The organism is Streptomyces racemochromogenes, assembly GCF_044129415.1.
GTDB classification, from domain to species: domain Bacteria; phylum Actinomycetota; class Actinomycetes; order Streptomycetales; family Streptomycetaceae; genus Streptomyces; species Streptomyces racemochromogenes_A.
Genome location: NZ_JBBDHD010000001.1, coordinates 56,384 through 110,152 on the forward strand (window position 1 = coordinate 56,384; position 53,769 = coordinate 110,152).

At 72.8% G+C, this 53,769-nt stretch carries 58 protein-coding genes, 1 tRNA gene and 1 riboswitch (1 of these 60 running past the window's edge); of the genes, 26 read left to right on the forward strand and 33 right to left on the reverse strand.

Annotated elements, in window-relative coordinates:
• On the reverse strand, positions 1-90 hold the start of the coding sequence (locus tag WDV06_RS00240; protein ID WP_395507507.1) for a copper homeostasis protein CutC. It extends 597 nt beyond the left edge of the window; the window shows 90 of its 687 coding nt (coding positions 1-90); its start codon is at positions 88-90; its stop codon lies beyond the left edge, outside the window.
• A 108-nt stretch (positions 91-198) separates the two neighbouring features.
• On the opposite strand from WDV06_RS00240, the gene WDV06_RS00245 reads away from it, so the two are divergent.
• Together WDV06_RS00245 and WDV06_RS00250 are read left to right on the forward strand one after the other, a co-directional pair.
• A complete protein-coding gene (locus WDV06_RS00245; protein ID WP_395507508.1) occupies positions 199-834 on the forward strand; it encodes an HD domain-containing protein in 636 nt (211 codons plus the stop codon).
• An 88-nt stretch (positions 835-922) separates the two neighbouring features.
• Positions 923-2,146: a Cmx/CmrA family chloramphenicol efflux MFS transporter gene (locus WDV06_RS00250; protein WP_395507620.1), complete on the forward strand. Its 1,224-nt coding sequence runs from the start codon at positions 923-925 to the stop codon at positions 2,144-2,146.
• 28 nt (positions 2,147-2,174) lie between these two features.
• On the opposite strand, the gene WDV06_RS00255 is transcribed toward WDV06_RS00250, so the two are convergent.
• Together WDV06_RS00255 and WDV06_RS00260 are read right to left on the reverse strand one after the other, a co-directional pair.
• The gene (locus tag WDV06_RS00255; protein WP_395507509.1) at positions 2,175-2,444 is read right to left on the reverse strand and encodes a DUF4031 domain-containing protein; all 270 of its coding nucleotides are present in this window, start codon (positions 2,442-2,444) and stop codon (positions 2,175-2,177) included.
• Between the two features lie 7 nt (positions 2,445-2,451).
• Entirely contained in the window at positions 2,452-2,835 is a 384-nt protein-coding gene (locus tag WDV06_RS00260) for a hypothetical protein (RefSeq protein WP_395507510.1), read from the reverse strand.
• Between the two features lie 151 nt (positions 2,836-2,986).
• Between WDV06_RS00260 and murQ the strand changes: the two genes are divergently transcribed.
• Together murQ and WDV06_RS00270 are read left to right on the forward strand one after the other, a co-directional pair.
• Positions 2,987-3,910, forward strand: a complete 924-nt coding sequence (murQ, locus tag WDV06_RS00265; protein ID WP_395507511.1) for an N-acetylmuramic acid 6-phosphate etherase — start codon at positions 2,987-2,989, stop codon at positions 3,908-3,910.
• Positions 3,911-3,951: 41 nt separating this feature from the next.
• On the forward strand, positions 3,952-5,433 hold the full coding sequence (locus WDV06_RS00270) for a PTS transporter subunit EIIC (protein WP_395507512.1): 1,482 nt from the start codon (positions 3,952-3,954) through the stop codon (positions 5,431-5,433).
• 18 nt (positions 5,434-5,451) lie between these two features.
• On the opposite strand, the gene WDV06_RS00275 is transcribed toward WDV06_RS00270, so the two are convergent.
• The 4 genes from WDV06_RS00275 to WDV06_RS00290 are packed head-to-tail and all read right to left on the reverse strand — an operon-like array spanning position 5,452 to position 7,056.
• Positions 5,452-5,850 (reverse strand): type II toxin-antitoxin system VapC family toxin, encoded by a 399-nt coding sequence (locus WDV06_RS00275; protein WP_395507513.1) that lies wholly within the window; start codon positions 5,848-5,850, stop codon positions 5,452-5,454.
• Positions 5,847-6,125, reverse strand: a complete 279-nt coding sequence (locus tag WDV06_RS00280) for a hypothetical protein (RefSeq protein ID WP_395507514.1) — start codon at positions 6,123-6,125, stop codon at positions 5,847-5,849. Before WDV06_RS00280 ends, WDV06_RS00275 begins: the two co-directional genes overlap by 4 nt.
• Before the next feature lie 41 nt (positions 6,126-6,166).
• The gene (locus tag WDV06_RS00285; protein ID WP_395507515.1) at positions 6,167-6,835 is read right to left on the reverse strand and encodes a hypothetical protein; all 669 of its coding nucleotides are present in this window, start codon (positions 6,833-6,835) and stop codon (positions 6,167-6,169) included.
• On the reverse strand, positions 6,832-7,056 hold the full coding sequence (locus tag WDV06_RS00290; protein WP_395507516.1) for a hypothetical protein: 225 nt from the start codon (positions 7,054-7,056) through the stop codon (positions 6,832-6,834). Before WDV06_RS00290 ends, WDV06_RS00285 begins: the two co-directional genes overlap by 4 nt.
• Positions 7,057-7,171: 115 nt before the next feature.
• Here WDV06_RS00290 and WDV06_RS00295 point away from each other — a divergent pair, with 115 nt between their 5' ends.
• Together WDV06_RS00295 and WDV06_RS00300 are read left to right on the forward strand one after the other, a co-directional pair.
• A complete protein-coding gene (locus WDV06_RS00295) occupies positions 7,172-8,005 on the forward strand; it encodes a helix-turn-helix domain-containing protein (protein WP_395507517.1) in 834 nt (277 codons plus the stop codon).
• Positions 7,989-8,300, forward strand: coding sequence for a DUF397 domain-containing protein (locus tag WDV06_RS00300; protein WP_395507518.1), 312 nt, complete (start codon positions 7,989-7,991; stop codon positions 8,298-8,300). Before WDV06_RS00295 ends, WDV06_RS00300 begins: the two co-directional genes overlap by 17 nt.
• Positions 8,301-8,304: 4 nt before the next feature.
• Here WDV06_RS00300 and WDV06_RS00305 read toward each other — a convergent pair whose 3' ends face one another.
• Positions 8,305-9,486: a S8 family peptidase gene (locus WDV06_RS00305; protein WP_395507519.1), complete on the reverse strand. Its 1,182-nt coding sequence runs from the start codon at positions 9,484-9,486 to the stop codon at positions 8,305-8,307.
• Positions 9,487-9,862: 376 nt separating this feature from the next.
• Here WDV06_RS00305 and WDV06_RS00310 point away from each other — a divergent pair, with 376 nt between their 5' ends.
• Positions 9,863-10,201 carry a protease inhibitor I9 family protein gene (locus tag WDV06_RS00310; protein WP_395507520.1) on the forward strand — a complete coding sequence of 113 codons (339 nt, stop codon included), beginning with the start codon at positions 9,863-9,865 and terminating at the stop codon, positions 10,199-10,201.
• A 37-nt stretch (positions 10,202-10,238) separates the two neighbouring features.
• Here the strand turns inward: WDV06_RS00310 and WDV06_RS00315 are convergent, their stop codons facing one another.
• The 3 genes from WDV06_RS00315 to WDV06_RS00325 form a co-directional block, all read right to left on the reverse strand.
• Positions 10,239-11,294 carry a hypothetical protein gene (locus WDV06_RS00315; protein ID WP_395507521.1) on the reverse strand — a complete coding sequence of 352 codons (1,056 nt, stop codon included), beginning with the start codon at positions 11,292-11,294 and terminating at the stop codon, positions 10,239-10,241.
• Between the two features lie 77 nt (positions 11,295-11,371).
• Positions 11,372-12,112 (reverse strand): LamG domain-containing protein, encoded by a 741-nt coding sequence (locus WDV06_RS00320; protein ID WP_395507522.1) that lies wholly within the window; start codon positions 12,110-12,112, stop codon positions 11,372-11,374.
• 42 nt (positions 12,113-12,154) lie between these two features.
• A complete protein-coding gene (locus WDV06_RS00325; RefSeq protein ID WP_395507523.1) occupies positions 12,155-12,781 on the reverse strand; it encodes a phosphoribosylanthranilate isomerase in 627 nt (208 codons plus the stop codon).
• A 307-nt stretch (positions 12,782-13,088) separates the two neighbouring features.
• On the opposite strand from WDV06_RS00325, the gene WDV06_RS00330 reads away from it, so the two are divergent.
• A complete protein-coding gene (locus tag WDV06_RS00330) occupies positions 13,089-13,958 on the forward strand; it encodes a hypothetical protein (RefSeq protein ID WP_395507524.1) in 870 nt (289 codons plus the stop codon).
• A 59-nt stretch (positions 13,959-14,017) separates the two neighbouring features.
• Entirely contained in the window at positions 14,018-14,599 is a 582-nt protein-coding gene (locus WDV06_RS00335; RefSeq protein ID WP_395507525.1) for a Uma2 family endonuclease, read from the forward strand.
• 92 nt (positions 14,600-14,691) lie between these two features.
• Here WDV06_RS00335 and groL read toward each other — a convergent pair whose 3' ends face one another.
• The 4 genes from groL to thrC form a co-directional block, all read right to left on the reverse strand.
• Complete coding sequence (gene groL / locus WDV06_RS00340) at positions 14,692-16,311, reverse strand: chaperonin GroEL (RefSeq protein ID WP_395507526.1); 1,620 nt, start codon at positions 16,309-16,311, stop codon at positions 14,692-14,694.
• Positions 16,312-16,629: 318 nt separating this feature from the next.
• Positions 16,630-16,836, reverse strand: a complete 207-nt coding sequence (locus WDV06_RS00345; protein ID WP_008743607.1) for a cold-shock protein — start codon at positions 16,834-16,836, stop codon at positions 16,630-16,632.
• Positions 16,837-17,230: 394 nt separating this feature from the next.
• Positions 17,231-17,509 (reverse strand): MoaD/ThiS family protein, encoded by a 279-nt coding sequence (locus WDV06_RS00350; RefSeq protein WP_395507527.1) that lies wholly within the window; start codon positions 17,507-17,509, stop codon positions 17,231-17,233.
• A 36-nt stretch (positions 17,510-17,545) separates the two neighbouring features.
• Positions 17,546-18,871, reverse strand: coding sequence for a threonine synthase (gene thrC, locus WDV06_RS00355; protein ID WP_395507528.1), 1,326 nt, complete (start codon positions 18,869-18,871; stop codon positions 17,546-17,548).
• Positions 18,865-19,003: riboswitch (SAM riboswitch) on the reverse strand. (Overlaps the previous gene by 7 nt.)
• Before the next feature lie 203 nt (positions 19,004-19,206).
• Between thrC and WDV06_RS00360 the strand changes: the two genes are divergently transcribed.
• Positions 19,207-20,157: a glucosyl-3-phosphoglycerate synthase gene (locus WDV06_RS00360; RefSeq protein WP_395507529.1), complete on the forward strand. Its 951-nt coding sequence runs from the start codon at positions 19,207-19,209 to the stop codon at positions 20,155-20,157.
• A gap of 102 nt (positions 20,158-20,259) precedes the next feature.
• The gene (locus WDV06_RS00365; protein ID WP_395507530.1) at positions 20,260-21,720 is read left to right on the forward strand and encodes an alpha,alpha-trehalose-phosphate synthase (UDP-forming); all 1,461 of its coding nucleotides are present in this window, start codon (positions 20,260-20,262) and stop codon (positions 21,718-21,720) included.
• 71 nt (positions 21,721-21,791) lie between these two features.
• Here the strand turns inward: WDV06_RS00365 and otsB are convergent, their stop codons facing one another.
• The 3 genes from otsB to WDV06_RS00380 form a co-directional block, all read right to left on the reverse strand.
• Positions 21,792-22,646: a trehalose-phosphatase gene (gene otsB / locus WDV06_RS00370; protein WP_395507531.1), complete on the reverse strand. Its 855-nt coding sequence runs from the start codon at positions 22,644-22,646 to the stop codon at positions 21,792-21,794.
• Between the two features lie 53 nt (positions 22,647-22,699).
• Positions 22,700-22,978 (reverse strand): DUF3263 domain-containing protein, encoded by a 279-nt coding sequence (locus WDV06_RS00375; RefSeq protein WP_395507532.1) that lies wholly within the window; start codon positions 22,976-22,978, stop codon positions 22,700-22,702.
• Positions 22,979-23,040: 62 nt separating this feature from the next.
• Positions 23,041-24,345, reverse strand: a complete 1,305-nt coding sequence (locus tag WDV06_RS00380; protein WP_395507533.1) for an extracellular solute-binding protein — start codon at positions 24,343-24,345, stop codon at positions 23,041-23,043.
• A gap of 219 nt (positions 24,346-24,564) precedes the next feature.
• On the opposite strand from WDV06_RS00380, the gene WDV06_RS00385 reads away from it, so the two are divergent.
• The 3 genes from WDV06_RS00385 (at position 24,565) to WDV06_RS00395 (ending at position 27,685) form a co-directional block, all read left to right on the forward strand.
• Complete coding sequence (locus tag WDV06_RS00385; protein WP_395507621.1) at positions 24,565-25,497, forward strand: ROK family protein; 933 nt, start codon at positions 24,565-24,567, stop codon at positions 25,495-25,497.
• On the forward strand, positions 25,497-26,648 hold the full coding sequence (gene nagA, locus WDV06_RS00390) for an N-acetylglucosamine-6-phosphate deacetylase (protein WP_395507534.1): 1,152 nt from the start codon (positions 25,497-25,499) through the stop codon (positions 26,646-26,648). Before WDV06_RS00385 ends, nagA begins: the two co-directional genes overlap by 1 nt.
• Positions 26,649-26,752: 104 nt before the next feature.
• Positions 26,753-27,685, forward strand: a complete 933-nt coding sequence (locus tag WDV06_RS00395; RefSeq protein ID WP_395507535.1) for a 1-phosphofructokinase family hexose kinase — start codon at positions 26,753-26,755, stop codon at positions 27,683-27,685.
• A 9-nt stretch (positions 27,686-27,694) separates the two neighbouring features.
• On the opposite strand, the gene WDV06_RS00400 is transcribed toward WDV06_RS00395, so the two are convergent.
• Together WDV06_RS00400 and cdgB are read right to left on the reverse strand one after the other, a co-directional pair.
• On the reverse strand, positions 27,695-28,705 hold the full coding sequence (locus WDV06_RS00400) for a CBM35 domain-containing protein (protein ID WP_395507536.1): 1,011 nt from the start codon (positions 28,703-28,705) through the stop codon (positions 27,695-27,697).
• 68 nt (positions 28,706-28,773) lie between these two features.
• Positions 28,774-30,483: a diguanylate cyclase CdgB gene (cdgB, locus tag WDV06_RS00405; protein WP_395507537.1), complete on the reverse strand. Its 1,710-nt coding sequence runs from the start codon at positions 30,481-30,483 to the stop codon at positions 28,774-28,776.
• A gap of 303 nt (positions 30,484-30,786) precedes the next feature.
• Between cdgB and WDV06_RS00410 the strand changes: the two genes are divergently transcribed.
• A complete protein-coding gene (locus WDV06_RS00410; RefSeq protein ID WP_395507538.1) occupies positions 30,787-31,368 on the forward strand; it encodes a flavin reductase family protein in 582 nt (193 codons plus the stop codon).
• A 74-nt stretch (positions 31,369-31,442) separates the two neighbouring features.
• Here the strand turns inward: WDV06_RS00410 and arfB are convergent, their stop codons facing one another.
• Positions 31,443-31,868 (reverse strand): alternative ribosome rescue aminoacyl-tRNA hydrolase ArfB, encoded by a 426-nt coding sequence (gene arfB, locus WDV06_RS00415; protein WP_395507539.1) that lies wholly within the window; start codon positions 31,866-31,868, stop codon positions 31,443-31,445.
• A 176-nt stretch (positions 31,869-32,044) separates the two neighbouring features.
• Between arfB and WDV06_RS00420 the strand changes: the two genes are divergently transcribed.
• Both WDV06_RS00420 and WDV06_RS00425 read left to right on the forward strand, forming a co-directional pair.
• Positions 32,045-32,620 carry a TerD family protein gene (locus WDV06_RS00420; protein ID WP_395507540.1) on the forward strand — a complete coding sequence of 192 codons (576 nt, stop codon included), beginning with the start codon at positions 32,045-32,047 and terminating at the stop codon, positions 32,618-32,620.
• Positions 32,621-32,692: 72 nt separating this feature from the next.
• Entirely contained in the window at positions 32,693-33,208 is a 516-nt protein-coding gene (locus tag WDV06_RS00425) for a GNAT family N-acetyltransferase (protein ID WP_395507541.1), read from the forward strand.
• Here the strand turns inward: WDV06_RS00425 and WDV06_RS00430 are convergent.
• Positions 33,205-34,620: a M1 family metallopeptidase gene (locus WDV06_RS00430; protein WP_395507542.1), complete on the reverse strand. Its 1,416-nt coding sequence runs from the start codon at positions 34,618-34,620 to the stop codon at positions 33,205-33,207. The two genes, WDV06_RS00425 and WDV06_RS00430, sit on opposite strands and share 4 nt — an antisense overlap.
• 20 nt (positions 34,621-34,640) lie before the next feature.
• Entirely contained in the window at positions 34,641-35,168 is a 528-nt protein-coding gene (locus WDV06_RS00435) for a GlcG/HbpS family heme-binding protein (protein ID WP_395507543.1), read from the reverse strand.
• A gap of 432 nt (positions 35,169-35,600) precedes the next feature.
• Between WDV06_RS00435 and WDV06_RS00440 the strand changes: the two genes are divergently transcribed.
• The 3 genes from WDV06_RS00440 (at position 35,601) to WDV06_RS00450 (ending at position 37,938) form a co-directional block, all read left to right on the forward strand.
• A complete protein-coding gene (locus tag WDV06_RS00440; RefSeq protein ID WP_395507622.1) occupies positions 35,601-36,746 on the forward strand; it encodes a sensor histidine kinase in 1,146 nt (381 codons plus the stop codon).
• On the forward strand, positions 36,743-37,366 hold the full coding sequence (locus WDV06_RS00445; protein ID WP_365149665.1) for a response regulator transcription factor: 624 nt from the start codon (positions 36,743-36,745) through the stop codon (positions 37,364-37,366). The genes WDV06_RS00440 and WDV06_RS00445 overlap by 4 nt, the downstream gene beginning before the upstream one ends.
• 68 nt (positions 37,367-37,434) lie before the next feature.
• A complete protein-coding gene (locus WDV06_RS00450) occupies positions 37,435-37,938 on the forward strand; it encodes a hypothetical protein (protein ID WP_395507544.1) in 504 nt (167 codons plus the stop codon).
• 31 nt (positions 37,939-37,969) lie between these two features.
• Here WDV06_RS00450 and WDV06_RS00455 read toward each other — a convergent pair whose 3' ends face one another.
• Positions 37,970-38,659: a pentapeptide repeat-containing protein gene (locus WDV06_RS00455; RefSeq protein ID WP_395507545.1), complete on the reverse strand. Its 690-nt coding sequence runs from the start codon at positions 38,657-38,659 to the stop codon at positions 37,970-37,972.
• Between the two features lie 145 nt (positions 38,660-38,804).
• Between WDV06_RS00455 and WDV06_RS00460 the strand changes: the two genes are divergently transcribed.
• On the forward strand, positions 38,805-40,181 hold the full coding sequence (locus tag WDV06_RS00460; RefSeq protein WP_395507546.1) for an NAD(P)/FAD-dependent oxidoreductase: 1,377 nt from the start codon (positions 38,805-38,807) through the stop codon (positions 40,179-40,181).
• 45 nt (positions 40,182-40,226) lie between these two features.
• On the opposite strand, the gene WDV06_RS00465 is transcribed toward WDV06_RS00460, so the two are convergent.
• A tRNA-Thr gene (locus WDV06_RS00465) sits at positions 40,227-40,300 on the reverse strand.
• Between the two features lie 239 nt (positions 40,301-40,539).
• On the opposite strand from WDV06_RS00465, the gene WDV06_RS00470 reads away from it, so the two are divergent.
• From WDV06_RS00470 to WDV06_RS00480, 3 genes are all read left to right on the forward strand, one after another.
• A complete protein-coding gene (locus WDV06_RS00470) occupies positions 40,540-41,616 on the forward strand; it encodes an ABC transporter ATP-binding protein (protein ID WP_395507547.1) in 1,077 nt (358 codons plus the stop codon).
• Between the two features lie 204 nt (positions 41,617-41,820).
• Entirely contained in the window at positions 41,821-42,234 is a 414-nt protein-coding gene (locus tag WDV06_RS00475; RefSeq protein ID WP_395507548.1) for a hypothetical protein, read from the forward strand.
• A gap of 52 nt (positions 42,235-42,286) precedes the next feature.
• Complete coding sequence (locus WDV06_RS00480; protein WP_395507549.1) at positions 42,287-43,057, forward strand: nucleotidyltransferase family protein; 771 nt, start codon at positions 42,287-42,289, stop codon at positions 43,055-43,057.
• 73 nt (positions 43,058-43,130) lie between these two features.
• Here WDV06_RS00480 and WDV06_RS00485 read toward each other — a convergent pair whose 3' ends face one another.
• From WDV06_RS00485 to WDV06_RS00510, 6 genes are all read right to left on the reverse strand, one after another.
• Positions 43,131-44,687 carry a DoxX family protein gene (locus WDV06_RS00485; protein ID WP_395507550.1) on the reverse strand — a complete coding sequence of 519 codons (1,557 nt, stop codon included), beginning with the start codon at positions 44,685-44,687 and terminating at the stop codon, positions 43,131-43,133.
• Between the two features lie 172 nt (positions 44,688-44,859).
• Positions 44,860-45,831, reverse strand: coding sequence for a 23S rRNA (guanosine(2251)-2'-O)-methyltransferase RlmB (gene rlmB, locus WDV06_RS00490; RefSeq protein WP_395507551.1), 972 nt, complete (start codon positions 45,829-45,831; stop codon positions 44,860-44,862).
• A gap of 122 nt (positions 45,832-45,953) precedes the next feature.
• The gene (gene cysS, locus WDV06_RS00495; protein ID WP_045949615.1) at positions 45,954-47,354 is read right to left on the reverse strand and encodes a cysteine--tRNA ligase; all 1,401 of its coding nucleotides are present in this window, start codon (positions 47,352-47,354) and stop codon (positions 45,954-45,956) included.
• Positions 47,355-47,490: 136 nt separating this feature from the next.
• Positions 47,491-48,063 (reverse strand): 2-C-methyl-D-erythritol 2,4-cyclodiphosphate synthase, encoded by a 573-nt coding sequence (gene ispF / locus WDV06_RS00500; RefSeq protein ID WP_395507552.1) that lies wholly within the window; start codon positions 48,061-48,063, stop codon positions 47,491-47,493.
• Positions 48,053-48,799, reverse strand: a complete 747-nt coding sequence (gene ispD / locus WDV06_RS00505; RefSeq protein WP_395507553.1) for a 2-C-methyl-D-erythritol 4-phosphate cytidylyltransferase — start codon at positions 48,797-48,799, stop codon at positions 48,053-48,055. The genes ispF and ispD overlap by 11 nt, the downstream gene beginning before the upstream one ends.
• Positions 48,800-49,041: 242 nt before the next feature.
• A complete protein-coding gene (locus WDV06_RS00510) occupies positions 49,042-49,524 on the reverse strand; it encodes a CarD family transcriptional regulator (protein ID WP_003953493.1) in 483 nt (160 codons plus the stop codon).
• Positions 49,525-50,078: 554 nt separating this feature from the next.
• Here WDV06_RS00510 and WDV06_RS00515 point away from each other — a divergent pair.
• Positions 50,079-50,744: a DUF461 domain-containing protein gene (locus WDV06_RS00515; RefSeq protein ID WP_395507554.1), complete on the forward strand. Its 666-nt coding sequence runs from the start codon at positions 50,079-50,081 to the stop codon at positions 50,742-50,744.
• A 119-nt stretch (positions 50,745-50,863) separates the two neighbouring features.
• Here the strand turns inward: WDV06_RS00515 and WDV06_RS00520 are convergent, their stop codons facing one another.
• Both WDV06_RS00520 and WDV06_RS00525 read right to left on the reverse strand, forming a co-directional pair.
• Positions 50,864-51,544, reverse strand: coding sequence for a two-component system response regulator PhoP (locus WDV06_RS00520; protein ID WP_042813788.1), 681 nt, complete (start codon positions 51,542-51,544; stop codon positions 50,864-50,866).
• Positions 51,541-52,809: a two-component system sensor histidine kinase PhoR gene (locus WDV06_RS00525; protein WP_395507555.1), complete on the reverse strand. Its 1,269-nt coding sequence runs from the start codon at positions 52,807-52,809 to the stop codon at positions 51,541-51,543. Before WDV06_RS00525 ends, WDV06_RS00520 begins: the two co-directional genes overlap by 4 nt.
• Positions 52,810-53,020: 211 nt before the next feature.
• Here WDV06_RS00525 and phoU point away from each other — a divergent pair, with 211 nt between their 5' ends.
• Positions 53,021-53,698, forward strand: a complete 678-nt coding sequence (phoU, locus tag WDV06_RS00530) for a phosphate signaling complex protein PhoU (RefSeq protein ID WP_042813786.1) — start codon at positions 53,021-53,023, stop codon at positions 53,696-53,698.
• Positions 53,699-53,769: the final 71 nt, after the last annotated feature.

Consider the following 53,769-nt stretch of genomic DNA (forward strand, 5'->3'; position numbering starts at 1 on the left):
CAGTTCGAGTCGGTCCGCCCCACCCGCCTGGGCGGCGACCGCGTCCTCCACGTCGAGGGCGATCACCTCCAGGAGCGCACGGTTGCTCATGTGATCCCATCCTTCGGAACATAGGGAAAATAGGTCTAGTCCAATATCAGGGTACGGGCCCCGCCCCACCCACCACCAGCACCATCGCGCCACCCGCACAATGTCCGCATGGACACCGCGCTGCGCAGCCGCTGGGCCGCCACCACCGCCGCCGCGGGGGCCGACCGGGACCCCGCCCCCTACGCCGACCGCCTCCTCGCCGCCTGGGCCGAACCCCAGCGCCGCTACCACACCACCGCCCACCTGGCCGACGTCCTCGCGCGGATCGACGTCCTGGCCCCGCACGCCGCCGACCCCACCGCCGTCGAGCTCGCCGCCTGGTTCCACGACGCCGTCTACCGCCCCGACCGCTCCGAGAACGAGGAGCGCAGCGCCGCCCTCGCCGAGCGCGCCCTCCCCGAGCTCGGCATCGACGCCGCCCGCACCGCCGAGGTCGCCCGCCTGGTCCGGCTCACCGTCACCCACGACCCCGCCCCCGGCGACACCAACGGCGAAGCCCTCTGCGACGCCGACCTCGCCGTCCTCGCGGGCCGCCCCGACGACCCCGGCGCCTACGCCGCGTACGCCGCCGCCGTCCGCGCCGAGTACGCGTTCGTCCCCGACGAGGCCTTCCGCACCGGCCGCGCCGCCGTGCTGCGCCAGCTCCTCGGGCTGCCCCGCCTCTTCCGCACCCCGTACGGCGCCGCCCACTGGGAGGCCCCGGCCCGCCGCAACCTCGCCGCCGAGCTCGCCTCCCTGACCTGACACATCCGGCACCCCGCCGGGAATGCGGCCCCCTGCGTTCCGGTTCGTCAGAGACATGTCCCCAGCTTCAGCGAACGCCTCCTCCCGCATGCCCGTCGCCGTCTACGTCCTCGGTCTGTCCGTCTTCGCACTCGGCACCAGCGAGTTCATGCTGTCCGGGCTGCTGCCGCCCATCGCCGAGGACATGCACGTCTCCATCCCGCGGGCGGGCCTGCTGATATCCGCCTTCGCGATCGGCATGGTCGTCGGGGCACCGCTGCTGGCCGTCGCCACCCTGCGCCTCCCGCGCCGCACCACCCTCATCGCGCTCATCAGCCTCTTCGGGCTCGGACAGGTCGCGGGCGCGCTGGCCCCCTCGTACGGGTTCCTCTTCGCCTCCCGCGTGGTCTCGGCCCTCGCCTGCGCCGGGTTCTGGGCCGTCGGCGCGGCCGTCGCCATCGCCATGGTCGACAAGGACCAGCGCGCCCGCGCCATGTCCGTCATGATCGGCGGGCTCTCCATCGCCAACGTCCTCGGCGTGCCCGCCGGCGCCTTCCTCGGCGAGCAGTTCGGCTGGCGCTCCGCGTTCTGGTCGGTCGCCGCCGCCTCCGCCCTCGCCCTCGCGGGCATCCTGGCGCTCATCCCGAAGATCCCGCTGCCTGCCGAGAAGCCCCGCCTGCGGCGCGAGCTCACCATCTACGGCGACCGCCAGGTGTGGCTGGCCGTGGCCGTCACCGCCCTCGCCGCGGGCGGCGTCTTCTGCGCCTTCAGCTACCTGTCGCCGCTGCTCACCGACGTCGCAGGACTGGACGCGGCGTGGGTGCCGTGGGTCCTGGCCCTCTTCGGCGTCGGCGCGCTGGTCGGCACCACGGTGGGCGGCCGGATCGCCGACGGCCGCCTCTTCGGGGTGATGGTCTGGGGCATCACCGCCTCCACCGGCTTCCTCACGGCCCTCGCCCTGCTGGCCTCGGTCCAGGTGGCGGCCGTCGCCCTGTCCTTCCTGCTCGGCGTCTCGGCGTTCTTCACCGCCCCGGCGCTCAACGCCCGCATGTTCAACGTCGCCGGCGCCGCGCCCACCCTCGCCGGGGCCACCACGACCGCCGCGTTCAACCTCGGCAACACCGGCGGCCCCTGGCTGGGCGGTACCGTCATCGACGCCGGCCACGGCTACGCCGCCACCGCCTGGGCCGGCGCCGCCATGACCGTCACCGCGATCGCCCTGACCCTCCTGGCCCTGCGGACCGAGCGGCGCACGGGGGCGGGCGCGACCCGCCTGGTCACCGGCTCGGCCGCCACCGCGACCCCGGCCGACGCCCAGCCGGCGGCCTGCTAGCCGGAACCTCTGCGCGGGCCACGGGCGGCTACGCCGACGGGCGGCCCTTCGGGCGGCGCAGGCCCGCGGCCGTCAGGCGGCGGACCAGCTCCTTGCTGCCGATCTCCACCGCCCCCGCCCCGACCGCGTCCGCGTACCGGGACGACGGCACGTCGTAGTGGTCCCGCTCGAACGCCCGCGGCGGGCAGCCGATGGCCGCCGCGAAGGCGTGCAGCTCCTCGTACGAGACGTCGCTGACCATGTGCGACCACATGCGGCCGTGCCCCGGCCAGACCGGCGGGTCGATGTACACCGTCACCGGCTGATCACCGGCCCGCGCCCGGGTGGAAGACGGGGCCGAGACCGCCCACCGCCGCCACCTTCACCCCGGCCTCCGAGCACACCCAGTGCGGATCGCGGCCCAGCTCCGGCTCCACGTCCAGCGCGTGCGGATCCCCGTGCTCGCACACCGGGCACAGCGGCCAGCGCCCGTACTTCTCCAGCAGGGCGTCCTTCACGTCCTGTGCGACGAGTCCGGCCAGGTAGTCGACCCCCTCCGGCCACTGCTCCACCCACCACCGGCGGTGCGTGACCGAGTCCTCGACGAGGGAGACGACGTCGGCGTCGGCGACCTCGCCGGCGGCGAGGTCGGCGAGAACCAGAGCGCGGGCGACGTGCAGCGCCTGTTCCAGGGGGGTCGCGTGGTCCATGGGCTCATTCTGGACCCTCACCGCCCCAAAAGGGGAGGCCGTGCCACCGCCCCCGGCCCGGTGCACCGCGCCCCGGCCGCCCCCGGTGCACCATGGCTCCCACACCGGGAAGCCCCGGAGACCGCCGAGCCACCGCCCGCAGGAGCCCGCCATGACCGCGCACGCCGACCTCCGCGCCCAGCTCGACACCCTGACCACCGAGGCCTTCCGCCCCGACCTCGCCGAGATCGACCGGCTCCCCACCCTGGAGATCGCCCGGCTGATGAACGCCGAGGACGCCACCGTCCCGGCCGCCGTCGGCGCCCAGCTGGAGCCGATCGCCGCCGCCGTCGACGCCATCGCCGCACGGATGGCCCGCGGCGGCCGGCTCGTCTACGCGGGCGCCGGCACCGCCGGCCGGCTCGGTGTCCTGGACGCCAGCGAGTGCCCGCCCACCTTCAACACCGACCCGCAGCAGGTCGTCGGACTGATCGCGGGCGGCCCCGGCGCCCTGGTCACGGCCGTCGAAGGCGCCGAGGACTCCCGGGAACGGGCCGCCGAGGACCTCACCGCCCTCGCCCTGACCGCCGACGACACCGTCGTGGGCGTCTCCGCCTCCGGCCGCACCCCCTACGCGGTCGCCGCCGTCGAGTTCGCCCGCACCCGCGGCGCGCTGACCGTCGGACTGTCCTGCAACGCCGGATCCGCCCTCGCCGCGGCCGCCGACCACGGCATCGAGGTGGTCGTCGGCCCCGAACTCCTCGCCGGCTCCACGCGCCTGAAGGCCGGCACCGCCCAGAAACTCGTCCTGAACCTGATCTCGACGGTGACGATGATCCGCCTCGGCAAGACGTACGGAAACCTCATGGTCGACGTCCGCGCCACCAACGAGAAGCTGCGCGCCCGCTCCCACCGCATCGTCGCCCAGGCCACCGGCGCGCCCGACGCCGAGATCGAGGCCGCGCTCACCGCCACCGGCGGCGAGGTCAAGCACGCGGTCCTCGTCCTCCTCGGCGGAGTCGACGCCCCCACCGCCGCCCGCCTCCTCACCGCCTCCGGGGGCCACCTCCGCGAGGCCCTCGCCGCCCTCCGCTGACCCCGCTCCCGCAGCTCCCGCACGCACAGCAAGGCGACCGCATGTCCCCTGACCCGAACCGCGCCACCGCCGCCGCGATCCTGCCCCTGGTCGGTGGCCCGGACAACATCGGCTCGATCGCGCACTGCATGACCCGCCTGCGGATCGGCCTGCACGACCGCTCCCTCGTGGACGACGCCGCGCTCAGGGCCCTGCCCGGCGTCCTCGGCGTGGTGGACGACGACACCTACCAGATCGTGCTGGGGCCGGGAGCCGTCGCCCGCGTCACCCCCGCGTTCGAGGCGCTGGTCGCCGAGGCGCGTACGGCGGCGCCCGCACGGCCCGTCACGGCGCAGGAGCTGGCCGCCCGGGGCGCGGCCCTGAAGGACGCCCGCACGGCCCGCAACGCCACCCCGTTCAAACTGTTCCTGCGCCGGATCGCGAACGTCTTCGTCCCGCTGATCCCCGCCCTCATCGGCTGCGGGATCATCGCGGGCCTGGGCGGGCTGCTCGCCAACCTCGGCTGGGTCCCGGCCCTGGTACCGGCGCTGACCGCGATCGGCTCGGCGTTCATGGCCCTGATCGCCGTGTTCGTCGGCCACAACACCGCCAAGGAGTTCGGCGGCACCCCCGTCCTCGGCGGGGCCGTCGCGGCCGTCATCGTCTTCCCCGGCGTCGCGAAGACCGAGGTCTTCGGACGGCACCTCTCCCCCGGCCAGGGCGGGGTCCTCGGCGCCCTCGCCGCCGCGCTGCTCGCCGTCCACGTCGAACGGTGGTGCCGCCGACGGGTCCCGCAGGCCCTGGACGTGCTGGTCACCCCCACCCTCACCGTGCTCGTCCCCGGCCTGGTCACCCTCTACGGCCTGATGTTCCTCGCGGGTGCGGTCTCCGCCGGCATCGGCACCTTCGCCGACCGCCTGCTCGCCACCGGCGGCGCCGTCGCCGGGCTGGTCCTGGGCGGCCTCTTCCTCCCCCTGGTGATGCTCGGCCTGCACCAGGCCCTGATCCCCATCCACACCACCCTCATCGAACGGTCCGGCTACACCGTCCTGCTGCCCATCCTCGCCATGGCGGGCGCGGGCCAGGTCGGCGCGGCCCTCGCCGTCTACTGCCGCCTCCCGGGCAACCCGTCCCTGCGCGCCACGATCCGCTCCGCGCTCCCGGCCGGCCTCCTGGGCGTCGGAGAGCCGCTGATCTACGGCGTCTCGCTGCCGCTGGGCCGCCCGTTCGTCACCGCCTGCGTCGGCGGCGCGGCGGGCGGGGCGTTCATCGGCCTGTTCCACCAGCTGGGCGTGGCCTTCGGCTCCACCGCCATCGGCCCCTCGGGCTGGGCCCTGTTCCCCCTGCTGGAGGGCACCCGGGGGATGGCCGCGTCCCTCGCCGTCTACGCGGGAGGCCTGGCGGTCGGCTACGTGACGGGCTTCGCGGCCACGTACTTCTTCGGCTTCACGCGCCGCATGCTGGACGAACTGAACACGGCCCCGCAGCCCGCACCCCCACCCACCACCCCGGACCAGCCGACGGAGGCACCGGCCCTGGCCTGACAGCACCCCTCATGAGGGTCAGACGCCCTCGACCAGGATGCGACCGTGCTCGGCAGTGAGCAGTCCGATGTCCTCGACATCGGACGTCAGGATCGTCACGAGACCCTGCTGCGCCAAGGCCGTCGCACACAACATGGCGTCGATCGCGTACTTGTGGCCGTGCAGGCCCGCACCCTTCAGCAGAGAGGCAGCGGACTGCGCGACCGCCTGAGTGACAGGCTCCACGCGCAGGAGAGAAAGCGTCCATTTCAGCGCGGCGTCGTTCACTTTCGGATGGATGACCTCGACCAATACGGCGGCCGACGTCACCACCGGAAGGCCCTCCGCGCGAGCAGCCGTCACCCACTCGTGAACGCCTTTGTCCCGTTGCACGGCCTTCGCCAGACCTTCGCTGTCGAGCACCAGGACACCGCTCACGCAGCGGCACCAGCTTCTGGCGACCGGCCCGTGAGCTTGGCACGCTTCGCGGCCACGGCCTCCGGGTCGGCCGGCCCGTTGACCCGGTCGAAGTCGGCGATCAACTCGTCCAACTTGTCCAGCTCGATCTGGCGCTGCGCGGCCCGTTCCAGATAGGCCGAGACTCCTCGCTTGCCGACCCGGTCACGGATCGCCTGCAAGGTGCCCGCGGTGAGCGATACGGAGATGCCGCTGCTGGGCCCATCGCCGGGGAGGAAATCGGTGTCGTCAGCCATGACACCACTATGGCATTCGAAATGCCATACCGTCACGGCCCTCATCGGACGCACCCGGCAGCCGCCCGCAGGAACCCGGCCAGGTCCTCCACCGAGTACCCCAGCCGCGGCCCCCGCTCGGCCGCCATCAGCAGCAGCTGGCCCACGATCTCCGCGCCCCACCCGTCCGGCCCGTCCGCCGCCCACTCCTGCACCTTCTCGACGCCCAGGTCGCACATCAGCAGGCCGTACCCCGCCCGGACCTCCGCGCACGTCGCCGCGACCGCGTCCAGCAGCCGCACCCCCGGCCGCTCGCACCGCAGCCCGAAGCCCCCGCCGACCTCCTCGGCCACGCACCCGCGCGGCGGCTCCGCCTTGAGCCGGTCGTAACGCGGGTCCCCGTACGTCGGACACTCCCCGGCCGGGCGGTGCAGCAGCGTGAACCGCTGCCAGCCCGGCGGCGGGGGCGGCTGCGGCCGCCACCCCTCCACCCCGAACGCCTCCTGCACCTGCGCCGTCGCCTCGTCCGCCGACCCCGCCGTCCGGGCCACCCTCCGCCGCCCGTCGTCCCCGACCGCCGTCCACGTCCCGCCGCCCCCGTCCGGCCGCACCCTCACGGACAGCCCCGCGCCCGCACGCCTCCACCCGCCGCCCCCGAGGGCCGCCTCCAGCCCGCGCAGCCGCCACCCCAGCTCGAAGGCGAACTCCGCCGCCTCGACCGGCTCGCTCACGCCCGGCCCCCGGCCCGCTCGTGCAGCACGGCGGCCAGCCGCAGGGCGGTGTCCAGGTTGCAGCGGCCGAGGTCCACGAGGGGGAGCCCGTACGTACCGGCGGCGGAGACCCCGTCCACGTCGAGGGAGGGGAAGGTGACCCCGACCCCCTCCAGGGACTCCCGCAGCTGCCGCACGGCCTCCTCGGCCGCCCGCATCCGCTCCTGGGGCGTGAGCACCATGACATGTCACCTTTCCACTCTGAGTATTCAGGTCCTCTACACAGAGTGGTTGCGCCCTCGATAGCCTTCAAGGAGGTCAACCACAGCAACCGCAGCTGTTGGAGCAGGAGTTGCCATGCCGGGAAAGCCCCTCGACCCCTCCTCACCCCGCGCCCTTCTCGGCGCCGAACTCCGCGTGGCCCGCGAACGCCGCGACATGAGCCAGGCGGGCCTGGGCGAGAAGCTCTTCGTGAGCGGCTCGTACGTCGGCCAGATGGAGAACGGGACGCGCCGCATCACCCTCGAACTCGCCACGGCCATAGACCAGGTGCTGGGCACGGACGGGTTCTTCACCCGCAACTGCGGCGCCTCGGCCAAATCCAAGTACCCGAACCACTTCGCCGCAGCAGCCGAAGCAGAGGCCGACGCGATCACCATCAAGGAGTACTCACCCCTCGCACTGCCGGGCATGCTGCAGACAGAGGCGTACGCCCGGGAGGTCTTCCGCGCCTACCGGCCAACCGCGACAGAGGATGTCATCGACGAGCTCGTGGCGAACCGCCTGGACCGAGCCTCGCTGCTGAAGAACCCAACTAGGCCCATGTTGTGGTGCGTTCTGGACGAGACTGTCATCCGGAGGTCAGTCGGGGGCCCCGCAGTCATGGCGGGCGCACTTCAGCACATCCTCGGCCTCATCCGCACCTGTCGAATCGTCGTACAGGTACTCCCCTTCCTGGCAGGCGCCCACGCATCGATGGGCGGCACCCTGAAACTGATGACGTTCGAGGACGCTCCTCCTCTCGCCTACATCCAAGGCAACGCAATGGGGGTCCTGTTGGACGATCCGGCCACGGTTACCCGCCACGCCCTGACCTACGATCTCCTCACGGCCAATGCGCTGTCACCGCGCGAGTCCCTGGCCATGATCGAGTCTGCGGTGGAGGGTTACGCACATGACGACCGTGCCTGAATACGACCTGTCGACGGCCACCTGGCACAAGTCCAGCTACAGCGACGGCACCGGGGGCGACTGCCTGGAGATGGCCACCTGGCACAAGTCGAGTTACAGCGACGGCAGTGGCGGCAGCTGCGTCGAGATGGCCACCTGGCGGAAGTCCACCCACAGCGCCGGAGACGGCGGAAACTGCGTCGAGGTCTGCGACGCGCACGCCGACCTCGTGCCCGTCCGAGACTCCAAGCAGCCCGAAGGCCCGCACGTGGTGTTCCGCGCGCGGGCCTGGGCCGAGTTCGTCCGTACGCTCTGACCCGTCACAGACCGCCGGTGAACAGCAGCTTGTTCGGGCTGCCCGCGCCGATGCTGGTGATGACGTCCTTGGTGGAGGAGCCGTCCAGGAACTGGGAGACCTCCGCCGGGGCGGCCGTCGGGTGGGCCGCCTTGTAGAGCGCGGCGACGCCCGCGACGTGCGGCGCGGCCATGGACGTACCGTTCAGGGCCACGCTGCCGCCGCCGAGCTTCGCCGAGACGATGTCCTGCCCGGGGGCGTAGAGGCTGAGGCACCGGCCGTAGTTGGAGAAGGCGGTCTCCTGGTCGAACCGGTCGGTCGCGCCGACCGTCAGGACGCGCGCCGCCGAGGCGGGCGAGACGGTGCAGGCGTCGATCGAGGAGTTGCCGGCCGCGATGACCGGCAGGACGCCCGCGTCGGACACGGCGGTGGCGGCGTCGTTGACCGCCTGCGAGCGGTCCCCGCCCAGGGAGGCGTTCATCACGGCCGGCTGCCGGGCGTTCTTCGCGATCCAGTCCATGCCCGCGATGATCCCTGACCACGCGCCCCGGCCGTCGCACCCCAGGACCCGGACGCTCACCAGGTTCGCCTTGCGCGCCACCCCGTACGTGGCACCGGCCACCGTGCCCGCGACGTGCGTGCCGTGGCCCTGGCAGTCCATGCCGCCCCACCCGTCGCCGATCGCATCGAAGCCCGCCCGGGCGCGGCCCCCGAACTCGGAGTGGTTGAAGTCGATGCCCGAGTCCAGGATGTAGGCGGTCACCCCGGCGCCGTTGCCCTGGGTGGTGAAGTCGTTGTCCAGCGGCAGCCTCCTCTGGTCGATCCGGTCCAGGCCCCACGAGGACGCCGGGGCCCGCACTCCCGCCGTGGAGGACGGCGTCGGTACGGACTGCACCTTCGCGTCCTCCTCGACCGCCTTCACCCCCGGGCTGCTGCGGACGGCCTTGAGCTGGAGCGGGGTCAGCGGGGCGGCGAAGCCGTTCAGCGCCGAGCCGTAGACGAACATCGGCTTCAGCCCGAGCCTCTGGGCGGCCTTGGCCGCGTCGACCCCCTTGTCCAGGGTGACGATGTACTGGCCGGGCACGGCGTCCGCCGCCGTGTGCAGCGGTACCGGGGTGGGTTCGGGGCCGGCGGCGGAGGCTGTCCCGGCCGTGACGGGGGTGGCGGTGAGGAGGGCGGCGGCGGCCAGGCGGACGAACAGGCGCATGGAGGGGACTCCCTGGGGGCGGTGCCGGTCGGTGCGAGGGGGCCGCTCCCGCGCGAGGAGTGACTCCGGCGGGGCAGCGGCCTCCCCTTCCATCGGGTGGCGCGCCGGCGCGGCTTGACCGCTCGCCCCCGCCCGGCCCAGTCACCGCGCGGCCGTGCGGGGTACGCGCCCGCCCGCCCCGCCGACGGGCGCCGCCGCCCCGGTGCGCCGGGACCACGGCCCCGCGCCGCGCCGGCCGTGGGTCACGGGGCCGGGCGGCGGGACCACCCGTACGGCCCGCCGCCAGTCCGGGGGGCGCGCGGGCGGGAGGCGCCGTGCCCCCGCCACACCCCGGGACGTCGTTGACCGGCCCCCTCGTGCGTGATGGCCTCGCCGCATGACCGCCCGTGTGAGCCGAGCCCTGTCCGTGACCGTCGCCGTCCTGGCCGCCGTCGCCGTCCTGCCCCTGTCCACCGCCGCCGCGGCCCCCGCCCCGGTGCGCGGGCCCGCCCCGCGGACCGCCCCGGCGGACTGGCCCTCGTACATCGTCACCGTGCGCCGGGGCGTCGACCCGGCCGCCGTCGCCGCGCAGGTCGGCGGCGTACGCCCGGACCGCTACTTCCACCACGCGCTGAACGGCTTCGCGGCCCGGCTGAGCCCCGGGCAGGTCGCCGACGTGGCCGCGCTGCCGGGGGTACTGGCGGTGGAGGCCGACGGCTCGGCGGGACCCGCCTGACCCGGCCCCGCCCCGGGCCGGGCGGTCCCTGCCGCCCCTACGCCCCCGGGTCCGGCGGGAGCAGGGCGAGGAGCGCCGCCCGGGCCACGGCGGCGGCCGGGAGGATGCCGGTGTAGCGGCCCTCGTCGGTGAAGGCGATGTGGTCGCCGTCGTCGAGCAGGGCCGCGCGCAGCCAGGCCGCGTCCGCGTCGGTGTGCTCCAGCGCCCGCGTGTGCAGGACCGGGGTGAACAGCTGCCGGAGGCGGGTCACGTCGATCTCGTCGGGCGAGCCGTCGAACCGGTCCAGGCCCCGGGCCAGCAGTTGTTCCTCCAGGAACGGGTTGAGGGCGTCGCGCGGCGGCGGGTGGGTCAGGCGGCGCGTGCCCTCCAGCCCGAGCTCCTTCATCAGCCGCGCCGACGGCCCCGGCCCCGACGCCTCGGCCAGACGCACCCCGGCGGCCTGTCCGGCAGCCTCCAGGCAGGCCTTGCGCAGCCCCGGGTCACCGTCCTGGAGGCACCGCAGCAGGTCGGCCGGGGCCGCCCAGCCCACGAACCGGCCGGGCCGGCCCTGCTGGTGGGCGGTGAAGACGACCACCGCGGGCGACCCGAGGCGGGCGGCCGCGGCGCACAGGAGCAGCAGCCGGTGCTCCCACCAGGCGTGGCCGTCCTCCAGGTCGACGACCACCGCCTCGGTTCCGCGCAGGCCCCGCAGCGAGGTGACGGCCTCGGTCCCGCCGGGGCCGGCCGCAGGGACGCCCCGTTCGGGGACCACGTTGCGGGGGACCGCCGGGCCGCGCCGGGACGCGGCCGCCACCGTGAGCGCGGCCTTCACGGCAGCCGGCTCGATCCGCGTTCCAGCCGGCGCGAGCCCGCTGAGCACCACCAGCAGGACGGGCAGCAGGCTCAGCGCGACGATGACCAGCAGCGCCCACCCGGCGTCCACGGACTCCAGACCCAGTGCGGTCCGCCCGGCACCCCAGGCGACGGTCAGGACGACCAGGAGGACGGGCACCAGCACCAGGGCCGTCCGTACGCCGAACGGCCAGAACGCCGGGCCGGACCCGCTCGGGCGGGCCGTGGCCTGCGCCCGGGTCGACCTGCGCGGCGAGTCCACGGCACCCATTATCGGCGGCCGGACCGATCGCCGCCCGGGGAGCCGGACGGCCCGGCCGGGCGGTGACCGGCCGGGTCCTAGCTGCGGTAGACGCGCAGCTCCGACACCTCGTACGACATCTCCGTCTGCTCCGGCCCCGGCGCCGGGTGGTAGCGGCCGGCGCAGACCGACAGGTTGACGATGAGGTAGGCGCGCCAGCCGCGCCCCACGCCCCGCCCGTCGGAGAAGGCGCGGGCCCCGTTGACCCACCAGACCACCGACCGCTTGCCGAACTCGACCCTGAGGTCGACCCAGGCCCCGGGCCGGACGGTGGGGTCGTGGTAGTAGCGGTGGGCCTCGCGGACGTGGTTGGACAGTTCCAGCAGGTCGGGATTGTCGGGGTGGTATTCGAAGATGTCGATCTCCTGGCCGCCGTCGCGCCAGGTCCAGATCGCGGGCCAGGCCCCGGTCTCGGTGGGCAGGCGGACGCGGGCCTCCAGGACGTCACCGGTGCGCACGGTGAACCCCTGGTCGCTGCCCTCGGTGGTCAGCAGGCCGGTGTCCCAGTTGCCGTCGGGGCGGCGGGTCGCCCGGAAGGTGCCGCCGCGGCTGTAGGCGGGGTCGGAGACGAGGTGGTCGAGCTTGTTGTCGCCCGGATTGACCGGGCCGCCGTCGGGATAGGCCCAGGAGCGGCCGGCCACCCACTGGGCGGAGGAGGCGAAGTCGGCGGTGAAGACGGGGGCGCTGCGCGGAGTGAACACCGGCAGGCCCCCGCCGCCGGCCGCGGGGAGGAGGCGGCGGGTCAGGCGGCGCAGCCATCCGGGGTGGTCCGATTCCATGGGGATGTCCTGCCCACCGGGCGGGCCGCCATCCCCGTGTTCTCACTCAGAGTAATCATATGATTGCGTGGCGGCTTCGATGAAAGCGCGGATGAGGTCGGGGGACTTCACGCCGCGCTCCCGCTCGACGCCGCTGGAGACGTCCACGCCCCACGCGCCGGTGGCCCGCACGGCCTCGCGGACGTTGTCCGGGCCGAGCCCGCCGGCCAGCAGCCAGCGCCCCTCGGGAGCCGTGAACTGCGCCGATCCCCAGTTCCAGGGCTTGCCGGAGCCGGGGTCGGGGGCGTCGATCAGCAGCAGGTCCTCGCCGTACTCGCCGCAGCGCGCGACGTGCTCGGCGGTGGCCCGCAGCAGGGTCCGGCCGGGTGCGCGGAGTTCCTCGTAGTACTCGGGACCCTCGTCGCCGTGCAGCTGCACCCCGCGCACGCCGCTCTCCCCAGTGAGCCGGCGCACCTCCTCCAGGGGCTGACCCCGGAACACCCCGACGGTGAGCACCCGTTCCGGCACCCGGGCGGCGAGCTCGCGCGCCAGGTCGGCGGTGACGGTGCGGGGGCTGTTCGGCGCGAGCACGAACCCGACCGCATGCGCCCCGGCCGCCACGGCCACATCGACGTCCTCGGGCGTCTTCAGCCCGCAGATCTTGACGAACACGCTCTTCCGGTCGCTCATGCGGCAAGTCAACCAAACGCCGCCCGGCCGCGCCGATTCGTCCCACGCTCCGGGCGGCTTCCGGGCCCGGGGCTCAAGCCGCGGGAGTCCGAGCGCCCTGTCTGTGGAATGGGTGGTGGGCGGAGCCCACCACCCCCCACCGTCCTCCTCAACCGCCGCCCATACCAGCCGCGATGACGATCCGTGACTGGCTTGCCACACTGGGCCATGAGGCCCTACCTTGCGGCTGGAAACGTAAATCGGCCCCCGCCGGTGCGCCAACACCACACGAGGGCCTGACCATCAAGATCGAGAAAAGGTCGATCCCGTGGATGACGTTCAGCTTAGTGCTGCCCCGCACCCCCTCGCCAAGCCCGGCTACGGCAAAATCGCCGCACCGGAGCAAGCGCCCCGCACCGCCCGCGACTTCGCGCACCTCCCGGCCCGGGAGGCGGCCGTCGCCGGGTACCTCGACCGGCTGCCGGACGGGGCCGACATCAGCGTGAAGACCCTCGCCGCCGTGCTGCCCCTGTGGGGCCAGTGCGCACTGCGCACCGCCCTCAACCGGCTGGCCACCGCCGGACACCTGCACCGCGTACGGCAGCGGCTGCCGGGGGAATCCACCCGGTGGGTCACCCGCACGTTCTTCTCCCGCACCCCCCGCGACGGCGCCTGGTGGGCCCGGTTCACCCAGAGGGATTCCCCCGCGCCGACCGCCCCGCCGCCACCCCCACAGGTGCCCCCGGCCCCCGCCGACGCCGACGCCCACCCCGACGCGTACGCCCTCCTCGCCTCGCTCGGCCGCGCCGCCCCGGCCCTCGCGCTCTCCAAGGCCGACTGCACGGCCCTCGCCCCGCTCCTCGTCCCCTGGCTGGCCCGGGGCATCGCCCCCGACCGCATCCGGCTCGCCCTCACCGCCGGCCTGCCGCCCGTGGTCCACCACCCGGCGGCCCTGCTCCGCAAACGCCTGGAGTCCAAACTCCCCGCCGCACCGCCCGACCCCGCCCCGGCGGCCCCGCCCCCGCCCCGCGCCGAGTGCACCGAATGCCGCGCGCCCGGCCCGCCCGCCGCCTTCACCGAAGGCCGCTGCCGCGCCTGCCGCCCCGAAGCGCCCCGGCCGCCGGTCTTCACCCCGCCCCTCACCCCGGCCGAGGTCCGCGCCCACGCGGCCCGCATCCGCGAAGGAACCCGCCGATGACCAGTCCGCCGCTCCACCGGCGCCGAACCCGGGCACCATGGTGTCGAGGAGGCGACCCCATGACCCCCAGCACCGCCGCGCACGCCCAGATGTCGTTGAAGGACTTCGAGACTCTGGCCCGCCGCGCACCCGAGACGGTCACGCTCGAATTCCTCAACGGAAGGCTCGGAGTCAAGCCATTGCCCGATCAGCGCCACGGCGCCATCGTCATGTGGCTGCTGCGCCAGTGCATGCAGCAGCGACCGGAGCTCGCCCTCTACCCCGAGCAGGGGCTGAAGGTGGAGAGCTACCGCACCGGACGGGCCCGCGCGGACGGCGCGCTCGCGCCGTACGACCACTACGCCGCCCAAGAGGGCGAGTGGGCGGATCCCGCCGGGACGCTGATGGTCGTGGAGGTCACGTCCTTCGACCCCGACACCGACCAGCGCGACCGGCACGAGAAGCGCGCCGCGTACGCCCAGGCGGGCATCCCGGTGTACCTCCTCGTCGACCGGGACGAGGACATGCTCACCGTCCACAGCGACCCCCAAAACGGCATGTACCGGCAGTCCGTGTCGTACGCCTACGGGGAAGCGGTCACCCTGCCCGCCCCCGTACAGATCACGCTGGACACGGAGAAGCTCAAGGACTACGCCCACTGAGCCCCGCCCCCGGAAACGCCCGAGGGCGGCACCCCCTCCGTCGGGAAGGGGTGCCGCCCTCGTTCGAGAACAGCCGATCAGCGCGGGGCCGATCAGAAGTCCATGTCACCGCCCGGCATGCCGCCCGGAGCGGCGGCGGCCTTCTCCGGCTTGTCGGCGATGACGGCCTCGGTGGTCAGGAAGAGCGCGGCGATGGACGCGGCGTTCTGCAGCGCGGAGCGCGTGACCTTCGCCGGGTCGATGATGCCCTCGGCGATCATGTCGACGTACTCGCCCGTGGCGGCGTTCAGACCGTGGCCGACGGTCAGGTTGCGCACCTTCTCCACGACGACGCCGCCCTCAAGACCACCGTTGACGGCGATCTGCTTCAGCGGGGCCTCCAGCGCGAGCTTCACGGCGTTGGCGCCGGTCGCCTCGTCACCCGAGAGCTCCAGCTTCTCGAAGACCGAGGAGGCCTGGAGCAGGGCCACGCCACCGCCGGCGACGATGCCCTCCTCGACAGCCGCCTTCGCGTTGCGGACGGCGTCCTCGATGCGGTGCTTGCGCTCCTTGAGCTCGACCTCGGTCGCGGCACCGGCCTTGATGACGGCCACGCCGCCGGCCAGCTTCGCGAGGCGCTCCTGGAGCTTCTCGCGGTCGTAGTCCGAGTCGGAGTTCTCGATCTCGGCGCGGATCTGGTTGACGCGGCCCTGGACCTGGTCGCTGTCACCGGCACCGTCGACGATGGTGGTCTCGTCCTTGGTGATGACGACCTTGCGGGCGCGGCCGAGCAGGTCGAGACCGGCGTTCTCCAGCTTGAGGCCGACCTCCTCGGAGATGACCGTGCCGCCCGTGAGGATGGCGATGTCGCCGAGCATGGCCTTGCGGCGGTCGCCGAAGCCCGGGGCCTTGACGGCGACGGACTTGAAGGTGCCGCGGATCTTGTTGACGACCAGGGTCGACAGGGCCTCGCCCTCGACGTCCTCGGCGATGATCAGCAGCGGCTTGCCGGACTGCATGACCTTCTCCAGGAGCGGCAGCAGGTCCTTGACCGAGCCGATCTTGGAGTTGACGATCAGGATGTACGGGTCGTCGAGGGACGCCTCCATACGCTCCATGTCGGTGGCGAAGTACGCCGAGATGTAGCCCTTGTCGAAGCGCATGCCCTCGGTGAGCTCCAGCTCCAGACCGAAGGTCTGGGACTCCTCGACGGTGATGACGCCTTCCTTGCCGACCTTGTCCATGGCCTCGGCGATGAGCTCGCCGATCTGGGTGTCGGCGGCGGAGATGGAGGCCGTGGAAGCGATCTGCTCCTTGGTCTCGACGTCCTTGGCCTGGGCGAGCAGGGCGGCGGAGACGGCCTCGACGGCCTTCTCGATACCACGCTTGAGGGCCATCGGGTTCGCACCGGCGGCCACGTTGCGCAGACCCTCGCGGACGAGCGCCTGGGCGAGGACGGTGGCGGTGGTCGTACCGTCGCCGGCGACGTCGTCCGTCTTCTTGGCGACTTCCTTGACCAGCTCGGCGCCGATCTTCTCGTACGGGTCTTCGAGCTCGATCTCCTTGGCGATGGAGACGCCGTCGTTGGTGATCGTGGGCGCACCCCACTTCTTCTCAAGGACGACGTTGCGACCCTTGGGGCCAAGGGTGACCTTGACGGCGTCGGCGAGCTGGTTCATGCCACGCTCAAGGCCGCGCCGGGCCTCCTCGTTGAACGAAATGATCTTGGCCATCTGAAGTGGTCCTCCAGGAGGGGTGGATTGCTCCGGACCGCGCCCGCGCCCGCGACGGACGGCCTGCCGACCCGGCGGTTCCTTCCCGCCGGACCCTGCGGGCCTCACCGACCCGGTCCTCGTCTTGTAGCACTCTCACCCGGAGAGTGCTAACGCAATGATTAGCACTCGACCCCCACGAGTGCAAGCGGCTTCGAGTCATGCCGCCCCGTCCGCGCGGCGCGCCGGCGCGGCACATACGTGAGGGGCCCGCATCCTGTCCAGGATGTGGGCCCCTCACGTGTTGGTGCGTGCGTCGGTGGCCGATCGCGCTTCGACTCAGCCGGCCGCGAGCTTGACCATGTCCGCCTGCGGACCCTTCTGGCCCTGCGAGATCTCGAACTCGACCCGCTGACCCTCTTCAAGGGTGCGGTACCCGTCCATCTGGATCGCGCTGTAGTGGACGAACACATCCGCACCACCGTCGACCGCGATGAAGCCGTAGCCCTTCTCCGCGTTGAACCACTTGACGGTGCCCTGAGCCATGCCTAACTCCCCTATTACTGGCCCTTGCGCAGGTCCGCACTTCGCGGACCCGGGTCAGAACTTGCGCCGGAACGCCTCGACCGGGGCTGAATGTATCTGCACCGCTGCTGTCTGCAACAGGTCATTCCGACGAGAAATCTGGACACGCGCAAACAGGGAAATGGGCTGAAAAGTTGTCCTATTCCTGGGCAAGTCGGGCCAGACAAGCCTCACCAATGCCCCAAAAGGCACGCGCATGTTGACTCAATGTCAACCCTCCCGCGGCCCGTTCATATGCGGCGGGCAAGAACAGCGGAGGGGACTTCCCCAACTCTACCGCGCCCAATCAAGCAGAATTGCCCCCTCCGCTTTTAGCGGAGGGGGCAATTCAGATTCGGTCACGCGTCGGCGGGGCTCAGCAGCCGCCCGCGACCGCCGGGATGATCGAGACGCCGGCGCCGTCCGGCGTCGCCGTCTGCAGGCCGCCCTCGAAGCGCACGTCGTCGTCGTTGACGTAGACGTTCACGAAGCGGCGCAGCTTGCCCTGGTCGTCCAGGACGCGCGCGGCGATGCCCGGGTGGTTCGCCTCCAGGGAGGCGATCACGTCGGCGAGGGTCGCGCCCTCGGCCGGGACCTCGGCGGCGCCGCCGGTGTAGGTGCGCAGGATGGTGGGGATGCGGACGTTGACGCTCATGGCGCTACCGCCTTTCCGTGGGGTGCGGGGGAAGGGTCAGGCCAGGCCGGCGGCGCGGAACGCGTCCAGGCTCGGGCGGATGGTGGCGGTCTGGCCGGTGCCGGACACCGCCTCCAGGGTCTTGAGGCCGTCACCGGTGTTCAGGACCACGGTGGTCAGCGAGGGGTCCAGGACCCCGTTCTCGATGAGCTTCTTCGTCACGCCGACGGTCACGCCGCCCGCGGTCTCGGCGAAGATGCCCTCGGTCTGCGCCAGGATCCGGATCGCCTCGACGACCTGCTCGTCGTTGACGTCCTCGACGAAGCCGCCGGTGCGGCGCGCGATGTCGAGCACGTACGGGCCGTCCGCCGGGTTGCCGATGGCGAGGGACTTGGCGATCGTGTTCGGCTTCTGCGGGCGCACCACGTCGTGCCCGGCCTTGAAGGCGGTGGACACCGGGGAGCAGCCCTCGGCCTGGGCGCCGAAGATCTTGTACGGCTTGTCCTCGACCAGACCGAGCTTGATCAGCTCCTGGAGACCCTTGTCGATCTTCGTGAGCTGCGAGCCGGACGCGATCGGGATGACGAGCTGGTCGGGCAGCTGCCAGCCGAGCTGCTCGCAGATCTCGTAGGCGAGGGTCTTGGACCCCTCGCCGTAGTAGGGGCGCAGGTTGACGTTGACGAAGCCCCAGCCCTCGCCCAGCGGGTCGCCGATGAGCTCCGAGCAGAAGCGGTTGACGTCGTCGTAGTTGCCCTCGATGCCGACCAGGTCGCCCCCGTAGACACCGGCCATGACGACCTTGCCCTGCTCCAGGTCGTGCGGGATGAACACGCAGGAGCGGAAGCCGGCGCGGGCGGCCGCGGCGCCGACGGCGCCGGCCAGGTTGCCGGTGGAGGAGCAGGAGAGGGTGGTGTAGCCGAAGGCGCGGGCGGCCTCGACGGCGATGGCGACGACGCGGTCCTTGAAGGAGTGCGTCGGGTTGCCGGAGTCGTCCTTGACGTAGAGCTTGCCGGTGACGCCCAGCTCCTTGGCCAGGTTCCGGGCGTCCACGAGCTTGGTGAAGCCGGGGTTCAGGCTGGGCTTGGACGCCACGTCGGCGGGGACGGGCAGCAGCGGGGCGTAGCGCCAGATGTTGTTCGGGCCGGCCTCGATCGCCGCGCGCAGGGCCTCGGGGTCGCCGGCGGGCAGCTCGTAGGCGACCTCCAGCGGACCGAAACACTCGACGCAGGCGAAGATGGGGCCGAGCTCGAAACGGGTACCGCACTCACGACAGGAAAGGCCGGTGGCGGGACCGAGGTCGACGGACCCGGTGGTGTCGGATCCCGGAGCGGCAGAGGTGGCGACAGACTGTGCAGCCATGATGGCGAGGCCCTTTCTCCTCATCTTCCCCATGGCGCACTTCGCCATGAGACGGAATTGGCACCTTCCCTAGCCGGGGCCCCGCGCGAGCGAGAACCGACTGGAGGGTTGCCGGGGCTTCAACGGGCCGTGTCCCTCTGCCCCTCTGGATGAGCGGTATGGCACCGGCATACGCGCTCGATGGCGCGCCGGTGCGTTTGTCGCGAGGCCCCCGGCATGCGGCGGACCTTCGCGTTGTTCAAGACTGTAACCGAAGGGACGGCGGGTTGAGACAGCCGTCCGAACCGCGAGATGGATCACAATTCGGCCGAAAACCGCCGGGTGTGATGCCGCCGCTGAGAAGCCAGGGAGTGCTGAGAGTGCTGGATGAGGTGGAGCGCTGGCTGGCCGACCGCTCCTGGTCCGCCGCCGACCGACCGCTCGACCAGCTGCTCGACCGGAAACGGGCGGCCGGGACCACCGTCAGCGTGGTGCTGCCCGCCCTCGACGAGGAGGCCACGGTCGGGGAGATCGTGGAGGTGATCCGGCGCGACCTCATGGACGGCCTGCCCGTACCCCTCGTGGACGAGCTCGTCGTGGTCGACTCCGGCTCGACCGACCGTACGGCCGAGGTCGCGGCGAAGGCCGGCGCCCGCGTGGTCCACCGGGACGAGATCCTCCCGCGCCTCCCCGCCGTACCCGGCAAGGGCGAGGTGCTGTGGCGCTCGCTCCTGGCCACCACCGGGGAGATCGTCTGCTTCGTCGACGCCGACCTGCGCGACTTCTCGTCCGCCTTCGTCTCCGGCATCGTCGGCCCGCTGCTCACCGACCCGCAGGTGCAGTTCGTCAAGGCGATGTACGACCGCCCGCTCGGGGACGCCCCGGGCCAGGGCGGCCGGGTGACCGAACTGGTCGCACGCCCGCTCCTGAACCTCCACTGGCCGCGCCTGGCCGGCTTCGTCCAGCCCCTCGGCGGCGAGTACGCCGTACGCCGCTCCCTGCTGGAACGCCTCCCCTTCCCCGTCGGGTACGGCGTCGAGCTCGGCCTGCTGGTCGACGCGCTGCACACCGTCGGCCTGGACGCGATGGCCCAGGTGGACGTCGGGGTGCGGCTGCACAAGCACCAGAGCGGGCAGGCGCTGGGCCGGATGGCCGCGGCGATCTACCGCACCGCGCAGCTGCGGCTCTCGCGCGGGCACCTCGTACGCCCGGTCCTCACCCAGTTCGAGAGGGGGCCGGACGGGTTCGTTCCGCGCACCCACCCCGTGGACACGGAGGAACGGCCGCCGATGCTGGAGATCGAGGAGTACGCGGTCCGCCGCGTGGCCTGAGGCCGGGCGGGGACGGCCCGGCCGCGTTCCCGCCGCCCGTACGTGACGAACCGGACATTTCCCGGACGTTTGAGCGAGCGGGCCCCGGGCTAGGTTCGCGGCATGGCTTCTCAGGTACTCGTCGCCGCCAACCGCGGCCCGCTCTCGTACGCCCTCGCCGCCGACGGCGCGCTCAGCGCCCGGCGCGGCGGGGGCGGTCTGGTCTCCGGCCTGTCCGCAGCCCTCGCGGCCCAGCCGGAAGCCCTGTGGATCTGTGCCGCGCTCTCCGACGCCGACCGCGAAGCGGTCCGGCGGGGGGTCGGCGAGCCCGGGGTCCGGATGCTGGACATCGATCCCGCGGTGTACGACGACGCGTACAACGGCATCGCGAACTCGGTGCTCTGGTTCACCCACCACCACCTCTACGACATCCCCCGCGAACCCGCCTTCGACGCGGAGTTCCGGCGGCGCTGGGACTCGTACACCGCCTACAACCAGGCCTTCGCCGAAGCGCTGGCCGAGGAGGCCGCGCCGGGCGCCCGCGTCCTCGTCCAGGACTACCACCTGGCCCTCGTGCCGGGCGCGCTGCGGCAGCTGCGCCCCGACCTGCGGATCGCGCACTTCACCCACACCCCCTGGGCCTCCCCCGACTTCCTGCACATGCTCCCGGACGACATCCGCAGCCGGCTGGTGTGGGGGATGCTCGGCGCCGACCAGCTGGGCTTCCACACCGCGGCCTGGGCCGCCGCCTTCATCAGCGGCGCCACGGTGGACGACGTGCACGGCGTCGCCGACGGCTTCGTCCCCCGCGAGGACCACCAGGGCGGGGTCCACCACCGCAGGCTGACGGAGGACGGCCGGTACGGGGAGATGCGCTTCACCGGGGTCGGCCAGTACCCGCTCGGCGTCGACGGCGACGACCTGCGGGCCCTGGCCCACCGCCCCGAGGTCGACGAGAAACTGGCCGCGCTGCGCGCGGAGGTCGGCGACCGCAAGACGATCGTGCGGGTCGACCGCACCGAGCTGTCGAAGAACATCCTGCGCGGGCTGGCCGCCTACCGGGAGCTGCTGACCACCCACCCGGAGTGGCGCGGCCGCGTCGTCCACCTGGCCTCCGCCTACCCCTCCCGCCAGGACCTGGAGGTCTACCGCACCTACACGGACGCGGTCCGGTCGCTGGCGGCGGAGATCAACGCCGAGTTCGGGACGGAGGAGTGGGAACCGGTCCTGGTCTCCGTGCAGGACGACTTCGCGCGCTCCCTGGCGGCGTACCGGATGGCGGACGTGGCCCTGATCAACCCGGTGCGGGACGGCATGAACCTGGTCGCCAAGGAGATCCCGGTGGTCTCGGAGGCGGGCTGCGTCCTGGTCCTGTCGACGGGCGCGGGAGCGTACGAGGAACTCCGCCAGGACGCCCTGGGGGTGAACCCGTACGACGTCACGGCGACGGCCGAAGCCCTCCACGCGGCCCTGTCGATGCCGGAGGCGGAACGCACGGAACGCACGAAACGCCTGGCGGCGTCGGCCACGGCCCTCCCCCCGGAGGCATGGTTCACGGCCCAGCTGGAGGCCCTGGGGAACTGAGGCGCCGGGGGCCTTGCGGTGCGGGCCCCCGTCGCCCCGGCCCGGCGGGCCCGCACCGCGAGCCCCGGCCCCTACCCCCGCAGCGCACCCGCCAGCCGGGCCAGGAACGCCGCCACCGCTGCCGGGCCCGGGAGGACCAGGTCGGCTCGGGCCGCGAGTTCGGGCACCTCCGCCGAGCCGCTGCACACCAGCAGGCCCGGGAGGCCCTCCGCCCGGCGCTTCTCGACCGCCGAGTACGCCGCGAGGTCGCCCAGGTCGTCCCCCGCGTACAGGACCGGCCCCGCCTCCCGTTCCTGGAGGAACTCGGTCAGGGCGACGCCCTTGTCCATCCCCGGCGGGCGCAGTTCCAGTACGGCGCGCCCCGGCTCGACGATCAGCCCGTGGCGGGCGGCGAGCTCCGCGAGGGGTTCGCGCAGGGCCTCGAACGCCGCCTCGGGGTCTTCCGCGCGGCGGGTGTGGACGGCCAGGGCCTGGCCCTTCTCCTCGATCCAGGTCCCGCGCCACGCCCCGATGGCGTCGAGGAAGCCGGGCAGCTCGGCCCGTACCGCCGCGACGCCGGGGTGTTCGGCGGGGGCGTGCACGACGCCGGTCACGGCGTCCCACCGCTCGGCTCCGTAGTGGCCGAGGACGACGAGGTGCTCCAGTCCGGGTACCCCGGCGAAGCCTCCGTAGCGGACGGCGACGCCGGCGGGCCGGCCGGTGACGACGGCGACGGCGGCCACCTCGGGGGCCAGCGCCGAGAGCGCGGGCACGGCGTCGGGGTGGGCGCGGGCCTGGTCTGGGTCGGGGACGATGTCGGCGAGGGTGCCGTCGAAGTCGAGGGCGATGACGGCTCTGCGGGGTGTGCGGAGGAGGGCTTCGAGTCCCTCGCGTCCGGCGGCGGTGGCGGGCACGGGCATCGGCGGCTGCTGCGGATGGCTCCCCATGGCCACGACCCTACCGGGGCGGCCGGGACCCCGCCCAGCCCCTCTCCCACGAACTAACGCCGGGCCCGCTGGGCCTCGCGTATGCGGCGGAGGCGGTTGACGGTGCCGGGGGCGTGGGCGAGGGCGCGGGGGTCGTCCATGAGGGCGTTGAGCAGCTGGTAGTAGCGGACGGGGCTCAGCCCGAGCCCCTCGCGTATCGCGCGCTCCTTGGCGCCGGGGCCGGGCCAGCTGCGGCCCTCGTACGCGAGCACGGCGGCCTCGGCGTCGGTCAGCCGGGCCGGGGCGGCCTCGCCCGCCTCGCCCGTCTCGCCCGTCTGGCCGCCGTCTGTCACATCGCCACACTAACGCGCGCCACCGACACCGCCCGGTCCGGTGCTTCGGGGGCGCCGCCGCGTTACTTCTCCCCGTCCGCCTTGCGGGCCGAGTCCGCTATCTGCTCCAGGACCTTGGCCGGCTGGCCGCCCGGCTGGACCGCCTTGCCGATGTTCTGCTTGATGTCCTCGCTGACCTGGGCCCAGGACTTCTTGCCCGCCGGGTAGAGACGGGAGTTCGGCAGGGCGGTGAGGAAGGTGCGCAGCTGGGCGGCCGGGCCGCCGTTCGCGGACTCCATCGCGCGGTAGCCGCTGGTGGTGACCGGCAGCAGGTCGTACTGGTGGGTGAAGGTGGTCACGTTCTTCGCCGTGTACAGCTGGTCGAGGAACTTGCCGGCCTCCTTCTTGTGGCCGTTCTTGAAGGCCATGACCCAGTCCGCGACGCCCATCGTGGAGTGGTCGGCGCCGTCGGCGGTGGGCATGGCGACCATGCCGAACTTCACGCCCTTGCCCGCCGCCTGCTTCAGCAGGGTCGGGTGGCCGTTGAGCATGCCGACCTCGCCCCGGGTGAAGGCGTCGAAGGCGGCCTGGCGGTCGAGCTTGGCGGGTTCGACGGGGCCGGTGAGGCCCTGGCCGACCATCCGGTCGCGGAGGAACTCGAAGGTCTTGACGTTCTCAGGGGAGTCGATCGCGTACGCCTCTTCGTTGTCGGTGTAGCCGCCACCGCCGGAGAGCATCCACATCATCGTCTCGGCCTGGGCCTCCTCGCGGCCGAGCGGCAGGGCGAAGGGGGTGGGGACGCCGGCGCCCTTGAGCTTCTTGGCGGCCGCCTCGACGTCCGCCCAGCTCTTGGGCTGCCAGGGGGTGGAACCGTCCTTGGGGATGATCCCGGCGTCGCCGAGGAGCTTGGTGTTGTAGAAGAGCAGCCGGGTGCTGGCCACGAACGGCATGCCGTACTGGACGCGGCGGACCTTGCCGGCGTCGGCGAGCGGGGCGAGGAAGTCGGCCTCGGTCTTGACGGACAGCAGTTCGTCGGCGGTGTAGAGCTTGCCCGCCTCGGCGTAGTCGGCGTAGGCGCCGATCTGGGCGATGTCGGGGGCCTTGCCGGCCTTGACCATCGCGGCGACCTTGGCGTCGACCTCCGACCAGGAGTAGACGCTCACCTCGACCTTGACGCCGGGGTTGTCCTTCTCGAAGGCGGTGGCGAGGTCCTTCCAGTAGGCGGCGGAGGAGTTCTGCGGATTGTCGCCGTAGTCGGCCGCCACGACCCGGAGGGTCACCTCGTTGTCTCCGGAGAGGCCCGGCACGGCTCCACAGCCGGTCAGTGTCACGCCGGTCAGCCACAGTGCGGCTCCGGACGCGGCCAGCCTCAGGTAACGGCCCTTCACAGTTCTCGATCCACCCCAGGTTGTACGTACGATCCACGTAAGGTCTACACCACTTTGGCGGCTCCTCCACATCGGCGGAGGCCTCCCGGGCGGACTGTTTCCAAACCGTCTCCGACCGGGGCGCCAGGGGCCTTCCGGATTTGTATGGCCGCTCAACAATCCCGCCCAATGGACTAGACCTTTCCCCTCGAAGCACGCGAGACTGTCTTTGTGAAACCCGTGAAACACGTCATCGCCCTCGATGTGGGCGGCACCGGGATGAAGGCCGCCCTCGTCGCCGGAGACGGCACCCTGCTGCACGAGGCGCGCCGCGCCACCGGCCGCGAGCGGGGCGCCGAAGCCGTCGTCGAGACGATCCTGGACTTCGCCGCCGAGCTCCTCGGCCTCGGCCGGGACCGCTTCGGTACGGCCGCCTCGGCCGCCGGGGTCGCCGTCCCCGGCATCGTCGACGCCGAGCGCGGCATCGCCGTGTACGCCGCGAACCTGGGCTGGCGCGACGTACCGATGCGCGAGCTGCTCAGCGCGCGCCTCGGCGGCATCCCCGTCGCCCTGGGCCACGACGTCCGCACGGGCGGGCTCGCCGAGGGCCGCATCGGCGCCGGCCGGGGCGCCGACCGCTTCCTGTTCGTGCCGCTCGGCACCGGCATCGCCGGCGCCATCGGCATCGGCGGCCGCATCGAGGCCGGCGCCCACGGCTACGCCGGGGAGATCGGCCACATCGTGGTCCGCCCCGGCGGCCCCGCCTGCGGCTGCGGCCAGTACGGCTGCCTGGAGACCCTCGCCTCCGCCTCCGCCGTCTCCCGCGCCTGGGCGGCAGCCTCCGGCGACCCCGACGCGGACGCCGCCGACTGCGCCAAGGCCGTGGAGTCCGGCGACGCCCGCGCCGCGGAGGTCTGGCTGGCCGCCATCGGGGCGCTCGCCGACGGGCTGGTCACCGCCATCACCCTGCTGGACCCGAGGACCCTGATCATCGGTGGCGGGCTCGCCGAGGCGGGGGAAACGTTGTTCACACCACTGCGGACGGCCGTCGGGGAACGCGTGACGTTCCAGCGGCTGCCCGAGATCGTTCCGGCCGCCCTCGGGGACACCGCCGGATGCCTGGGCGCAGGGCTGCTCGCCTGGGACCTACTCGCCACGGAGGTACCTGCCTGATGTCCGGACGCGCACACAGCACCGTTCTCTCCGGCGCCAGGGTGGTGCTGCCCACCGGCATCGTGGCGGGCGGCCGCGTCATCGTCGAGGGCGCCCGGATCGCGGGCAGCGCCCACGAGGACTCCGCACGCGTGGACCTCTCCGGGCACTGGATCGTCCCCGGCTTCGTGGACATGCACAACCACGGCGGCGGCGGCGCCTCCTTCACCTCCGGCACCGCCGAGGAGGTCCTCACCGGCGTACGGACCCACCGCGAGCACGGCACCACCACCCTCGTCGCCTCCACCGTCACCGGCGACCTCGACGAGCTGGCCCGCCGCGCCGCGCTGCTCGCCGAGCTCACGCAGCAGGGCGAGATCGCCGGCATCCACTTCGAGGGGCCCTTCATCAACCCCTGCCGCAAGGGCGCCCACAAGGAGGACCTGCTGCGCGACCCCGACCCGGCCGAGGTCCGCAAGCTGGTCGACGCCGCGCACGGCGCCGCCCGCATGGTCACCCTCGCCACCGAGCTCCCGGGCGGGCTGGACTCCGTACGCCTGCTCGCCGAGCACGGCGTCATCGCGGCGATCGGCCACACCGACTCCACGTACGACCAGACGCGCCAGGCCATCGACGCGGGCGCGACCGTCGCCACCCACCTGTACAACGCGATGCCCGGGCTGGAGCACCGCGCACCCGGGCCGATCGCGGCGCTGCTGGAGGACGAGCGGGTCACCGTCGAGCTGATCAACGACGGCACGCACCTGCACCCGGCGATGCTGGAGCTGGCCTTCCACCACGCGGGCGCGGACCGGGTCGCGCTGATCACCGACGCGATGGACGCGGCCGGCTTCGGCGACGGCACCTACCACCTGGGCCCGCTGGAGGTCGAGGTCAAGGACGGGGTGGCCCGGCTGGTGGAGGGCGGCTCCATCGCCGGCTCCACGCTCACCCTGGACACCGCCTTCAAGCGGTCGGTGACCGTCGACCGACTGCCCGTCGAGTCCGTGGTGCAGGCGATCTCCGCCAACCCGGCGAAGCTGCTCGGCCTCTACGACGAGGTGGGCTCGCTGGAGCCCGGCAAGTACGCCGACCTGGTGGTCCTGGATGCGGAGTTCGACGTCAAGGGCGTCATGCGACGGGGCGAATGGATCGTCAGCCCGCTGGGCTGAACCGGCTCTTCAGCCGTACGGAAGCGAGGCGACCGGCCCGGAGGACTGGGCTGGCCGCCCTCCATTTGGCATGATCCCGGCACACACCAAGACCGGGACTGGCCATGATCCTCACCGTCACGCTCAACACCGCGCTCGACGTCACCCACCGGGTGCCGCGACTGCTGCCGCACACCTCCCACCGGGTCTCCGCCGTCACCGAACGGGCGGGCGGCAAGGGGCTGAACGTGGCCCGGGTGCTCGCCGCGCTCGGCCACGAGGTGACGGCGACGGGCTTCGCGGGCGGCCCGGCGGGTGCGCTCGTACGGGAACTGCTGGCCGGCTCCCGCGGGGTGGTGGACGCCCTCGTCCCCTGCGCCGGCACCACCCGGCGCACGCTGGCGGTCGTCGACGAAAGCAGCGGCGACACCACCCAGTTCAACGAGCCCGGCCCGCAGATCTCGGCCGCCGAGTGGTCGGCGTTCCTCGCCCGGTACACCGAACTCGTCGCGGGGGCCCGCGCGGTGGCGCTGTGCGGGAGCCTGCCGCCGGGCGTGCCGGTGGGGGCGTACGCGGTCCTGGTACGGGCGGCCCGGGCGGCCGGCGCCCCCGTCCTCCTCGACACCAGCGGCGAGGCACTGCGCCGCGGGGTCGCCGCCCGGCCGGAGATCATCAAGCCGAACGCGGCGGAGCTGGCCGAGCTGACGGGCTCGCGCGACCCGCTCCCCGCCACCCGCGACGCCCGCCGCCGGGGCGCCCACGCGGTGGTGACCTCCCTGGGCCCCGAGGGCCTCCTGGCCGCCACCCCGGAGGGCACCTGGCAGGCCACCCCGCCCCGCACCCTGCGCGGCAACCCGACGGGCGCGGGCGACTCGGCGGTGGCGGGCCTCCTGTCGGCCCTGACGGAGGACCTCCCCTGGCCGGACCGCCTCACCCGCGCGGTAGCCCTCTCCACGGCCACGGTCCAGGCCCCGACAGCCGGAGAATTCGACCCCCGCACCTACACGGAGGTCCGGGGCTCGGTAAAAATCACGCCCGTCCCGGCGGCCGGGCGGTGAGGGGGCGGGTCAGCCGCGTTCGAGCCAGAGCTGGTCGATGTTGATCTCGCACTGGTTGCCCGTCTCGCACGAGATCCTGACGCTGTTGGTGCCCTTCTTCAGCTGGACCAGCGAGTAGGTGTTCGTCCAGCCCCACTCGCCCGGCTTGGCCAGCGCGAAGTTCTTCATGTTTATCGGGCGGTCCTGCTTCTCGCCGTTGACGGTCAGCGTGGTGCTGGCGTCCTTGCCCGGCACCGCGTACGTCATCTTCAGCTTGTACTGGCCGTCCTTGGGGACGTCCAGGGTCCATGTGACCGCCGCGCCGGTCTGGTTGAAGTTGCCGACGTACTGGCCGCCCGCGCTCTTCGCTCCCGGCACCGTCGTCTGCAGCGCGGCACCGCCCGTCAGCGCCATGCCCGCGCCCGAGGCGTCCGCCTTCGGCAGCGGGCTCTGCGAGGGCTCAGGCGAGGCGCTCGGCTCCGGGGAGCCGTCGGGTTGGGGTGGGGCCGCGGAGTGGGACGGGCCCGTCGCCTGGTTCTTGTTCTTGTCGTCGTCCTTGTTGCCGAAGGTCAGCGCGGCACCGATGCCGATCGCCACCGCCGCGACCACCGCGACCGCCGCGATAAGCACGCCCTTGCGGCTGGAGCCGCCGCCGGGCCGGCCACGGCCGGGGGTGGGGGCCATCGGGCGGGTCTGCGGGGACGGCTGCTGCGGGACGCCGTAGCCGTTGGCCTGGAGGGCCTCCGGGGCCTGGTACTGGGCCTGGTAGGCCTGCGGGGGCTGCTGCTGGGGGACGGCGCCGCGCTGGCCGCCGTACGTCCGCTCGCCGACCGTGCGCACCTGGTTGTACGAGGTGCGGGGGACGCCGGGCTGCGTGCCGGGCTGCCCTCCGACCGCGGGGCCGGGGTAGCCGTACCCGCCGCCCTGGCCGGGCGGGGTGGCTCCGGCGGCCTGGCCGTCCGCGTAGAGGTAGCCGAACGGGTCATCGTCCTCGGGCTGGTTCGCCCCACCGTGCGGGCCGTTGTTCGCGGGCGTCGTCATCGCAGGTCACTCCTTTCGACCCCCGGGAGCCTACCCCGAACACGTGCGCCCACGGGTGGCCGATCCGATCACCCGGCCCGGCGGTGGGCCTTGGAGCGGGACCTCTTCTCGATGTACATCCGCTGGTCGGCGGAGCGCAGCACCTCGTCCGCCGACATCCCGCAGCTGGCCCAGCCGATGCCGAAACTGGCGCCGACCCGCACGGCCCGCCCGTCCACCCGGATCGGCGGAATGATGGCGTTGCGCAGCCGTACGGCGAGGTCGGCGGCGTCGGCGGCGCCGAGGCCGTCGGCGAGGACGACGAACTCGTCACCGCCGAGGCGGGCGACGGTGTCGCCGTCCCGGACGCCGGTCGTCAGCCGCCGGGCCACCTCGATCAGGACCGCGTCGCCCGTGTGGTGCCCGAACCGGTCGTTGATCGACTTGAACCCGTCGAGGTCGCAGAAGAGCACCGCGAGGCCCTTCGTGCCGTCGTCGATGTCCGAGTCGGGAGCGACGGCGTGCACGTGGTGGTCGTACGGGCCCTCGGGCTGCCCGGGAAAGCCGGCGGGGAAGTCGAAGCCCTCACCTCCGGGGCCCGGTCCGGCCGGGACGGCGGCCGCGGCGTAGCCGTCGTAGCCGTGCTCGCCGGTCCCGACGCCCTCCGGGCGGCCCTCGAAGGCCGCGTCCAGCGCCTCCACCGCGCCGGCCCGCACCGACTGGGGCCGCCGGCACAGCCGGGCGCCGAGCCGGGCGCGCAGCTCGGCGCTGTTGGGCAGGCCGGTGAGGGAGTCGTGGCTGGCGCGGTGCGCGAGCTGGAGTTCGTGCCGCTTGCGCTCCTCGATGTCCTCGACGTGCGTCAGCAGGAACCGCGGCCCGTCGGCGGCGTCGGCGACGACCGAGTTGCGCAGCGAGACCCACACGTACGTCCCGTCGCGCCGCCCCAGCCGCAGCTCGGCCCGGCCGCCCTCGGCGGAGGTGCGCAGAAGGGTGCCGATGTCCTCGGGGTGGACGAGGTCGGAGAAGGAGTACCGGCGCAGCACGGACGCGGGCCGCCCGAGCAGCCGGCACAGGGCGTCGTTGGTACGCAGCAGCCGGCCGTGCTGGTCGCCGCCCATCTCGGCGATGGCCATGCCGCTCGGCGCGTACTCGAAGGCCTGCCGGAACGACTCCTCGCTGGCCCGCAGCGCCTGCTGCTCGCGCTCCAGCCGCACCAGGGCCCGCTGCATGTTCGCGCGCAGCCGCGCGTTGCTGATCGCAATGGCCGCCTGGAAGGCGTACATCTGGAGGGCCTCGCGCCCCCAGGCGCCGGGGCGGCGGCCGTTGCGCGGTCTGTCCACCGAAATGACACCCAGAAGTTCCCCGCCCGTCGCATACATCGGGGCGTAGAGCCGGTCCTCGGGGTGCCACTCGTCCTCGAAGCGCGGATCGGGTCCGTCGGTGTGCCACTGGGGGACGTCGTCCTCCAGCAGGACCCAGCCCTCGGTGTGCGGGATGAAGCGCAGGCCGTCCCAGTCCTCGCCCATGGTCAGGCGGCGCTCCCAGGCGGGGCGGGAGCCGACGCGGCCGGTGATCAGGGCTTCGGCGGCGGGGTCGCCGGCGAAGGCGGCGACGACGAGATCGCCGTCAGGGCGTACGAGGTTGACGCAGGCGAGTTCGTAGCCGAGGCCGCGCACGATGCCGTCCACGACGGTCTGCAGAGTGTCCGCCAGGCTCCGGGCCGTGTTGAGCTCGGCCACCACCTGGTGCAGCTGCCGCAGGGTCGCAAGACGGACGTACGGCTCCGACTCGGTCTCCATTGCTCGCTCTCCCCGAGACCTCGACAGCAACTCCAGGTTTGTCATCGGCGTTTCGTTGCGGTGTCCCGTCCACTGAATCACAGTGAGCTGTGCGCCAGGTACACAGGGTCAACAAATCTTGCCCTCTGTGACTCAAGTCACATGAGATGAATAGTGCTGCGGCGTAGGCATGTTGAGGACAGGGGGCCGTCCCCCGCCTTCCCACGCGCAAACGATACGCCCGGGCCTAGGCCCAGCGGCGGGGACGCGGCTCGGACCAGCGCCCGATGTGCGGCACACGACGACCGCACTAGCGTGCGATACGTGCCGAAGACGACCCCCGCGCCGCAGCCTTGCGCCCCCGACGCCCCCTCCTCCCCCCATCCTGAGGGGGTGACCAACGACGAGTTCCGTGCCGCCATGTCCCGGCTGGCGGCGGGCGTGTGCCTGATCACCGCCCACGAACCGCCCCTGACCGCCGACGGGCCGCGCGGCGAGGACGTGGGCATGACGGCCACCGCGTTCATGTCGGTGTCCCTGGAACCGCCCCTGGTCCTGGTCAGCGTCCGCGAGGGCTCCCGGATGGACGACCTGCTGGCGGAGCAGCCGCTGTGGGGGGTCTCGCTCCTCGCGGAGAACCAGCTCCAGGTGGCCGGCCGGTTCTCGATGAAGGGCCGCATCAGCGACCGGCTGCTCTTCGCCGACCTCGCCTGCGAGCGGGGCGCCGCCTCGGGGGCCCCGCTGCTGTCGGGGGCCCTGGCCACCCTGGAGTGCCGCACGACGTCCCGGGTCCCGGCGGGCGACCACACGCTGGTCATCGGCCACGTCCTGACGGCCTCGTTCCCGTCACCGGACGCCCGGCCCCTGACGTACTTCCGCGGCCGCTACCGCCACCTGCTGCCGTAGCCCACCGGAGCGGACGGCCGGGCGGACCGGGGAGGACGGGCGGACGGGCGGACGGGCGGACGGGCCGGGGCCGCCTACCAGTCCCGCGAGCTGCGCCCCCGCTTCGTCTCCGACCGCGCCTTCTTCTCCCTCAGCCGCCGCTCGTTGATCCCGCGCGGGATCTTCGTCGGCCGCCGGACCTTCGGCGGGGCCGCCGTCGCCTCCGCCAGCACCGCCGCCATCCGCACCAGCGCCATCTCCCGGTTGCGGTACTGCGAACGGTGCTCGGACGCCCGTACCGTCAGCACCCCGTCCACCAGCCGGCCCGCGAGCCGCTCCAGCGCCCGCTCCTTCCACACCGCCGGCAGCGCGTTCGTCGCGGCGACGTCGAACAGCAGCTCCACCCGCGAGTCCGAGGTGTTGACGTGCTGCCCGCCCGGCCCGGAGGAACGCGAGAACCGCCAGGCGAGCTCCGCCTCGGGGAGCACGACCGCACCGCGGATGACATAGGGACCAGGCATGCCCCCTATGATCCGCCCCCGTCCCTCCCCCGTCACCCTCATTTCCCGCCCCCGGCCACCCCCTCGGAAACCCCCCTGGAACCTCCGCGCCCCCTCCCCGCGTTATGAAGGGCAGCGGTAGCTTGACCCCACATCGGGCTCACGCACCCGGAATGACGAGGAAGGACACCAGTCACATGGCAGTAAGCCTGTCCAAGGGCGGCAACATCTCGCTCTCGAAGGAGGCCCCCGGCCTCAGCGCCGTCACGGTCGGCCTCGGCTGGGACGTCCGTACGACGACCGGTGTCGACTTCGACCTCGACGCCTCGGCCATCGCCGTCGACGCGACGGGCAAGGTCGTCTCCGACGGCCACTTCGTCTTCTTCAACAACAAGTCCACCCCGGACCAGACCATCGTCCACACCGGCGACAACCGCACCGGTGAGGGCTCGGGCGACGACGAGTCCATCAAGGTCAACCTGGCCGGCCTCCCCGGGACTGTCGACAAGATCGTCTTCCCGGTCTCCATCTACGACGCCGACTCCCGCGGCCAGAACTTCGGCCAGGTCCGCAACGCGTACATCCGCGTCGTCAACCAGGCCGGCGGCGCCGAGATCGCCCGCTACGACCTCTCCGAGGACGCCGCCACCGAAACCGCCATGGTCTTCGGCGAGCTCTACCGCAACGGCGCCGAGTGGAAGTTCCGCGCCGTCGGCCAGGGCTACGCCTCCGGCCTCACCGGCATCGCCCAGGACTTCGGCGTCAACGTCTGAGCCCGCCCGGCCGAGCCCCTTCCCCGGCATCCCGGAGAGGGGGCCGCGCCCGGCTTCGCTACCGTTCGACGGGTGATCATCCAGCCCCTCGTCCCCGTGGACGGCGCCCTCCCCGGCCCGGTCCTCACCGAGATCGCCGCCCTCTACGCCACGAACCGCGCGTTCTTCGAACTGAGCGGCGACTTCCCCGACCCGGCCCGCATCACCGTCGAGCAGGTCGCGGCCGCACTCGCCGACGAACTCGCCCAGGACGGCTCCGAGGTCCTCCTCGCCCGCTCCGCCGGCCGCCTCGTCGGCCTCGCCGCCACCCTCGCCCAGCACCCGGACCCCGCCGACCCGGACCCCTGGATCGGCCTGCTCCTCATCGACGCCACCGCACACCGCGAAGGCCACGGCAGTACCCTCGCCCGCCTCGTCGAGGACCGCTTCCGCACCGCCGGCCGCACCGGCGTACGCCTCGCCGTGCTGGAGAACAACCCCCGGGCCCTCGCCTTCTGGCAGGCCCAGGGCTACACCCTCCTGCGCCACGCCGAAGACCGCGCCCGCGCCCGCCCCTGCCTCGTCCTGCGCAAACCCCTCCCGGCCTAGCCCTTCGGCCGGCCCTCCCCGTAGAGCCACACGTCCCACACCTTCTTCAGGTCCGCACCCGTACGCCGCTGCGCGTACGCGGTGAAATCGGCCGTGCTCGCGTTCCCGTGCCGGTGGTCGGCCGCCCACCCCCGCAGCAGGTCGAAGAACTTCGCGTCCCCCACCTCCTGCCGGATCCGGTGCAGCACCATCGCACCCCGGTAGTAGACGGGGTCGTCCGAAAGGTGCGCGGCATCCGGCGGCGCGGCCGGAGCGAACGCCGCCCAGTCGGCGCCGGCGTGCGCGTCCACCGACGTGTCACCGGCCAGGAACGCCTCGAACCGCCGCTGCGCGGACACGCCCCCGTGGGACTCCGCCCACAGCCACTCCGCGTACGTGGCGAACCCCTCGTTCAGCCACATGTCCTTCCAGGACGCCGGCGACACCGAGTCACCGAACCACTGGTGCGCCAGCTCGTGCAGCACCAGCTCCTCGTCCGGCGCACCGGGGTACACGGGCTTGGTCTGCGTCTCCAGCGCATACCCCAGGCTCCGCGCGGGCATCACGATCGACCCCACCGTCGAAAACGGATAGGGCCCGAACGTCGCGCTCCCCCACTCCACCATCTCCGGCACCCGCGCCAGCACGGCACGGCCCGCCGCTTCCTCCCCGGGTGCCACGGCCTGGTACACGGACACCCCCGAAGGGGTCTTCCCCGTACTCACCCTGAACTTCCCCACGGCGACGGTCGCCAGATAGCTCGCCATCGGCTCGGCGCTCCGCCACACGAACTCGGTCCGCTCCCCCACGTCCCGCCGGGACCGCAACTCCCCGTTCGACACGGCCTCGTAGCCCCGCGGAACGCTCACCGTGACGTCGTACGTCGCCTTGTCGGCGGGGTGGTGGTTGCCGGGGAACCAGGCCGTGGACCCCACCGGTTCGCCCACGGCGACGGCGTACTCCCCGTCCCCCGCGGTGATCCAGCCCTCCTTGGAGCCGTCCGGGTCGACCAGCGCCTTCGGCCGGCCGCCGTAGTCCACCCGCGTGACGAACACCTCGCCCTTGCGCAGGTCCTCGGCCGGGCGGACCGTCAGTTCGTTCCCGGTCCGGTTGAACCGCGCACCCACGCCCTGCACTTCCACGCCCTCGACCTTCAGCCCGCTGAAGTCGAGGTTGAACGAACTGAGCCCCTGCCCGGCCCGCGCGGTGATCACGGCCGTCCCGTGCAGCTCCCCGTCGGCGGGGTCGTACGCCAGGTCCAGCGCGTAGTGCTCGACCTCGTACCCGCCGTTGCCCGCCCGCGGGAAATAGGGGTCCCGCAGCCCGGACGCGCCCGGCCGCCCCTGCACCGTCGCCCCCGTACACCCCGTGGTGAGGGCGATCAGGGCGGCGAGGGCGGGGGCGGCGAGACGGGTGAGCGCGCGGTGGTCCACACGCCCGATCCTAAGTGGGGTTACTTGGCCAGGGCCTCGACGCCGGCCTTGGCGAACTTCTCGTCCAGGTCACCGCTCGGCGCACCGGCGACACCGATACCGGCGACGGGCGCACCGTCGGCCTGGACCGGGGCGGCACCGGCGAGGAACAGGGTGCCGGGGATGTCCTTCAGGTTGGGGGTCTGCGCGAGCCGGCCGGCGAGCACCGAGGTCGGGGCGTTCCAGGACACGGCGGTGAACGCCTTGCGCTGCGCGGACTCGTAGGACTGCGGGCCCGCGCCGTCGCCGCGCAGGGTGACGATGGTGTTGCCGTTGCGGTCCACCACGGCCACCGTCACCTTCTGGTTCTCCTTCTGGGCGGCGTCGAGCGCGGCCTGGGCGGCGCGGGCGGCGGCGTCGATGGTCAGGTGGGTCGAGGTGGTGAAGTTGCCGCTCTTGACCTCGTCCTTCTTGGCAGGGGTGGCGCTCGCGCTGACGGCCCCGAAGGTGCCGGCGCCGAGGACGACGGCGAGGGCGGTACCGGTGAGGACGCGGGTACGGGTGTTCATCTCTGCTCCTGATGGTCTCGACGGGCTCCCTCCCACCATCGCCGCCGCCCCCGCCACCGCCCGTCCCCGTACCGGCTCGCCCCGGCGACCGCACCGGTTGACCCGGAGGTCATCCGATCGGCCGATGCGGTGGGGACGGCCGCCCGGTTTCCTGGGGCTGCGCCTCCCCGGCCCGCCCCGGCTGCGGACCGCGTCCCCGAGGGCTCCGCCGCCGCGACGCCGCGCCCCACACGCCGGCGGGGCCGATCGCGCCGTACGGCCCCCCGCCCCGGCGCCGGCCCCGGGCGCCCCCGACCCGTCCACGCCCGACCCGTCCACGCCCGGCCCGTCCACGCCCGGCCCGGGCATCGGCACAATGGACACCCCACCCCCAGGAGCCCCGCCGTGAGCCACCCCCCGCGGAAACCCGACACCCGCGCCCTGGCCACGGTCATGCACACGGCGTTCTTCCTCCTCCTCGGCGCCTCGGTGGCCCGCTTCCTCCTGCGCCACCCCGGCGAACCCCGCACCCCCTGGGTCATCGCCCTCGGCATCGCCCTGGCCCTGCTCCACGTCCTCGGCCCCGCCGTGGGCGGCACCACCGCCCCCACCACCGGAACCCCCGCCCCCACCCTCCGCCGGCGGCTCTGGCTCGGCCTCGTCGTCACCACCTGGGTGGTCCTCGTCGTCCTCGCGCCCAGCTTCGCCTGGTGCGCCGTCCCCCTCTTCTTCACCGCCCTGCGCACCCTGCCCCCACGCGCCGCCGTGGCCCTCGTCACCGTCCTCACCGTCTTCGTCGTCGCCGCCCAGCTGAAGCTCTCCACCGCCTTCGACCCCAACCTCCTCCTCGCCCCGCCCGCCATCGCCGCCCTCGCCACGGCCGTCTTCGTCCACATGGAACGCCAGGCCCAGGCCCAGCGCGCCCTCATCGACGACCTGATCCGCACCCGCCGCGAGCTCGCCGCCACCGAACGCCGCGAAGGCACCCTCGCCGAACGCCAGCGCCTGTCCATGGAGATCCACGACACCCTCGCCCAGCACCTCTCCAGCCAGCAGATGCTGCTCCAGGCCGCCGACCGCACCTGGGACACCGACCCCGCCACCGCCCGCGCACACGTCCGCACCGCCACCGGCATCGCCGCCCGCGGCCTCGCCGAGGCCCGCCGCCTCGTCCACGACCTGGCCCCGCCCGAACTCGACAACGGCGCCGGCCTCGCCGACGCCCTGCGCGCGCTGGACGCCGGCCCCGGCATCGAGGTCCGCTTCCACCTGGAAGGCACCCCCGCGCCCCTCCCGGACCGCGCCGAATCCGCCCTGCTGCGCATCGCCCAGGGGGCCCTCGCCAACATCCGCGAGCACTCCGGCGCCCGCACCGCCGCCCTCACCCTCAGCTTCCTCGGCGACCAGGTCGTCCTGGACATCGCCGATGACGGCAGCGGCCTCACCGCCCCCGCCACCCCCTCCGCCGCCGACCGCGGCCACGGCCTCCCCGCCATGCGCGCCCGGGTGCGTCAGCTCGGCGGAACCCTGACCATCGAATCCACCCCCGGCGAGGGCACCGTCCTCTCGGCCTCGATCCCCCTGGAGCCCACCGGATGACGACGATCCTCCTCTGCGACGACCACGTCGTCGTGCGCGCCGGGCTGCTCGCCCTGCTCGGCAGCGAGCCCGACATCGAGGTCCTCGGCGAGGCCGGCAGCGGCGAGGAGGCCGTCGCCCTGGCCGCCAAGCTCCACCCCGACGTCGTCCTGATGGACCTCCAGCTCGGCGAGGGCATCGACGGCGTCGAAGCCACCCGCCGCATCACCGCCCTCCCCCGCCCCCCGCACGTCCTCGTCCTCACCACGTACGACACCGACGCGGACATCACCCGCGCCATCGGCGCCGGCGCCACCGGCTACCTCCTCAAGGCGGAACGGCCCGAAGAACTCTTCGCCGCCATCCACTCGGCCGCAGCCGGCCGGACCACCCTCTCCGCCCCCGTCGCCAGCCGCGTCATGGCCCACATGCGCGGCACCCGCCCCACCCTCACCGACCGCGAGCTCGACATCCTCGGCCAGCTCGCCCGCGGCCTCGGCAACCGCGACATCGCCCGCGCCCTGTTCATCAGCGAAGCCACCGTCAAGACGCACCTGGGCCGCATCTACGACAAGCTCGGCGTCGACACCCGCGCCGGCGCGGTCGCCGTCGCCAAGGAACAACGGCTCCTGCCGTCCTGACCCCAGCCGCCGGCCGACCTGGCGGCCCGCCCCCGCACCACCCACCGACCCGTGACACCATCACCTACGTGCTCGACATCGGCTACTCCCTCTCCCGCCGCTTCCCCGACCCCCCGCAGACCGACTACCGCTCGGCGGACGTCCACGCCCTGCGCCACGACCTCTTCTGCGGCGACGTCTACCTCGCGGACACCGACAAGGACACCGAGGTGTCCACAGCCTGGGGATGGGTACCCGTACTCGACTTCGCCTGGGCCCTCTGCGACATCGTCGAGCAGCTCGACCAGGACCCCCGCGGCAGCCGCTCCTCCCACAGCCAGTACGCCGAACTCGACTTCACCGAATCCAGCGACCGGATGCTCTTCGAACGCCGCTTCGGCTGGGTCGACATCGAAGCCGACTGGATGCCGCCGGAAGAGGAACCGCTGACCTTCAGCCACCGCCTGCTGCGCCGCGAGGCCCGCGACTTCCTCCACGACCTGATCGCCGACCTCATCGACATGCACGAAGGCCTGGCCGACAACCCCGTCATCTGGACCCTCCAGGCCCGCTTCCCCCGCGTCCCCGCCTGACCCGGCCCCCGACGGCCGGCCCCGGCGGCCCCTACGCCACCACCCGCACCCCCAGCTGCGCCGCCAGCGCCGGGGCCAGATCGAACAGCTGCGCCGGACTGATCACCGCCCCGGCCAGCGACTCCACCCCCCGCGCCACCTCCAGCTCGGCCGCACCCCGCAGATCCACATCCGTCAGCCGGGCCCCCGTCACGTCCACCCCCCGCAGCACACAGTCCCGGAACTCCACCCGTTCCAGCACCGCCCCCGCGAAGTCCGGCTCCACCAGCACGCACCCCTCGAAGACCACGTCCCTCAACCGCGCCTGCCGCAGGTTCAGGTAGTCGATCTTGCCGCCGCGCACCACGACCCGCTCCAGCACCGCCCCCTGCAACTGCACCCCGCCCAGCCGCGCCTCCAGCACCTCCACATCCCGCAGCAGAGCACCCGACAGGTCCGCCCCCACCCCCCGGACGCCCTCCCACACCGAGTCCAGGACCCGTGCCTTCGCCAGCCCCACCCCGTCCACCCCGCACCGGCGCACCGCACAGTCCATGAACCGCGACCCGACCCCCTCCTGCCCCGCCAGGTCCAGGTCGGCGAACTCCAGCCCGTCGTAATCCCCGTCCGGCTCCAGCCCACCGCCCTCCCACACCGCCAGATCCGGCAGCACCACCTCCGCCCGCCGTGCCGCCTTCACCGACTGCCCGCCACCACGGCCGTTCCCGCCACTGCGCACCATGCCCCCATCGTGGCCCCCGGCACTGACAATCCACCGGACCCCCACCACCCCCACCGCGCAACGGACACCCCGCACCCCACGCGCCGCCGCCACACGACACACCGCCCCTGGACACCCCTCCCACACCCCCAGTACCAACTCCCCCATGACGATCAACGGCGGCATCTCCTTCTGGTACGCGACGGACACCACCCACCAGCCACCCCGCGCCCCCCTCACCACCGGCACCACCGCCGACGTCGCCATCGTCGGCGGCGGCTACACCGGCCTGTGGACCGCCTACTACCTCAAGCGCACCGCCCCCGACCTGCGCGTCACCGTCCTGGAGCAGAAGTTCTGCGGCTACGGCGCCTCCGGCCGCAACGGCGGCTGGCTCTACAACGGCATCGCCGGCCGCGACCGCTACGCCGCCCTCCACGGCCACGAAGCCGCCCGCCGCCTCCAGCACGCCATGAACGACACCGTCACCGAGGTCGTCGACGTCGCCACCGCCGAATCCATCGACGCCGACATCCACCGCGGCGGCGTCCTCGAAGTCGCGCGCACCCCCGCCCAGCTCACCCGCCTCAAGGCCTTCCACACCACCGAGCGCTCCTTCGGCGAGACCGACCGCGAGCTCTACGACGCCACCGCCACCCGCGACCGCATCGACATCGCCGACGCCCTCGGCTCCAGCTGGACCCCCCACGGCGCCCGCGTCCACCCCCTCAAACTGCTCCGCGGCCTCGCCACGGCCTGCGAACGCCTCGGCGTCGTCATCCACGAGTCCACCCCCGTCACGGGCATCGCCCCCGGCCGGGCCACCACCCCCTACGGCACCGTCCGCGCCCCGTACGTCCTGCGCTGCACCGAAGGCTTCACCGCCTCCCTCAAGGGCCACCGGCGCACCTGGCTCCCCATGAACTCCTCGATGATCGTCACGGCCCCCCTCCCGCCCTCGGTCTGGGCCCGCCTCAACTGGGCGGACGCCCCCCTCCTGGGCGACATGGCCCACGCCTACATGTACGCCCAGCGCACCGCGGACGACCGCATCGCCATCGGTGGCCGAGGCGTCCCGTACCGCTTCGGCTCCCGCACCGACAACGACGGCCGCACCCAGCCGGCCACCATCGCCTCGCTGACCACCCTCCTGACCACCTTCTTCCCGGTCCTCACCGGCACGGAGATCACCCACGCCTGGTCGGGCGTGCTCGGCGTCCCCCGCGACTGGTGCGCCACGGTCACCCTGGACGCCACCACGGGCCTCGGCTGGGCCGGCGGCTACGTCGGCTCGGGCGTGGCCACCGCCAACCTCGCCGCCCGCACCCTGCGCGACCTGGTGCTGGGCGAGGCCACCGCCCTGACCGCCCTCCCCTGGGTCCACCACCGCGTCCGCCGCTGGGAACCGGAACCCTTCCGCTGGCTCGGCGTCCACGCCCTCTACGCGGCCTACCGCGAAGCGGACCGCCGCGAGACGAAGACCCGCACCCCGACGACGACCCCCCTGGCCCGCCTGGCGAACCGCGTCTCGGGCCGCTCCTGAGGCACGCGAAAGGGCCCCGGGTGATCACCCGGGGCCCTGGAACGGAGCCCCCTGTCGGATTCGAACCGACGACCTACGCTTTACAAGAGCGTTGCTCTGGCCAGCTGAGCTAAGGAGGCGCGCCACCCACCCGCAAACCCGCCGCGGATGGAGCGGTCATTACTCTACACAGCGCTCGATTCCCCAAGCCATCACATTGACGCCCCACGCGTAACCCCTCGGCGACCGCAATCCGCCCCGTCAGATTGCTGACAGAACCCCTCACACCGGGTAGCGTCGGGCCGAGTCCTGAATATTGGACTAGACCTTCCACTCGGATCGTCCGGCACGTTCCTGCCGGTAGAAGGGATGCATCACCATGGCTTCTGTCACCTTCGACAAGGCGACCCGCCTCTACCCCGGCGGCGACAAGCCCGCCGTCGACCAGCTGGAGCTGGAGATCGAGGACGGCGAGTTCCTCGTCCTCGTCGGGCCCTCCGGCTGCGGCAAGTCCACCTCGCTGCGCATGCTCGCCGGCCTGGAGGACGTCAACGGCGGCGCCATCCGCATCGGGGACCGCGACGTCACGCACCTGCCGCCCAAGGACCGGGACATCGCGATGGTGTTCCAGAACTACGCGCTCTACCCGCACATGACCGTCGCCGACAACATGGGCTTCGCGCTCAAGATCGCCGGTGAGGACAAGGCCACCATCCGCCGCAAGGTGGAGGAGGCCGCGAAGATGCTGGACCTCACCCAGTACCTCGACCGCAAGCCCAAGGCGCTCTCCGGCGGTCAGCGCCAGCGCGTCGCCATGGGGCGGGCCATCGTGCGCAAGCCGCAGGTGTTCCTCATGGACGAGCCGCTGTCGAACCTCGACGCCAAGCTGCGCGTGTCCACCCGCACGCAGATCGCCGCGCTCCAGCGCGACCTCGGCATCACCACCGTGTACGTGACCCACGACCAGGTCGAGGCCATGACCATGGGCGACCGGGTGGCGGTGCTCAAGGACGGCCTGCTCCAGCAGGTGGACACCCCGCGCAACATGTACGACCGGCCGGCGAACCTCTTCGTCGCCGGGTTCATCGGCTCGCCGGCCATGAACCTGGTCGAGGTGCCGATCACCGACGGCGGGGTGAAGTTCGGGGACAGCGTGGTGCCGGTGTCGCGCGAGGCGCTGTCGGCGGCCGCCGACGCGGGTGACAAGACCGTCACCGTCGGCGTGCGTCCCGAGCACTTCGACATCGGTGAGGCGGGCGGCCTGACGATCACCGTGAACGTGGTCGAGGAGCTGGGCGCCGACGGTTACGTCTACGGCAGCAAGGACGGCCAGGACATCGTGGTCCGCGTGGGCGGCCGCCAGGTGCCCGAAAAGGGCTCCTCGCTGCACGTCGTGCCGCGGGCCGGGGAGATCCACGTGTTCTCCACGTCCACGGGGGCACGGCTCTCCGACTGAGGCCCGGCGCAAGCCGGCTGGAGGGGCGTTCCGTCAAGGGGCGCCCCTCTCGGGGCAGTTGCGGGCGGCGTTCCCCAGGAACCCCGGCAGAGCGGGCCATTCGGCCGTACTCGTCAACCCGTAAATCGAAAAGCCACGTCGAACCATCCCCCGACCGGGTGACTAATTGTCGCCAATTCCTCACCGACCGCTACTCTCGCCCTCGTGACCCACACTGCCCGCCGAATCGGCCGTTCCCTCGCCCTGGTCCTGCCCGTCGTCCTGGTCCTGTCCGGGACCCTCGCGGTCACGATGGTCCCCTGGGCGGACAACTCGCCGTCCCAGGTCCTGACCGCCTCCGCCGAGGACGTCTCCGTCCCCGCCAAGCCGCGTGCCGCGCAGGACGTGCTCCGCGACAAGCTGCTGAGCGAGCTGCAGCAGGGTGAGAACCCGGGTGTCGTCCTCGGGCACCTGCAGGAGCAGGTGAACGGGCGGCCGTCGCTCGCCGAGCACTGCATGGGCATCGCCCGGGCCCTCGGCCGGGCAGCCGTCGAGGCCTACGGGCCCACGAAGGCGCAGTCGTACGCGCGCCCGGTGTGCGACACCTCGTACGCGTCCGGGGTCGCCTCGATGGGCTGAGGCCCGCCGTGCCGCCCCGGCCGGGGCGGCGGCCGTCCCTACGCTGGCGGCCATGACCGAGACCCCGCCCCCCGCTCCACCCTCCACCGATCGCGCGGCCGCGTTCCCGGCCCCGCCCGTCCAGGCCGTCGTCCTGGCGGGGGGCCAGGGTTCGCGGCTGCGGCCGTATACGGACGACCGGCCGAAGCCGATGGTCGAGATCCCCGGGACCGGACTGCCGATCATCGGGCACCAGTTGGCGTGGCTGGCGGCGGAGGGGGTCACCGACGTGGTCGTCTCGTGCGGGCACCTCGCCGAGGTGTTGCGGGAGTGGCTGGCGGGGGCGGTGCTGCCGTTGCGGGTGACGACGGTGGTCGAGGACGAGCCGCTCGGGCGCGGGGGCGGGCTGAAGTACGCGGCGCGGCACCTGCCTTGTCCGGAGCGGTCCTGGTACGCGACGAACGGGGACGTGTGGACGCGGTTCCCGTTGCGGGAGATGGCGGCGTTCCACGCGGAGCGGGGGGCGACGGCGACGTTGGCGCTGGCGCGGCCGCGGATCCCGTGGGGCGCGGTGGAGACGAACGAGCTGGGGCAGGTGCTGGATTTCGTGGAGGCGCCGCCGTCGCCCTATCTCATCAACGCCGGGGTGTACGTGTTCGCGCCCGAGTTCGCGGCGTTGCTGCCGGATGTGGGGGACCACGAGCGGACGACGTTTCCCCGTCTGGCGCGGGAGCGGCGGCTGGCGGGGTTCCCGTTGCCGCTGGGCGCCTACTGGCGGGCGATCGACACGGCGAAGGACCTGGAGGCGGCCGCACGGGAGTTGGCGGCTCACAGCGGCCTCTGAGGGCCCTAGGGGCGGTACGCGACACGGGCCCGGCGCGCGTTCGCGTGCCGGGCCCGTGTCGTGCCGGGTGGGGTCAGCCGAGGAGGCCGCCGACGAGGCCGGGCTTCTTGGCGGTGGTGTCGCCGCTGCTGCGGCTGCCCGAGGAGGTGGCCGGCGGCTGCTGGGGGCTGGACTGCTTGGAGGTGGTGCTGCGGGGGGTCTGGCCGGTGCTGCCCTTGGTGGCGCTGGGGGCGCCGGAGCCGGTGCCGGTGCTCTGGGTGGGGGCTCCGCCGGCGCGGCCGGACTTGGCGGCGGGTGCCGAGGCGGAGGCCGACGCGGAGGGCGAGGCCTGCTTGGAGGGCTGCTGCTGGGCGGGGGCGGACTGGCGGGGTGAGGGGGGCTGCGGGAGGGGGCTGCCGGGAAGGTAGTTGCTGGGGGCCTGGCCGGGGCCGGGGACGGTGACGACGGTGCTGGAGCGGACGGCTCCGCCGAGGAGGGAGCCGATGAGGAGGGTGAGTCCGCAGACGACGGTGGCCATGACGGTGCCGCGGCGCAGGACGCGGCGGCGGAGCTGCCACATCTCGGAACGGGGGCCGAGGGTGCGCCAGGCCTCGCCGGCGAGGCGTCCGTCGAGGGAGTAGACGGGAGCGCCGGCGATGATGAGCGGGCTCCAGGCGGCGAGGTAGATGATGTCGGGGGCGTCGTAGGCGGGGACGGTCTTCCAGCTGACGGTCATCAGCAGGGCCGCGGAGAGCAGGGCGCCGATGCAGGCGGCGAAGCGCTGCCAGAGGCCGAAGACGGTGAGGACGCCGACGATCACCTGGAGGAAGGCGACGGTGAGTCCGGCGCCGACGGGGTGGGCGAGCGCGAAGTCGCGCAGGGGTTCGGCCAGGGCCCAGGGGTGCAGGGTGTGCAGCCAGGTGACCATGGAGCCGCGTTCGCCGCCGTCGAAGTAGACGGGGTCGCAGAGTTTGCCCATGCCGGCGTAGATGGAGATGAAGCCGAGGAAGACGCGCAGCGGGAGCAGCACGACGCCGAGGTTCATGCGGCGGCCGGGGTAGTAGGAGGCCTGGGCGCGGTTGTCGGCGGGGCGCCGGGTGTCGGTGCCGGGGCCGCCGTGGGGGGGCTGGTCCGCGTAGGGCAGGCCGTGGGGCTGGTGTTCGTAGGGCTGGCGCGGCTGGTCGGGTACGGCGGCCAGCGGGCGGGTCTCGTCGGGGTCGGCGTAGCTGCGCTGGCCGATGACGGTGGGAGTGGCGAGGGTGTCCTCGGTGAGGTCGCGCGCGAGGTCCACCCGGGGGATGGTCTGGGTGGCGCCGCCGTCGTGGTCGTCGTGACCGCGTCCGGCTTCGCGGACGGCCTGGAGGAGTCCGCCCGTCGCCGCGGCGTCGCCACCGGGGGCGGTCTTGCCGCTCCAGACGACGGGGGCGCGGCGGCGGGTGGCTCCGGCGGCCGCGACGGCTCCGGCGGCCAGGACCGGTGCGCGGCCGGGGCCGGGGGCATTCGCGGGCTTGGAACGCGCGCTCGGGCTCGGTGCGAGCCGCACGCGGAAGCTGGCGTGGTTGACGATGACCTGTGCGGGGTCGCACGGCACCTTGACCATGCTCAGCGCGGGCTGGTCGTCGAACCCTGACGTTCTGGTGTCCACACTCATCTAACCGAGTGATCAGTGTTTAGGACACTGCCTTGACAGCAGGGATCTGTCCGAGACCCGTCAAGATCAAGTCGCCCCGCCCGGAAGGGGCGGGGCGACACGCTCACGGGTCATGTCCGGTGGGCCGACTGGATCAAGGCGGCGGCCCGGGGGTGGCCCGTACGGCTGACGGTCAGACGCGGCCCTGGGCGGCGCGGCGGCGGGCGGCCTCGTAGAGGACGACGCCCGCGGCGACACCGGCGTTGAGGGACTCGGCGCCGCCCGGCATGGGGATGCGGACGAGGTAGTCGCAGTTCTCGCCGACGAGGCGGCCGAGGCCCTTGCCCTCGGAGCCGACGACGATGACGACCGGGCCGCCGAGGGCCTCCAGGTCCTGGACCTCGTGGGTGCCCTCGGCGGCGAGGCCGACGACGGCGATCCCGGCCTTCTTGTACTCCTGGAGGGCGCGGGTGAGGTTGGTGACGCGGGAGACCGGGGTGCGGGCGGCGGTGCCGGCGGAGGTCTTCCAGGCGCCGGCGGTCATGCCGGCGGCCCGGCGCTCGGGGATGACCACGCCGTGGCCGCCGAAGGCGGAGACGGAGCGGACGATGGCGCCGAGGTTGCGCGGGTCGGTGACGCCGTCGAGGGCGACGATGAGGGGGTCCTCGCCGTTGTCGTAGGCGGCGTCGGTGAGGTCCTCGGGGTGCGCGTACTCGTAGGGCGGGACCTGGAGGACGAGGCCCTGGTGGTTGAGCCCGTTGGTCATGCGGTCCAGCTCGGCGCGCGGGGCTTCCATCAGGTTGATGTTGCCGCGCTCGCCGGCGAGCTTGAGGGCGTCGCGGACGCGCTCGTCGTTGTCGATGAACTGCTGCACGTAGAGGGTGGTGGCGGGGACGCCGTCGCGCAGGGCCTCGAACACGGGGTTGCGGCCGACGACCATCTCGCTGGTGCCCTTGGGGCCGCCGCGGCGGGGGGCGGGGCGGCGCTTGGCGGCCTGGCGGGCCATGGCGTTGGAGATGCGGAAGGCCTTGTGGCCCTTGCGGTCCTCGGCCTTGGGCGTGGGGCCCTTGCCTTCCAGGGCCTTGCGCCGCTGGCCACCGCTGCCGACCGTCGCGCCCTTCTTGTTGGACGTGCGGCGGTTCCTGCGCTGGCTGTTACCGGCCATGACCTCTACCTGTTTTCGTTCGTGCTGCGATATGTACGTATGAAGAGTGTGCCGCCCGGATGGCCGGGCGGCACAACGGCGCTGGTCCGAGCGGGTCCGGACCGGGCCCGACCGGCTCCGGTTCAGCGCGGGCCGAGCGTCCAGCGCGGGCCGGTGGGGCTGTCCTCGATGACCAGGCCGGACTGCTGGAGCTGGTCGCGGATGGCGTCGGCGGTCGCCCAGTCCTTGCGGGCCCGGGCGGACTCGCGCTGGTCCAGGACGAGGCGTACGAGGGTGTCGACGGCGCCGTGCAGCTCCTCGCCGCGGTCGGACTCGCCGGCCCACTGGGGGTCGAGCGGGTCCAGGCCGAGGACGCCGAGCATGGCCCGTACCTCGGACAGGCGGGCGATGGCCGCGTCCTTGTCGTCGGCGGCGAGCGCGCTGTTGCCCTGGCGGACGGTGGTGTGGACGATCGCGAGGGCCTGGGGGACGCCCAGGTCGTCGTCCATCGCCTCGGCGAAGGCCGGCGGCACCTCGGCGGCGGCCTCGACGGGCCCGCCCGCCTTCTCGACGACGCGCTGGCAGAAGCCCTCGATGCGCGCGAACGCGGACTCGGCCTCGCGCAGCGCCTCCTCGCTGTACTCGATCATCGAGCGGTAGTGCGGGGTGCCGAGGTAGTAGCGCAGGACGATCGGGCGCCACTGCTTGACCATCTCGGAGACGAGGACCGAGTTGCCCAGCGACTTGGACATCTTCTCGCCGGACATGGTGACCCAGGCGTTGTGCACCCAGAAGTTGGCGAACTCGTCGCCGAAGGCCTTGGCCTGGGCGATCTCGTTCTCGTGGTGCGGGAAGATCAGGTCCAGGCCGCCGCCGTGGATGTCGAAGGCGGAACCGAGGTACTTGTGCGCCATGGCCGAGCACTCCAGGTGCCAGCCGGGGCGGCCGCGGCCCCACGGGGTCTCCCAGGAGGGCTCGCCGGGCTTGGCGGCCTTCCACATGGCGAAGTCGCGGGAGTCGCGCTTGCCGGTCTCGCCCTCGGAGGAGGGCTGGAGGAGGTTGTCGAGCTCCTGGTTGGACAGCTCCAGGTAGCCGGGGAAGGAGCGCACGTCGAAGTAGACGTTGCCGTCGGCCTCGTACGCGTGGCCGCGCTCGATCAGGCCGCGCATCATCTCGACCATCTCGGTGACGTGGCCGGTGGCGCGGGGCTCGTAGGTGGGCGGCAGGCAGCCGAGGGCGGCGTAGCCGTCGTTGAAGGCGCGCTCGTTCTCGTAGCCGATGGACCACCAGGGGCGGCCCTGCGCGGCCGACTTGCTGATGATCTTGTCGTCGATGTCCGTGACGTTGCGGATGAAGGTCACGTCGTAGCCGCGGTAGGTGAACCAGCGGCGCATCATGTCGAAGTTGAGGCCCGAGCGGATGTGCCCGATGTGCGGCGCCGCCTGGACGGTGGCACCACACAGGTAGATCGAGACGCAGCCCGGCGTGAGCGGGGTGAAGTCGCGGATCTGCCGGGCGCTGGTGTCGTACAGGCGAATAGTCACGGCATCCAGGGTAGTGCGCTTGCGGCAGTGCCCCGCGACCGTTTGAGGTCGCGGGGACTCTTTGTTGCCGAAGAGGTGACATCGGTCATCGGCGGCCTGACATCCGTAACGGCCGCCTCGGGTGCATACCCCGTACTCAGTCCCGGTTCGTCCGGTAGACGAGGGCGGTGGCGATGGCGGCCAGGCCCTCGGCGCGGCCGGTGAGGCCGAGTCCGTCGGTGGTGGTGCCGGAGACGGAGACGGGGGCGCCCGCCGCGGCGGCGAGCGCCTTCTGCGCTTCTTCGCGCCGCTTGCCGATCTTCGGGCGCACGCCGATCACCTGGATCGCGATGTTGCCGATCTCGTAGCCCTCGGCGCGGACGATGCGGGCCGCTTCCGCCAGCAGGGTGACGCCGGCGGCACCGGACCACTCGGGGCGGGAGGTGCCGAAGTGGGCACCGAGGTCGCCGACACCGGCGGCGGAGAAGAGGGCGTCGCAGGCGGCGTGGGCGGCGACGTCACCGTCGGAGTGTCCGGCGAGGCCGTCCTCGCCCTCCCACAGCAGGCCGGCGCACCACAGCTCACGCCCGGTCTCGAAGGCGTGCACGTCGGTGCCGATGCCGACGAGCGGGATCGGGGGGGCGGGCGCCGGGGCGGAGCCCTCGGCGGACCGGTCCGCGGCGGCGCGGGCCCCGGCGGACTCCTCGGAACCTGCGGGGCTAGTACGCATCGGTGGCCCTCCTGCGGGCGAGTACGGCCTCGGCGAGGACCAGGTCGAGGGGGCGGGTGACCTTGAAGGCCTCCTCGTGGCCGGGGACGACCACGACGGTGACCCCGGTGCGCTCCACCATTCCGGCGTCGTCGGTGGCGCCCTCGCCGGTGACGGCGATGGTCTCGTGCGCGTGCAGGAGGGTCTTGAGGTCGAAGCCCTGCGGGGTCTGCACGGCGCGCAGCCGGGCGCGTTCGGGGGTGCCGAGGACGGGCTCGGGCTCGCCGGGGCGGCCGGGCTCGACCTCCTTGACGGTGTCGGCCAGCGGCAGGGCGGGAACGACGGCGGGGGCGCCGTCGCGGACGGCCTCCACGACGGAGTCCACGGTGTCGACCGGCACCAGGGGGCGGGCCGCGTCGTGGATGAGGACGGTGGTGACGTCGGCCGGGAGGGCGTCCAGGCCGGCGCGCACGGATGCCTGGCGGGTGTCGCCGCCGGGAACGACGAGGACGTCGGTGCGGTCGGGCAGCGGGTGCTCGTCGAGGAGGTGGCGCACCTCGGCCGTCTCGGCGGGCGGGGCGACGACCACGACGAGGGACACCGCACGGGAGCGGGCCATGGCGCGGACGGCGTGGACCAGCATCGGTGTCCCGCCGAGGGCCCGCAGGGCCTTGGGGGCGCCGGGGCCGAGGCGTACCCCGCGGCCGGCGGCGGGGATCACCGCGGCCGTGCGCTGGGGGCGGGATTCGTCAGACATCAGTAGCTCCGAGCCAGGTTTGTGACTTCGGCCGACATGGGTATGGCCTGAAGGGTGCCGGGTGCGACGCCCTCGCCCCTTCCGTGACGACCGGTCGAGCCGGCTGCCCGGACCCGGCCCGCCAGGTGGAGGACGTGGGCGCGGACGCGGACGCAGACATGCCGCAGCGCCCGGCAACAGCCCTCTCGTGGAGGAGGGGGCTTGTCATCGGGCACCGCGGCACACTGTGATCGGTTCGAGCGTCAGGACGCGAGAACCTCGTCGAGGAGGGCCTCGGCCTTGTCCTCGTTCGTGTTTTCGGCGAGCGCGAGCTCGCTCACCAGAATCTGACGCGCCTTCGCGAGCATCCGCTTCTCACCAGCGGAAAGCCCGCGCTCACGCTCACGACGCCACAGGTCGCGCACCACTTCGGCGACCTTGATGACGTCGCCCGAAGCGAGCTTCTCCAGATTTGCCTTGTAGCGACGGGACCAGTTCGTGGGCTCTTCTGCGTACGGTGCGCGGAGCACCTCGAAGACCCGGTCCAGCCCGTCCTGGCCGACTACGTCGCGAACACCGACGAACTCTGCATTGTCCGCAGGCACACGAACCGTCAGGTCGCCCTGGGCGACCTTGAGCACCAAGTAGGTCTTGTCCACGCCTTTGATCTGGCGAGTTTCGATGGCCTCGATCAGCGCGGCCCCGTGATGGGGATAGACCACGGTGTCGCCAACCTTGAACGTCATGTGACAGGTACCCCTTCCGTGGCTATCCAGGGTAACACGAGAACTGACTGTTATGAATGGCGTTTTCGCAGGTCAGGGCACCTCTCGGGGCTTGACAACAGCGACACGAACGTGCTGCGAAAGGGTTCCGGAGGGGGGTATTCGCAGGTCGGAGGCGCTGTGCGGACCGGGCGAAACGACCACGTTACACCTGGCGGGTGCACCCACCAGTGTGACGTACGTCCCGTTTTGCCGGGTTCCGGGGCAGGAAAACGAAGTACTCCGTTCGACTGGCGGCCACCCGTACGGAGCGGTTCCGGCCCAATCCCGAATTGATCACGGACCGGCGTTCGAGGGAATGCCTGAATTCGATCACCCGGGGAGCCTCCGCCGGGATAGCGGAATGCAAGATCGCGCGCGGGCGCGGCGCCGTGCGCGCGCTGCGGAGGGTCGGGTGCGGGGGCGGGGTGGCGGCTCGGTAACCTAAGCCCGCTGACACACCCTTAGGGCGGCTTTACCTCGGCCGCTCCGAGAGCCCACCGTCCCGTCCGTACGTCCAAGGAGTTGCCGCCGCCGTGAGCCGCAGCCTTCGACGCGGCGCCCTCGCCGCTTCCGCCGTAGTGTTCTCGCTCGCCTCGCTTGCCGCGTGCGGCGCGGGCAACGACGCGCAGACTCTCCAGATCAAGCCGGACAACGCCGCCGTCACCAAGGGCGACATCAAGATCCAGAACGCCCTGGTGATCACCAAGGGCGACAAGGAGAAGAAGGGTCCGGCCTCCGTCTCGGCGACCCTCTTCAACGCCGGCACCAAGGACCAGACCCTGGACGCGATCACCCTGGCGGGTGGCAAGTCCAAGGTGACGCTGAAGGGCGCCGAGGGCTCCGGCAAGATCACCGTTCCCGCCGGCGGTTCCGTGGTCCTCGGCGGCAAGGGCAACGCCTCCGCCGTCGTCGACGGCGGCCGCGAGGCCGTCCAGAACGGCAACGTCCAGGAGATGACCTTCCAGCTCAGCAACGCCGGCGACGTGAAGCTGGACGCCTACGTCGTCCCGGCCAACGGCATGTACGCGGCCTACGGCCCCACCGAGGCCCCCGCCGCGGGCGCGACCCCGGCCGCGTCGGGCTCGGCCTCCGCCTCCCCGTCGGGCAGCCCCTCCGGCTCCCCCTCCCCTTCGGGCGCCGCCTCCGCCTCCCCGTCGGGCTCCCCCGCGGCCTCGCCGTCGCACAGCGCCGGCCACTGACGCGGGGCGCGCGGGGCGGCGCGGGAGCACGACGCCGCCGCCCGGCGCCACCGGACACGAAGAAGGGGCCCCAGCCGCATCGCGGCCGGGGCCCCTTCCCCGTGTCCCGGCCGGAGGGCCTACGGCTCGAACTTGTAGCCGAGGCCGCGGACCGTGACCAGGTAGCGCGGGGCGCCCGGGTCCGGCTCGATCTTGGCGCGCAGTCGCTTGACGTGCACGTCGAGGGTCTTGGTGTCGCCGACGTAGTCCGCGCCCCACACCCGGTCGATCAGCTGCATGCGGGTCAGCACACGGCCCGCGTTGCGCAGCAGCATCTCCAGCAGGTCGAACTCCTTGAGCGGCAGGTCCACCTTGGCCCCGCCGACGGTGACCACGTGCCGGTCCACGTCCATCCGTACCGGACCGGCCTCCAGGGCCGCCGGGGTGACCTCCTCGGGCTCGCCGCGGCGGCGCAGGACCGCGCGGATGCGGGCGACCAGCTCGCGGGAGGAGAAGGGCTTGGTGACGTAGTCGTCGGCTCCTATCTCCAGCCCGACGACCTTGTCGATCTCGCTGTCCTTGGCGGTCACCATGATCACGGGGACGTTGGAGCGGCCGCGCAGCTGTCGGCAGACCTCGGTGCCCGGCAGGCCGGGCAGCATCAGGTCCAGGAGGACGAGGTCGGCGCCGTTGCGCTCGAACTCGTCGAGCCCGTCGGGCCCCGTCGCGGCGATGGCGACCTCGAAGCCTTCCTTGCGGAGCATGTAGGACAGGGCGTCGCTGAAGGATTCCTCATCCTCGACGACGAGCACTCGGGTCACGGAAGGACCTCCGGGGAGGGGACGACTGGTTCTGGGTCGGGCAGGGGTCGGACGGGAGCCGCGGCCGGGTCCGCCGGGCCCGTGGGGCCCGGGGTGGACGCCGGGGCCGGGGCGGCCGCCTCGGGAAGTCGCAGGGTGAACGTGGAGCCCTGGCCCTCGGAGCTCCACACGGAGACCTCGCCGCCGTGCGAGGCCGCCACGTGCTTCACAATCGCGAGGCCCAGGCCGGTTCCGCCGGTGGCGCGGGAGCGGGCCGGGTCCACCCGGTAGAAGCGCTCGAAGATGCGTTCGCGGTCCTTCTCGGGGATGCCGATGCCCTGGTCGGTCACGGCTATCTCGATCAGGTCCCCGCCCGGCGCGGTCACCCGGCGGGCGGCGATGCCGACGCGGGTACGGGCCGGGCTGTAGTTGACGGCGTTCTCCACCAGGTTGCCGAGGGCCGCGGCCAGCTGGCCGCGGTTGCCCCACACCCGCAGGTCGGCCGTGCCTCCGGAGGCCATGGTGATCTGCTTGGAGGTGGCCGTGTGGCGGCAGCGGTCGATGGCCTCCGCCACCAGCGTGTCCACCCGTACCGGCTCGGCGTCCTCCAGCGGGTCGTCGTTCTGCACCCGGGAGAGGTCGATGAGCTCCTGTACGAGGTTGATCAGACGGGTGGCCTCGATCTGCATGCGGCCCGCGAAGCGGCTGACCGCCTCGGGGTCGTCCGCGGCGTCCATCACCGCCTCGGAGAGCAGGGAGATCGCACCCACCGGGGTCTTCAGCTCGTGCGAGACGTTCGCGACGAAGTCGCGGCGCACCGCTTCGATGCGGCGGGCCTCGGTGAGGTCCTCGACGAGCAGGAGCACCAGGCGGGAGCCCAGCGGGGCGACGCGGGCGGAGACCGCGAGGGCCTCGCCGCGGCCGGTCCCGCGCCGGGGCAGGTCGAGCTCGATCTGGCGTATCTCTCCGTCCCGGCGGGTGTCACGGGCCATGTGGAGCATGGGCTCCACGGCGAGCTTCCCGCCGCGGACCAGGCCCAGGGCGTAAGCCGCCGAGCTGGCCTTGACCACCGCGTCGCCCTCGTCGAGGACGACGGCGGAGGAGCGGAGTACGGAGAGCACCGTGTCCACACCGGGTGGGAGCACCGCGTTGATGTCGGGGCGCATGGAGCTCCTCGTGGGGCGGGCCTGGTCGCGCTCGCTCCAGCGGAACGCCAGCATGGCGATGACACCGGTACAGAGACCGGCGATCGCCGCAGCTGCGGCGACCGCCGCGTTCACGTCCATGTGTCCAGGTTAAGCAGGGGGTAGGACACTTCCACAGCCGTTCGGGTGGCAGCTCGAACAGTCGTCGCCCAGAGTTCACCCTGGCGACGGTGTTGATTCATTTGTGATGCCGGAGCAGGACGCGTTGGCGGCCGACCGTGTCAACGTGGGGCACGAGAGTCCACGGCAGTAGTAGCAGCGAGCAGTAGGCAAGCAGGCAGGAGAAGGACACATGCGCGACGCGTACCACGAGGAACTGGACTCGATCGGAGAGAGCCTCGTCGAGATGGCCCGGCTCGTCGGTTCCGCGATCGGACGGGCCACGACCTCCATGCTGGACGCCGACCTGAAGCTCGCCGAGAGCGTCATCGCCGCCGACCAGAAGGTCGACGACCTCCAGCACGACCTGGAGGCCCGCGCCATCGCCCTGCTGGCGCGCCAGCAGCCCGTCGCGACCGACCTGCGCATCGTCGTCACCTCGCTGCGCATGAGCGCCGACCTGGAGCGCTCCGGCGACCTGGCGCAGCACGTGGCGAAGCTGGCCCGGCTGCGCTTCCCGGACCGCGCGGTGCCGCGGGACCTGCACGCCACGATCCTGGAGATGGGGCAGCTGGCGCAGCGCCTGATGGCGAAGGCGGCCGAGGTCATCATCACCAAGGACGTGGACCTGGCGCTCCAGCTGGAGCAGGACGACGACGAGATGGACCAGCTGCACCGCACCCTCTTCCAGCACCTGATGGACGACCGCTGGAAGCACGGCATCGAGACGGCCGTGGACGTGACCCTGCTGGGCCGCTACTACGAGCGGTTCGCCGACCACGCGGTGTCGGTGGCCAAGCGCGTGGTGTACCTGGTGACGGGTGAGCACGCGGACGAGCTCCAGCAGCCGACGCAGGTGGACGGCGTCTGAGCGTTCGGGCGTTCCGCGCCCCTGCGGACCCCGATGCGCCGTTGACGCGCCGGTGAGGCTGGGCATGAATG

What these genes read in the sequence shown, in the direction of transcription:
- WDV06_RS00440 (WP_395507622.1), top strand. Translation starts at nt 35,601, where the DNA reads ATGCACACGGCGTTCTTCCTCCTCCTCGGCGCCTCGGTGGCCCGCTTC.
- WDV06_RS00365 (WP_395507530.1), top strand. Translation starts at nt 20,260, where the DNA reads ATGGCTTCTCAGGTACTCGTCGCCGCCAACCGCGGCCCGCTCTCGTAC.
- WDV06_RS00260 (WP_395507510.1), bottom strand. Translation starts at nt 2,835, where the DNA reads ATGGACCACGCGACCCCCCTGGAACAGGCGCTGCACGTCGCCCGCGCT.
- thrC (WP_395507528.1), bottom strand. Translation starts at nt 18,871, where the DNA reads ATGAGGAGAAAGGGCCTCGCCATCATGGCTGCACAGTCTGTCGCCACC.
- WDV06_RS00300 (WP_395507518.1), top strand. Translation starts at nt 7,989, where the DNA reads ATGACGACCGTGCCTGAATACGACCTGTCGACGGCCACCTGGCACAAG.
- ispF (WP_395507552.1), bottom strand. Translation starts at nt 48,063, where the DNA reads ATGCGTACTAGCCCCGCAGGTTCCGAGGAGTCCGCCGGGGCCCGCGCC.
- nagA (WP_395507534.1), top strand. Translation starts at nt 25,497, where the DNA reads ATGTCCGGACGCGCACACAGCACCGTTCTCTCCGGCGCCAGGGTGGTG.
- WDV06_RS00395 (WP_395507535.1), top strand. Translation starts at nt 26,753, where the DNA reads ATGATCCTCACCGTCACGCTCAACACCGCGCTCGACGTCACCCACCGG.
- cdgB (WP_395507537.1), bottom strand. Translation starts at nt 30,483, where the DNA reads ATGGAGACCGAGTCGGAGCCGTACGTCCGTCTTGCGACCCTGCGGCAG.
- phoU (WP_042813786.1), top strand. Translation starts at nt 53,021, where the DNA reads ATGCGCGACGCGTACCACGAGGAACTGGACTCGATCGGAGAGAGCCTC.
- WDV06_RS00420 (WP_395507540.1), top strand. Translation starts at nt 32,045, where the DNA reads ATGGCAGTAAGCCTGTCCAAGGGCGGCAACATCTCGCTCTCGAAGGAG.
- WDV06_RS00345 (WP_008743607.1), bottom strand. Translation starts at nt 16,836, where the DNA reads ATGGCTCAGGGCACCGTCAAGTGGTTCAACGCGGAGAAGGGCTACGGC.
- ispD (WP_395507553.1), bottom strand. Translation starts at nt 48,799, where the DNA reads ATGTCTGACGAATCCCGCCCCCAGCGCACGGCCGCGGTGATCCCCGCC.
- WDV06_RS00325 (WP_395507523.1), bottom strand. Translation starts at nt 12,781, where the DNA reads ATGAGCGACCGGAAGAGCGTGTTCGTCAAGATCTGCGGGCTGAAGACG.
- groL (WP_395507526.1), bottom strand. Translation starts at nt 16,311, where the DNA reads ATGGCCAAGATCATTTCGTTCAACGAGGAGGCCCGGCGCGGCCTTGAG.
- WDV06_RS00270 (WP_395507512.1), top strand. Translation starts at nt 3,952, where the DNA reads ATGTCCCCTGACCCGAACCGCGCCACCGCCGCCGCGATCCTGCCCCTG.
- WDV06_RS00250 (WP_395507620.1), top strand. Translation starts at nt 923, where the DNA reads ATGCCCGTCGCCGTCTACGTCCTCGGTCTGTCCGTCTTCGCACTCGGC.
- WDV06_RS00480 (WP_395507549.1), top strand. Translation starts at nt 42,287, where the DNA reads ATGACCGAGACCCCGCCCCCCGCTCCACCCTCCACCGATCGCGCGGCC.
- WDV06_RS00280 (WP_395507514.1), bottom strand. Translation starts at nt 6,125, where the DNA reads ATGGCTGACGACACCGATTTCCTCCCCGGCGATGGGCCCAGCAGCGGC.
- WDV06_RS00320 (WP_395507522.1), bottom strand. Translation starts at nt 12,112, where the DNA reads ATGGAATCGGACCACCCCGGATGGCTGCGCCGCCTGACCCGCCGCCTC.
- WDV06_RS00455 (WP_395507545.1), bottom strand. Translation starts at nt 38,659, where the DNA reads ATGGTGCGCAGTGGCGGGAACGGCCGTGGTGGCGGGCAGTCGGTGAAG.
- WDV06_RS00350 (WP_395507527.1), bottom strand. Translation starts at nt 17,509, where the DNA reads ATGAGCGTCAACGTCCGCATCCCCACCATCCTGCGCACCTACACCGGC.
- WDV06_RS00470 (WP_395507547.1), top strand. Translation starts at nt 40,540, where the DNA reads ATGGCTTCTGTCACCTTCGACAAGGCGACCCGCCTCTACCCCGGCGGC.
- WDV06_RS00485 (WP_395507550.1), bottom strand. Translation starts at nt 44,687, where the DNA reads ATGAGTGTGGACACCAGAACGTCAGGGTTCGACGACCAGCCCGCGCTG.
- WDV06_RS00310 (WP_395507520.1), top strand. Translation starts at nt 9,863, where the DNA reads ATGACCGCCCGTGTGAGCCGAGCCCTGTCCGTGACCGTCGCCGTCCTG.
- WDV06_RS00460 (WP_395507546.1), top strand. Translation starts at nt 38,805, where the DNA reads ATGACGATCAACGGCGGCATCTCCTTCTGGTACGCGACGGACACCACC.
- WDV06_RS00290 (WP_395507516.1), bottom strand. Translation starts at nt 7,056, where the DNA reads ATGGTGCTCACGCCCCAGGAGCGGATGCGGGCGGCCGAGGAGGCCGTG.
- WDV06_RS00295 (WP_395507517.1), top strand. Translation starts at nt 7,172, where the DNA reads ATGCCGGGAAAGCCCCTCGACCCCTCCTCACCCCGCGCCCTTCTCGGC.
- WDV06_RS00245 (WP_395507508.1), top strand. Translation starts at nt 199, where the DNA reads ATGGACACCGCGCTGCGCAGCCGCTGGGCCGCCACCACCGCCGCCGCG.
- arfB (WP_395507539.1), bottom strand. Translation starts at nt 31,868, where the DNA reads ATGCCTGGTCCCTATGTCATCCGCGGTGCGGTCGTGCTCCCCGAGGCG.
- murQ (WP_395507511.1), top strand. Translation starts at nt 2,987, where the DNA reads ATGACCGCGCACGCCGACCTCCGCGCCCAGCTCGACACCCTGACCACC.
- WDV06_RS00305 (WP_395507519.1), bottom strand. Translation starts at nt 9,486, where the DNA reads ATGCGCCTGTTCGTCCGCCTGGCCGCCGCCGCCCTCCTCACCGCCACC.
- WDV06_RS00400 (WP_395507536.1), bottom strand. Translation starts at nt 28,705, where the DNA reads ATGACGACGCCCGCGAACAACGGCCCGCACGGTGGGGCGAACCAGCCC.
- WDV06_RS00435 (WP_395507543.1), bottom strand. Translation starts at nt 35,168, where the DNA reads ATGAACACCCGTACCCGCGTCCTCACCGGTACCGCCCTCGCCGTCGTC.
- WDV06_RS00445 (WP_365149665.1), top strand. Translation starts at nt 36,743, where the DNA reads ATGACGACGATCCTCCTCTGCGACGACCACGTCGTCGTGCGCGCCGGG.
- rlmB (WP_395507551.1), bottom strand. Translation starts at nt 45,831, where the DNA reads ATGGCCGGTAACAGCCAGCGCAGGAACCGCCGCACGTCCAACAAGAAG.
- otsB (WP_395507531.1), bottom strand. Translation starts at nt 22,646, where the DNA reads ATGGGGAGCCATCCGCAGCAGCCGCCGATGCCCGTGCCCGCCACCGCC.
- WDV06_RS00510 (WP_003953493.1), bottom strand. Translation starts at nt 49,524, where the DNA reads ATGACGTTCAAGGTTGGCGACACCGTGGTCTATCCCCATCACGGGGCC.
- WDV06_RS00335 (WP_395507525.1), top strand. Translation starts at nt 14,018, where the DNA reads ATGACCCCCAGCACCGCCGCGCACGCCCAGATGTCGTTGAAGGACTTC.
- WDV06_RS00525 (WP_395507555.1), bottom strand. Translation starts at nt 52,809, where the DNA reads ATGGACGTGAACGCGGCGGTCGCCGCAGCTGCGGCGATCGCCGGTCTC.